The sequence below is a fragment of the Serratia grimesii NBRC 13537 genome, assembly GCF_001590905.1.
Lineage (GTDB): Bacteria > Pseudomonadota > Gammaproteobacteria > Enterobacterales > Enterobacteriaceae > Serratia > Serratia grimesii.
Genome location: NZ_BCTT01000014.1, coordinates 115,343 through 173,013 on the forward strand (window position 1 = coordinate 115,343; position 57,671 = coordinate 173,013).

A 57,671-nucleotide genomic window follows, 5' to 3' on the forward strand; every position below is an offset into this window, starting at 1 on the left:
AGAAGTTTTCCGACTTCGCCCTGCACCCGTTAGTCCTTGAAGCCCTTGAAAAGAAAGGGTTTCAACATTGCACGCCTATCCAGGCGTTAGCATTGCCGCTCACGCTCTCTGGGCGTGACGTTGCAGGTCAGGCGCAAACCGGTACCGGAAAGACGCTGGCATTTTTAGCGTCTACTTTTCACTATTTGCTTTCTCACCCGGCAAAACAGGATCGCCAGACCAATCAGCCGCGCGCCTTGATCATGGCGCCAACGCGTGAGCTGGCGGTTCAGATCCACTCCGACGCAGAAGCCCTGTCCAAATCTACCGGCCTGAAGCTTGGCCTGGCATACGGTGGCGACGGCTACGACAAACAGCTGAAAGTGCTGGAAAGCGGCGTGGATATCCTGGTCGGTACTACCGGTCGTTTAATCGATTATGCCAAACAAAACTATATTGATCTGAGCGCAATCCAGGTCGTAGTCTTGGACGAGGCCGATCGCATGTACGATCTGGGCTTTATCAAAGACATTCGCTGGTTGTTCCGTCGTATGCCTCCGGTCGATCAACGCCTGAACATGCTGTTCTCTGCCACTTTGTCCTATCGCGTTCGCGAACTGGCTTTCGAGCAGATGAACAATGCTGAATATGTTGAAGTGGAACCGGAACAGAAAACCGGCCACCGCATTAAAGAAGAGTTGTTCTACCCGTCCAACGAAGAAAAAATGCGCCTGTTACAGACGCTGATCGAAGAAGAGTGGCCGGACCGCTGCATCATCTTCGCCAACACCAAGCATCGCTGTGAAGACGTTTGGGGCCATCTGGCTGCCGATGGCCACCGCGTAGGCCTGTTGACCGGCGATGTTGCGCAGAAAAAACGCCTGCGTATTCTGGATGACTTTACCAAGGGTAACCTGGATATTCTGGTTGCTACCGACGTCGCCGCACGCGGTCTCCACATCCCATTGGTTACGCACGTATTCAACTACGACTTGCCTGACGACTGCGAAGACTACGTCCACCGTATCGGTCGTACCGGTCGTGCCGGTGAAAGCGGTCATTCCATCAGTCTGGCTTGTGAAGAGTATGCGCTCAACCTGCCGGCGATCGAAACCTATACCGGTCACAGCATTCCAGTGAGCAAGTACAACAGCGATGCGTTAATGAGTGACTTGCCTGCGCCAAAACGCCTGGCTCGCCCACGCGGTGGCAACGGCCCGCGTCGTAACTCCTCACCACGTCGTGGCGGTGCGCCGCGCAACAACCGTAAACGTTCAGGCTGATAGACGATGCTCAGTTCCAGCGCACTTTATGCCGCTATCGACCTTGGTTCCAACAGCTTCCACATGCTGGTGGTGCGCGAGGTAGCCGGTAGTATTCAAACACTGGCGCGCATCAAGCGCAAAGTGCGTCTGGCAGCAGGGCTGGATCAGAACAACCACCTGTCGCATGAAGCCATGCAGCGCGGCTGGCAATGCCTGAAGCTGTTCTCTGAACGCCTGCAGGACATTCCCCGTGAACAGATCCGCGTAGTCGCCACGGCTACGTTGCGTCTGGCGTCCAATGCCGATGAATTCCTACAAACCGCCGAGCAGATCCTTGGTTGTCCGATCCAGGTAATCAGCGGCGAGGAAGAAGCCCGTCTGATCTACCACGGTGTTGCCCATACTACCGGCGGGCCAGACCAACGTTTAGTGGTCGATATCGGCGGCGGCAGTACTGAATTAGTCACAGGTACCGGTGCGCAGGCTGCCCAGTTGTATAGCTTGTCTATGGGCTGTGTCACCTGGCTGGAGCGTTTTTTCAGCGATCGTAACCTGGGGCAGGAGAATTTCGAGCGGGCTGAACAGGCTGCGCGTGAAATGGTGCGCCCTATTGCGCCACACTTGCGTCAACACGGTTGGCAGATCTGCGTCGGCGCTTCCGGCACCGTCCAGGCGCTGCAGGAAATCATGGTTGCGCAGGGTATGGATGAACGCATCACCCTGTCTAAGTTGCGCCAGTTGAAACAACGCGCTATTCAGTGCGGCAAGCTGGAAGAGTTGGAAATTGAAGGGCTGACACTGGAACGCGCACTGGTATTTCCAAGTGGGCTATCCATCCTGCTGGCGATTTTCCAGGAGCTGGGCATTGAGAGCATGATGTTGGCTGGCGGCGCGCTACGCGAAGGGCTGGTTTACGGCATGCTACACCTGCCGGTTGAACAAGATATTCGTAGCCGCACCATTCGCAACCTACAACGACGTTATCTGTTGGATACCGAGCAAGCCGAGCGCGTTAGCCAATTGGCTGCCAACTTCTCACAGCAGGTCAGCAATGAATGGCAACTGGATGCGCGATGTCGCGAGTTATTGCACAGCGCCTGCCTGATCCACGAAATTGGCCTCAGTGTTGATTTCAAGCAAGCGCCGCAACACGCCGCTTATCTGATCCGCCATCTGGATTTACCCGGTTTTACCCCGGCGCAAAAAAAACTGCTCGCCACTCTGCTGCAAAACCAAAGCAACACTATCGATCTACCGCTGCTGAGCCAGCAAAACGCTCTGCCACCACGTATGGCACAACGTTTATGCCGGATTTTGCGCCTGGCTATCATCTTTGCCAGCCGTCGTCGCGATGACACGCTGCCTGCGGTACGTCTGCGTGCCAACAATGATGACGAACTAACGGTGATCCTGCCGCCGGGTTGGCTGGAACAGCACCCATTACGGGCAGAAGCGTTGGATCAGGAAAGCCATTGGCAAAGCTATGTGCACTGGCCGCTGATACTGGAAGAACAACGTTGATATGACAAGGGCGCTAATCGCGCCCTTACTTTTAACCTTCACCTTTAGCCTTGGCCAACTGGGCGCGAATATTCGCCAGATGGCTTTGACCTTTTTGCATCCGCTCTTGTGGACTGATCACCTTACGTTCACTTTCCCACGCCAGGTCATCCTGCGGTAGCTCCAACAAGAAACGGCTTGGCTCTGGCCGCACCAGCTCACCATACTGACGACGCTCACGGCACAGAGTGAAAATCAGCTCCTTTTGAGCTCGCGTTATCCCCACATAGGCCAGGCGACGCTCTTCATCAACGTTATCCTCGTCAATACTGCTCTGGTGTGGCAGTAACCCCTCCTCCATTCCCACGAGGAAGACATAAGGGAACTCCAACCCTTTGGAGGCATGCAGTGTCATCAACTGAACCTGATCCAGCTCCTCATCGCTTTCGCCGCGTTCCATCATGTCCCGCAGAGTAAAGCGCGTCACCACCTGCGTCAGCGTCATGGGTTCATCCAGCTCACTGCCTTCCAGCATTTCCGTCATCCAGCCAAACAACGTATTGACGTTTTTCATGCGCATCTCGGCGGCTTTCGGGCTGGGCGAGGTTTCAAACAGCCAACTTTCGTAGTCTACGCCATGGATCAAATCGCGTACCGCGGCTACCGGTTCGCGATCCGCCAACTGGGCAATACCGTCCAGCCAATGGGTGAAACGCTGCAAAGACTCCAGTCCGCGACCAGTCAGATGCTGACTCAGTCCAAGATCGAAACTGGCGCGGAACAGGCTTTTGTTACGTTGATTAGCCCATTCGCCCAGCTTTTGCAGCGTCGCCGGGCCAATTTCACGTTTCGGCGTATTGACGATCCGCAGGAACGCGCTGTCATCATCCTGGTTAGTCAGGACACGCAGGTAGGCCAACAGATCCTTGATTTCCGGCCGCGAGAAAAACGAGGTCCCCCCGGAAATCTTGTAAGGGATACGGTTTTGCATCAGCATTTTTTCAAACAACCGCGATTGATGGTTGCCGCGATAGAGGATCGCATAATCGCCGTAGTTGGTTTTCTTCACGAAGTGATGGGCAATCAGCTCCCCAACAACGCGCTCGGCCTCATGATCCTCATTATTGGCTGTCACCACCTTCAGCTCTTCACCATAGCCAAGCTCGGAAAATAACCGTTTTTCAAATACGTGCGGGTTATTGGCGATCAGGATATTCGCCGCCTTCAAGATGCGTTCGCTGGAACGGTAATTCTGCTCCAGTTTGATCACCTGCAACGCCGGGAAGTCTTCTTTCAACAGCACCAGGTTTTGCGGACGTGCGCCGCGCCAAGAGTAGATCGACTGATCATCGTCTCCTACCACGGTAAAGCGTGCGCGATTACCCACCAACAGTTTCACTAACTCGTATTGACTGGTGTTGGTATCCTGATATTCATCCACCAACAGGTAACGAATACGATTCTGCCAACGTTCACGGACCTCTTCATTGCGCTGTAACAGCAGCGTCGGTAGCAGGATCAAATCGTCAAAATCCAGCACATTACAGGCACGCATATGTGCGTGATACAGGCCGTAACAATGTGCAAAAAGCTTGTCGCGTTCGGAACGTGCCAGCTCCATGGCCTTTTTGGGATCGACCAGGTCATTCTTCCAGTTGGAGATGGTGGAAATCAGCTGCGCCACCAACGTTTTGTCATTTTCCAGCCATTTCTCGGTCAGCTCTTTCAGCAATGCCAGCTGATCCTGATCGTCGAACAACGAGAAGTTAGACTTCATCTCCAACGCGGCATATTCACGTTTAATGATTTCCAGCCCCAGCGTGTGGAACGTAGAAATCATCAGTCCGCGTGCTTCTTTGCGCCCCATGGTTTGCGCCACACGCTCTTTCATCTCACGCGCAGCCTTATTGGTAAAGGTCACGGCGGCGATGTGCCGCGCCTGATAACCACAGTTATGGATCAGGTGAGCGATTTTGTTGGTGATGACGCGCGTCTTGCCGGAACCGGCACCGGCCAGCACCAGGCAGGGCCCGGTAACGAATTCGACGGCTTGTTGTTGGCTGGGGTTTAATCGCATGGCGCTTTATTGCTCGACTTTTTAACGTGGAAGAGGATTGTAGCAGAAAGCGTCGATGAGATTTAACGGGTATAATCAGCGCAATTTCTGTATCGATAAAGGCAATACCATGGCAAAGACGGCGTGCGCCCTGCACATTCTGGTAGATAATGAAAAACTGGCCGATGAACTGCTGGCCAAGCTTAAACGCGGTGTCAGCTTTGACACGCTGGCGCGCAAATACTCAACGTGCCCGTCAAAACGTAACGGCGGCTCTTTAGGCGAATTCAACAAGGGCACCATGGTGGCGGCCTTCGATAAAGCGGTGTTCAGCATTCCATTGTTGAAGCCCTACGGCCCGGTGAAAACCCAGTTCGGCTACCACATCATCAAAGTGCTGTACCGTAACTAAGGGGGCAAATGCCCCCCCTGTCGTTACTGTGCGCTAGTCTCTGGTGCGGGCGCAGTGTCGGTCGGTTTGACCTCTTCTGACACCACTGCAGGGGCCGGAGACATAATGCCGTTATAGGTTTCCTGTAACTGCTTCATGCTCATCTCTGGCTCGCCCTTCGGCTGCATCAACACCAACGTCGCATCTTGTGAAAGTTGCAGTTTCAGCTCCTGGTTCAGTGCTTCAAGCGTTAACCCGCTCAAGAACTCCTGACGCAGTTTCTGATACTGCTCTGGCGCAATATCTACGACACCACTTTGTTGCGAGCGCAAACGCTGGCTCATCAACACGTCCGTATCGGTGCGGGCATAGGTGGCGAACAACTTGCTCAATTGATCGTTCTTCTGCGCCAGCAGAGCGTTAAACTCCTCCTGCGACAACCCATTGTTACGCACGTTCGCCAGCTCTCTAGCAATAAAGCTCAGGCTGTTATTCAGATTGTTATTCGGCGTGTCGAGATGGATAGCACATTGGGCACGTTGGTATTGCACGCGGCAATCGAAGCCCAAATGCAGGTTTTTCTGGTCGCTCTTTTCCAGCACCTGTTGGAGATGCCAGAACAACGCCTCACGCGCCATATCACCGCGCCAATAGCGGCTCAGGTTTTGCGAATCGCGGATCGGATGCCAGGGTGCATCCCACATAATCGACAACGTATCCTGCTTAACCTGTTCACTGATCAGGCTAACCGGTTGCGGTGGCAACGGCGTCAACGTCGGCATCAGAGCGGGCGTTTCACGTTTGCCTTTCAGCGGCGAGAAAGCTTTGTTGATTTGTTCACCCAGGCTGCGGCTGTCTACCTTACCCACAACGTATAACGTCATCGCGTCCGGGGTGTACCACTGCTGGTAGAATTTCTTCAATTGGTCGACATTCACCGGCCGTTTCGGCGGTTGAGCCGGATCATGCGCCAACAGCGTCGAGCCTTTCAGACGATAGCGCCACCAGGCATCTTTTGGGTTCGGTGGGAAAGTACCAACCGGATCGACGCTAGAGTTCATCACCGCATGCAGCGTATGTTCGTCAATCGCCAGTTTGCCGGTGGTGTCGGAAAGCCACGTCAGTGCCTCTTTCAGCAAATCTGGGCGGTTATTCGGCAAGCTGAGATTATAAATGGTGAAGTCATAAGAGCTGATGGCCGGAGGCAAAGGTCGCTCGCTGTCCACGCTCTGTTGCCACAGTGAACGTAACTGCGGTGGCGTAAAGCTTTCGCTGCGCGCGAGCGACAGGCGCGGCAGCAGATGGGCAAAGCCAATCTGCTGCGAAGACTCGACTAAAGAGCCAGTGTTGACCATCAACCGCAACTCGACGCGATCACTCGGCCGTTGTGGCGTATCTAGTATCTGCCATGAAAACCCGTTGGCCAACGCCCCCTGCTGCCAGGCAGGATCGGGTTGTAGTGCTTCAGCCTGCACGCTGCTGTTGGCTGCAGCCAACAGCAGCCCACCTACTATGAGATGAATTCTGGTGCCCTGCATGTGAACCCCTACTTAATTACTATCCAATTTCTTTATGCAAATGCGGATATTCCATTCACCGGAATATTAGGCTGCGACAAACAGCCTACAAATACGCCCTGAGTTTCACAGTGGGGCGGAAAGCAGAAAGTGTACCATCGAGTTAGACCGCGCGCCTTTGCGGATGTCACTCATTAGTGTGAAAAATAATGGATAACCGATTTTTTAATGCAAGAATTCATTACGCGGGGGGATAAAACGTCACCGGCTGCGGCTGCAACCGGTGATTTGAGGATTAAATCAGGCTGAAGGCAGCGTTTTATCGGCACCTGTTCCTTGCTTGTTGGACAAGGTGTCTTGCAGTTGCTTTTCATCCAACTGTTTACACCATTTAGCCACTACAACCGTTGCTACACCATTACCGACCAGGTTAGTCAGCGCACGGGCTTCAGACATGAAGCGATCAATGCCCAGAATTAACGCCAAACCGGCCAACGGCAAGTGGCCGACAGCAGAAATAGTAGCAGCCAGCACGATAAAGCCACTACCGGTCACTCCTGCAGCCCCTTTAGAGGACAGCAACAGCACCACCAACAGAGTCACCTGATGCACGATGTCCATATGAGTGTTGGTCGCCTGCGCAATAAACACGGCCGCCATAGTCAGGTAGATTGAGGTCCCATCCAGGTTAAATGAGTAGCCGGTCGGAATAACCAAGCCCACCACCGACTTCTTACAGCCCAATTTTTCCATTTTATCGAGCATACGTGGCAGCACCGACTCGGAAGAAGACGTTCCGAGTACGATCAGCAGCTCTTCTTTTATATATCGAACAAATTTGAAAATACTGAAGCCGTTGGCGCGGGCAATGGAGCCCAGAACCACCACCACGAACAGCACGCAGGTAAGATAGAAACAGGCAATCAATTGACCGAGCTGCAACAACGTACCTACGCCGTATTTACCGATAGTAAACGCCATCGCCCCGAAAGCACCCAGTGGTGCCAGACGCATAATCATATTGATAATGCCGAAGATCACGCGAGAGAAACTATCGATAACGTTGAAGATCAGTTGGCCTTTGTCACCCAGGCGATGCAGGGCAAAGCCGAACAGTACGGCAAACAGCAGTACCTGAAGAATGTTGCCACTGGCGAAGGCACCGATAACGCTACCAGGGATGATATCCAGCAAGAATGGAATGATGCCCTGCTGCTGGGCCTGTTCCGCATAAACTGCCACCGCCTTGGCATCCAAAGTACCTGGATCGATGTTCATCCCAGCGCCCGGTTGGACCAGGTTAACAATCAGCAGACCAATAAGCAGTGCAATGGTACTGACGATTTCAAAATAGAGCAGTGCGATCGCACCGGTACGGCCGACGGCCTTCATGCTCTCCATACCCGCGATGCCCGTCACCACAGTACAGAAGATCACCGGCGCGATGATCATTTTAATCAGTTTAACGAATCCATCGCCCAGAGGTTTCATCTGTGCGCCAATGTCAGGATAAAAATGACCAAGCAGGATGCCCAGCGTAATCGCCGTTAACACCTGAAAATAGAGGCTCTTAAAGATAGTGAGTTTCATATGAACATCCTTTGGGGGGGAAGACACGCACCAGGCGGTATTCTAGTTATCTCGCCTGTTCATCGCTTGCGCGGAAAATAACACCCACCTAACAACATGGAAATAATTTGTTGCACCCATAGATACATGTTGATACGAATTTAAGAGCTGAAACGCGCCAGCCCAAATGCAAGGTTGTAAATTACGTAAGCATTTCTTTGCACTAACTCAAAAGCGGTAGTAAAGATCAGCATTGTAGGACGAGATAGCTCTCGGGCGACACCTGCATCGTCCGAGAGATGAGGAAGGGTAAATCAGGCAGGCGGTTGGCAAAACTCGGCTTCAAACTCACTGCGTGGCAGCGGGCGAGCAAACAAGAAGCCTTGTCCACTATGAATACCGTGCCGCAACAACCAATCGCGTTGTTCTGTATTTTCGACGCCTTCAGCCATCACTGGCAGCGCCAACACCTCAGAAATAGAACTGACGATACGCACCATAGCGTCATCGTTCGGTAATCCCTGAATAAAGCTCTTGTCGATTTTAATCAAATCGATCGGCAGGCATTTCAATCGGTTCAGATAATTCAGGCTGGAATATCCCATACCAAAATCATCCAATGCAATGGACAGCCCCAGGTCGTGCAACTCCCGCAACAGCGCCAATGCACGATCGAGATCGTCAATACGTACCGTCTCGGTAATTTCCAGCAGCAACTTGCGCGGATCAATATGGTGTTGCGCGAGCACACTTTTCAGATGCGGGATAAAATCCTCATGCTTCATTTGGATAGGAGACACATTGACCGCCAACGGCATTGTGATACCACGGCTCTGCCAATCAGCCAAGATACGGCATGCTTCCTCCAGCACCCAGTTGCCGAGTGGCACAATCACTCCAAGTTCTTCAGCTAACGGAATCACATCTGCCGGTAGGGTATAGCTGCCGTCATACTGTTGCCAACGCAGCAGCGCTTCAGCGCCTATTACCGCATTGGACTGCATATCTATCTGTGGCTGCAAAAATAGCGTAAATCGACGCTGTTCAATGGCCTGCAGAATTTCGCTTTCCTGTGTCAGTCGCTTTTGGGTACGCTCAGTCAGGCTCGGCTCGAAAAACAGCACCTGATTTTTACCTTCACGGTGTGCTGACATCATTGCCGAAGTAGCGCTACGAAGGAGTTGTTCCGCACTTTCCCCCGAATTGAGGTAATGCGCGATACCGATGCTGGCACTTGGTCGCAACGGCATTTCCTGCAAGCTCAGCGGTGCGTTGATCTGTGCCATGATACGGCGTGCCAATTGCATGGCATGGAATGGGCGCTCAACGCCTTTGGCCAGAATGGCAAACTCGGTGTTGCTCAACTGCGCCAATACGCCGTTTTCATCGATACACTCACGCAACTTCTTCGCCAGCGTCAGTAACAGCGATTCTCGCATCACCGGATTGAGCACGCCCGATGCCTCGTGCAAGGTTTCAATGCCGATAACCAGCAGATTAAAACGCTCGGGCCGCAGACTAGAGGCAATATGCTGCTCCAACAACGCGGTAAACAGCGCTTGGTTCGGCAACTCGGTGACCGGATGGCGAGTGCTCATACGACTCATTTCCGCATAGGCTTTTGCCAGCCGCTGCTGATTGCGGTTGTAGTTACGCACCAACAACCCCAGCTCATCGTCCTGATGCAGCGCTGGCAGCATCAGTTGGTGATACGGCGCTTCTTCCTGCGAAATATTTTCCAGCTCTTTGGCCATTGCCCGCAGCGGGTGCACCATCAGTCGGTTCATACACCAACTAATGGCGACCGACAGGATCAATGCCAACAGTAAGTAGGTCGACAGCATGGTCGACAATATACTGAGAATAAATTGGTACATGCGGAACGAATCGGCCTGCAGCACCAGATAAGCCAACGGCTGTGGGTTGGCTGGCACACGCTCCAGCGAATAGAGCGGAACAGAAATCTGGATCGGTAGCTCAAACAGGCGAGCGATCAGCGTTGGAACTGGCCGTTCCGGCGGGAAATTGGCGTGTAATGCCTGAAATTCGTTCGGCAACACGATATCCGCACGCGTCAGGATCCCCACCGGCAGCAATGTGTTCAGCACACGCTTGGTTTCGGGCACGTCCATGCGCAGAACCGCTTCCGCCAGAGGCTGGCGCACGGAGTGAGCAATATTTTCCAGTTGCTGGGCATAGTCATCCCTGCGCTGCTGCACAAAATGGAATAACTGGATCACGATAAAGATGCAGATCGTCACCAGCGCCACACCGGACACCGTTGCCATCTGTTTAATCGTTAATGAACGCCTGACCCGCAAACCTGCTCTCCGCTAATTCGGGCTGAAATAAAAAAGGGATGAAGAATACCCATCCCTTGGACCGGTCTGAGTATACTCGATTGTTTGCTGTTTTAATCTTGCCATGCCCAGGACAAACCCAAGAAAACCGCGGGTTTCAGTATTTTCCTAATGAAAGACCGCTTACAAAGCCGGTTATTAGTGAGAGCGCGCCTCGGTACATCAGGTCCGGGTATCTCTGGTGGCACATCAAACGAACACAGGGTAGCAAAACTACCCTGTGCCGACACTCTGAATCTGCCTGAAGTGGGTTACTTGAAATCAGCGTACGGTGTCAGTGGTTGAGGCGGTAAATCCAGGTCGCCCTGCCAACCGGCCATCGAATAGCGCAAATAGAGCAATGCATGACTTGGTGTATAGTCTTTCGCCTGCTGAATATCGATCCCGGCTCCCAGTGTCCAGTGTGAACTGAGACGGCGTTCAACAATCGCCCGGAGGGTATAACCGAAGCCGGAAGAAGAACTGCCATCCTCCACGGCAAACTTGTCCGGTAACGAGTCTGGAATTAACCCTTGCAACGGGTAACGCGCTTGGCTGTTGGTTTTCGAATGGGACAAAGACACTGACCCACCCAGTTCCCAGGACCAATTCTCGGTACGCTGGCGATAATTGACCGGCACCGCCAACGACATATATTGCTGTGGACTGTAATAGCCGCCCTGACCGAGAGAGTAACCGCTCAAATCCTTCTGATAATGCCACAGCATGGTGTTCAGCCCGACAGTAACGCGACGGTTATCCTCGTTGATCAATTTGTAGTAATAACCGGCCATAAAGCGTTCGCGCTGGTTATCCTCGACGTTTTTACCGGTCAACTGATGCGCACTGAGGTCGGCCCAAACACCCTGTGCCTCACCGCGATCATAACTGGCGCTCAGACTGACCCCAGTGGCGCGCACTCCGCCCCAGGTCGTGCCGGTATTCGGGTCTTTGGTGCCGCCAAACGCCAGCAGCGAGCTGGATATCGGCCGGCGTGAGGCCGCCAATGTCCAACCTATGTGGTTCCAGTCGTTGCTGTAAGCCAGTCCACCCACCCAGTCGACCACATCAAAGCCCATCGGTGTGGTACCGATATCCCCCGACCAGCGATCGTTCTGCCAACCGACCGCCACACTGGTACCGGTGGCTTTCTGATGTTCGTCACCGCTACAGCCCTGAGTATGACAAGTACCAAAGGTCTCATAATATTTGCCATTGTTGTCGGTGGAGAAACTGCCGGCATCCAACTGAACGGTATCGGACCGGAAAAATGCCCGCCCGTCGTACAACGGCATGTCCACCTGCAACATGGTGTCGTGCGCTTTGTAATCAGAGATACCACCGGTACCGCTGGATCCCCAATAGTCATGATCGAGCGTGACATTAACATCTTGCTGACGGTACAGATCCGCTGCATCTGAACGGATACCGCGTTTTAGCCAGTCGTCACCCGGATTGTTACGCGTCAAATAGGTATAGCTGTCGTTATCTGGCGGTACGTTAGGTGTAATGCCGCTGGCCACCATTGCCTGTTTATAGTCCTGTTGCGCCAATGCCGGCTGCAATTGGTCGCGTTCGAGCCGTGCCGCATCGCGGTAAATCAGCGCTTTTGACTGACTAGGCGGTTCTTGCTGAGCTGCCGTTTTCAGCCGGGTAAAGATATCCGTCGCTTTTTGTGGCTCGCCAACGGCATACCAAGCATTGGCCACCCGTCTTTCGCTGTTGCTGGATGGGTTTGGCGCCGCCGTTTCGGTTTGTAGACGCTGACGCGCTTCGCTCAGTTTACCCTGCGCCACATATGCCTCTATTTCGCCCAGTTGCACATCCGGGTTATTCGGTTCACGCGCCCGTACCCGTTGATAGTCCGCCAAGGCAGCATCATAGTCGCCACGCGCCAGCGCCCAATCGGCCAACTGGAGATCGATACGGGTATCGGTGGGTTGACGGCGCAGATAAGCGACCGCACCCGGCTCGTCACCTGCGGCACGCAGTTGCTCAGCATGATCCAACGTCTCCTGCATTTTCAGTCGCTGTGCCAATTCCCGCATATTGTCGTTCCACTGCGAGGTAGGTAAAGTATTCAACTGCGCCAGCGCCTGCTGATCGCGATCGCTGCCGGAAAGATACAGCGCGTAGGCATACGTCAGTTGCGGGTTACCATGCTGTTTTTGCGCCAATCGGCTGAACAGGGCGTCCGCCTGCCCCGGTTGCCCGGCCTGACGCAAAGTCTGTGCATAATGATACGTCAGCCACACATCGTCAGGATCCATCTGCTGGGCACGGCGATATTTCTCTGCTGCCTGATGCCACTGTTTTTGCTCTGCAAGCTGGTCGGCCTGCTGTTTCAGCATGTCGAGCTGCAAACCGTCCAGCGTGCTACGCAATTTATTTTGCTGACTACGCGGCAGGCTATTGAGATAGGCCAGCGCCTTTTCAGGCGATTGACGCTGGTAGATATTGACCAGGCCGCGTACCGCACTGCCGCTGCCCGGATCCAGCCGAAGTGCCTGCTGATAAAAACGCTCGGCAGCGGCGTCATCTTTACGCGCCACGGCAACGTCACCCAGACCAATCACTGCACTGCTATCACTGTTGTCAATCTGCCGTGCCTGTTGATATTTCTGCTGTGCCAGCGCCAGATTGTCGGCTTTCAACGCCTTGTCACCTTCATCGACCGCCAACCAATAGCTATTGCTCTTGATCAGGCTCTGCCATTTACTGCTGCCGTAACCGCTTTTATCGGCCTGCAATGCCTGACGGAACAAACTTAACGCTTGCGGGCGATTGCCGGCGCGGGAATAGGCCTGCCCCAGAGCCCCGAGCACTTCAGCATCGTTAGGTGAGGCCGCCAACGCTTTTTTCAGTTCAGGAATGGCTGCACGACTGCCCCCCTTCTCCACCTGAGCGAGTCCACGCACTCGTGCCTGATAGGCCGGGTCCGACAGCAGTGCCTGTTGCCTCGCCAGCTCTTGCTGGGCGCTGACAGCCTGATCGCCGGTTTCAAATACCCCGAGGAAACGATTAAGGGCCGCGACACTTTGCGGACTGACCGGCATCGCTTTAACTTTTTCCAACCACAGATCCGCAGCATCACCGCGTCCGATGGGATCGGCAGCCACTTTCTGCAATAAATCATAAGCCTGTGCGTCACGATCCTGACTAAATAACATCCGTGCCAATGACATCCGCAGCGGCACGTTGCCGGAATATTGTTGATCCAACAGCTGTAACTGTTTCAGTGCTGCGGCTTCTTGTCCCGGTAGCCGTGCAACCAGCCGCCAATATTCCACCGCCAGTTCAAGTGTCGGCGGGTCACCGTGGAACAGATCGTCATACTGCGCCTTCGCCTCCGGCAAACGGCCGGCTGTCGCCATTAATCGCGCCTGTTGCAGCTTCTGCCGGGTTTCTGGCTGGGTCAGCAACATATTCATTTCCGCCTGACGGTAAGCGCTTGACTGTGGGGCAATCTTTTTCAGCTTATCTAACTGCTGCTGCGCCAACGCCTGATTACCCTGCCTCAACGCCAAACGCATACGCGCTGAAATAACGTCCGGGTTGTTCGGGTCCATTAACTCGAGCCGATAAAGCGACTGACGAACCAACTCATCCTTATTACTGGCCTCCCCAACCCGTACCTGTTCCAACAACCATTGTTCCGGCGCGACGGTTTCCGCCCCCTGCGCTTGCGGCAGCATCGCCAGACTTAAAGGCACCAGGCCTAGCCAGTTTATTCTGAAGTTACGCATTGGCCGCCCCAGGAGGGTTGAAGTTCACCCTGCCGATTAAAACGATAACGTTGTTGATCCCATCCCTGACCGAACAGCACCAACGAGGCACTGAAATAGGCATTATCACCCGGCGGGTTTTGCTTAATCCGTTGGCGCTGTACCTGCAACGCCTCTGGTTGGTTCACCAGCATCGGCAACATGGAAGCAGAGAAGCCCACCGGACCGTCGCCACTGGTTTTGCCACTGGCTGTATCCGTTTTCTCCGGTGGGACACCCTGTGTCAGGGTAGTTTGTGCCATCGGCTGCAATTGCTTGAGTAATGCTGCCTTATGTTTATCGTCATCTGCCAGCATGCCGGCCCACAGATAAACCCGGATAGCGTCATAACTGCCGATGTTCGGTTTGACGGTATCCGGTTGCCAGCCTTTGCCGACCTGCCACACCACCCAGTCCGGTGAGAAGCCGTGTGGTGCGGTTTCCAGCCACAATCGCAAATTGGTTTGCTCCATTGCCCGCCACGGACCATTTAAGGCAGAAAAACGTGCCAGCAATTGGGGGGGAAGGTAGCTCGGATTGAGTCGCCAACGGTCTTCAGCCACAAACCCCACCTTTCCCGGCAACAGCATCAAACCCAGACCGGGAATATCCGCCACCTCTTCACGGGCAATTCGCTGCAACAACAACGTGCCAAGGGTTTGATAGCGGCGACTGTTCCATAAGCGCCCCGCTTCCAGCAGATTGTAGGCAATCCACAAATCCGCGTCGGATGCAGAATTGCTGTCCAGTACCGTCCACTGTTTTTTATCGTTCTCACCCCACAGCCACGCAGGTAAATGGGCGCTAAGATCGCCCGCAGCCAAATTGTTTTCCGTCCACTCCAGCAGCTGGTCAAACGCTGGTCGATCGTTTGCTACCAGCGCGAAGAACATGCCATAACTCTGCCCTTCCGATGTGGTAATGCGGTTCGGACTGCTCGGATCGATCACGCGTCCCTGTTCGCTGATATAAAATTGTTTGTACTGTTGCCAGGCCGGCCATTCGCAGGCCGCCGCTGCGCTGAAGGCGCACAGCAGCAGCATGCCGAATGTCAGACGTTTCAACGCCACTGGCATGGTAATTAATCCCGGTCTTCAGGCGACAGGCGACGACGGCTGAAGATTCTCAAGCCACGCCACAGCATCAACGCCAGAATGACCACTACCACAACCGCGATCACAGCAAGCCACACCGGATGAGTCGACAAGGCATGCCAGATGCGTTCCCACCACGGCAGATGGCCGACATAATAAACATCGCCCACTCGCAGGCTGTTTACGCCAGATTCACGGATCACCGCCACCGACCCAAACACTGCCGCACGCTTGCCACTGTCCAGCAATGCATTGTTCAGTAGATCGTAGCCACGCGGACTGTCAGCCAGTAACGCGACAATGCTGCGTTGGTCGTTAAACGGTGATTGCACCCCGATAATCGCCGACATTGCACCTTCTGAACTGATGGTGGTTTTGCTGTCCGGCTTAGTGTCCTCCGCCAATACGTCCATCGTCGGTAACGGTAACTGACGTGTCGGCTGCTTCACCCAACTCTGGGTGGCGTCCACGAGCAGGTTGATTTTTTTGTCGTCCCGCAGCTCTGGCGGAATGGTACCGATCATCAGAATATCGGCATCCCGATCTTTCGCCTGGGACCAATCGTCACTCAGCGTCACCGCCAGCGCCGGATAACCGGTCTGGGCACCAATAATACCCAGTGCGTTCAGCAAGGCACTGACCTGTGGCGGCTGTGGCTGTTTGTTCACCAGCACCAGTGTTTGCGACAAATCAGCCAAACGGCTGAAAGGGAAACCGGCGTTCGCGAAGGCACGTAGATCCGGCATCGCCATAAAGTGGCGGTAACCGGAGAAATCAATGGTTGATGCACCGTCGATCACCGCATGGTTAGCGGTAAAGGAGTAAGTTTCACAACGCCCTTCCGCGCCACTGGCCAGCAGCGTAGTGTAGTCAAAGTCGAAACGCAGTTGGTTAGTCGCACCCAGGCGCAGTGCCGGTATATTGACATTCTTGTCCGAGTCGATCAGCCCTTGAGTCAGCGGCAAACGCAGCAACTGGGTACCCTGTTCGTGTTCAGGGACTAATGAATATGCCTGCACAAACTGGTTGTTTAAGCTGACGCTCAGGCGCGAACCGTCCTGAATACGCGGTGCGGTGTAGCGGTACTTCAAATGCATATCAATGCCGGTACTGCGGATCAGGAACAGATCCGGTGGTAAATTCATGGTTAGCGAGATCGGGCCCGGCTCGATGCCACTGGTCTGCAATTGTTCTGCATACTGTTGCAGCTCTGCAAAGGTCATAGGTCGATCGGTACGCACCCAGTTAGGTGCATCGTAAGGCTGACGCGGCGCCAGTTGTTCGACCTTATCGACCGTGACGTTCTGGCCACGGAACAGAATGTTGCCCTGCGCAATACCTTTCACTGCAGTGATCAAATCGTTGTCATCACGCCCCTGCACCAACAACAGTTTGATGTACGGGTTGTCTGGATGGCTGATCATTTCCACCGTAGGCCCATTGACCGGTGGATAGTCGCGCAAGAAATCCGGACGTTGCTTATTGGTGGCGAAGACGATGGCATGCTGTTCTGGCAGCTTGTTATACAGCACCGGGAACGACTGGCCACGCCACTGCGCTTTGCTGCCAAACCACGAGGCCAGAATGCCCGCAGCACGTTGTTGGGCAACATCTGGCTGACCCGCAAACACCACTGGCAACGTCAACGACCGGTTGTCGCGGCTGTCAAAGAAGGGTTCAGGGAAATGCGATAATTCGTTTTTCACCGGCAAGGTCTGATAGCGCAGGTTCAAGGAGCTGGATTTACTGATTTCAAGCCACAGCGTTGTACTAGCCGGGTTTTCACAAATATTCTGATAATGACCGACGAAAACTAACCTTACACGGTTAAAATCGGTGATATAGCGGGGATCAATCGGCATCTGGATGCGATTCGGTTTGCCGAGTTGCTCTTTGGCAATGGTCGTCACGCCCATCAGTTCATCGTTGAGGTACACCTTGACGTGCGACTCCACCGGAATCAACGACGGTGACGGGGTGAACTCCAGATCGAGCATCGCCTGCGACACCACCTCATCGCTGCGCACGCCAAATTCAACCTGACCATCAGGCCGGGTACCACGCAGGGTAAAGGTACCGGGCGGTGGGGCAATATTGGCAAACGGCAATTGTACGTCACGAACCGGCGCATTCGGATCCTGTGGCGCACCCGTTCCCATCGGGGTCGTCACCGACGCGTCGACGGGTACCGTCATCGGCGGTTGTGCAGCCACGGTCGGTGCAGTGGCAGTTTCAGCCTGAGACAAGGTGCTGATGCCTAAGGCCAGGGCGGTAAACCAGGTTATTTTTCTCGTCATCGTATCATCATCAATGTTAGAGCCTGATCACCAGGCAAGTGAACGGGCGGTTTGCCTATACCACTGTCTCTTTTTGGCTGAAGATCGGAGTCCTGCCGACACTGTGCGGGATAAAGGACACTATCCACGCGATCAACGTCGTGAACCCAACCAGCAGGCGGCGCACCATCGGCGGTGCGTAATCCGCCATACGTACGTAACCCCGGAAGCCCAACGCCAGAACGTCTCGCAGGCTTTCGATCGGTTTATCTTCAGGGAACCCGTCCTGCCACAGCGCCCAGGTATCGGCACGGGCAAAGGTACACTGAATAAAATCAATATGTTCGCGGGTGCTGAGGTCAACCATACGGATCCCCACCTTGCTACCAAAGGCACGCGTAACAACACACGGGAAGCTGTATTCTTGCTGGCCACGCTTGAGTAACAGCGACACCTTGTCACCGTCTTTCAGCGCATCCGCGACGCGCATCTCAATCCCTACCCCACCGTCGGAATAATCGCGCAACGTGCAGGGGAATAAATGCCCATCGGCACGCGCGATCGCGGCCGGCATGGCAATCTCCACCCGGTGCGCTTGGCGCACCTGCTTGGCCTCGACAGCCACCGCCACCGCACCACCGAGGATAGTCATGTTGTAAAGTACCCACACCAGGCTGATGATCACCGTCATGACCTCATCCGCTGGGCCATAGCCCAAGCGCCAGACACCAAAAGCCAATCCAGCCAGATTTAATATCACCAGGAACATATAGGGCCGGGTGATCACCCAGTCGACATGCTCTTCCTCCACCAATCCACCTTTCGCTGTAACGTTGAATTTGCCCTTGTGCGGATTGAACAACGCCACCGTGGTCGGTCGGGCGATGTACCAAGCCAGTACCGTTTCGTAGATCTCACTCCAGAAGGAGTGGCGGTATTTCCCCTGAATGCGTGAGTTAGTCAGGCTGGCGTGGATCATATGCGGCAGTACATACAGCGCGATCGCCAGTGCCGGAGCAAAGATGATATAGGCATGCAGTAACAGGAAGGCCAAAGGCGCTGTAAGGAAAATCAGTCGCGGAATACCGGACAAGAAGTGCAGCATGGCGTTGGCATAACACAGGCGCTGAGCCAACTTCAGCCCTTTGCCGAGCAGGGGGTTATCAAGCCGGAAGATTTGCACCATGCCACGTGCCCAGCGAATACGTTGGCCAATGTGTGCCGACAGACTTTCTGTCGCCAACCCGGCCGCCTGCGGAATGCGGATATAGGCCGAAGTGTGCCCGCGGCGATGCAAGCGCAGTGACGTGTGGGCATCTTCAGTAACGGTTTCCACCGCAATACCACCGATTTCATCCAGCGCACTCCGGCGCAGAATCGCACAGGAACCGCAGAAGAAGGTCGCATCCCACATATCGTTACCGTCTTGCACCAAGCCATAGAACAGCGTGCCTTCGTTCGGTGTTTGTCGGAAGCGCCCGAGGTTACGTTCAAACGGGTCTGGCGAGAAGAAGTGATGTGGCGTCTGCAGCATCGCCAGTTTCTTGTCTTTAAAGAACCACCCCATTGTCAATTGCAGGAACGAGCGTGTCGGCACGTGGTCGCAGTCAAAAATCGCCACAAATTCGCCTGTGGCCTGCTTTAACGCGTTATTGATATTACCGGCCTTGGCGTGTTCATGGGTGGGACGGGCGATGTACTTCACGCCTACTTCTTCGGCGAACGCTTTAAACTCTGGCCGGTTGCCGTCATCGAGGATGTAGATGGTGACTTTTTCTTTCGGCCAATCGATGCCCAGCGCAGCATAAATGGTGGGTTTCACCACCCCGAGGTCTTCGTTATAGGTCGGTACCAGCAGATCGATTGTCGGCCAGGTAGAGCTATCCGCGGGCATTGGCACCGGCTGACGATTAAGCGGCCAAACCGTCTGGAAATACCCCAATACCAGTACCACCCAGGCATAGGTTTCTGCCACCAGCAACAGCAAGCCGCAGGTCAGACTGAGTGGATCATCCCAATTCAGCGTGGCGGTATAGCGCCACCATAAATAGCGGCAAGACACAGTCAGCGACAACACAATCAACATCAGTCCCGGCAAGCGCCCAGGCACCCGGCGCACCACCATGGCGATCGCCCACAGCAGCACCACAAACACAAACTGCGCTGGCAGGTCAAACGGCTGCGAAATACACAAAATAGCGAGGAGCGCCGCACATATGCCAACAATGATAAACAGTACACGACGCATGCGCCGGTTCATCCGCCCCAAACGTGCCACCGAGCGTTGTTCCAGCCCAGCGCTTTCTAACCGTTGTGGAATAGTTTTCAACCAATTGGCATAGCGTAGCTGCAAGCGCTGCCAGCTGGCGAAATGGTTGTGTTCTCTCTGCGCACGGTCTGTACGGAATACCAACAACCACAAGCCTTGCACCAGATAACGTAACGCATCTGCCGGTCGTGGGCGGCTAGGAGACAGATGCGGGAACCAATAGGTACGCCCTGCCCGCAAGCGCTGCCAACCGGGGGATTCCAAACGCAGAAAAACCCAGCTCAACGCCACCAATAACGTGGTGAAAAAAGCGGTAAACGCCGATGCCCCATGGCGGCGGTAGGCACGATATCGCGCCTGTACCGCATGGTGGACAGGCGGTACCAGTAGCAGGCTCATCACCCGGCTCATGGCACCCTATCCTTCAGGTTGATCAAGCACCAGTTAGCCAGGGTCAGCACCTCATCGGCAGCCAGGCTTTCCGGCCGATACTCACCCAGCGGCTGCTTCACTGCCAGCGCTTCAGCCATCGCCTCATCGCGGTGGATTACCACCGGCAACAACCCGCCCAGTGTTTGCAGCCACAGTTGGTGCAAATCCTGCTGTAGCAGACTGGCGGCAAAGTAATGATTAATCAGGAAATGGCAACCTTCCGGCAGGGCCTGTTGATGCAGACGAACCTGGCAGTTGGCGTCCGGGGCAATCAACATGAATACACTGTCCGCCACCGTCAATGCCTGTTGAGCCAACACCTCATCATCTGTCGGAAGATCCAACAGGATCCAGTTGTATTGGGCGTTGGCAGTAATCTGCGCCAAATTCTCTTGCCAGCGTTTGGGATGTTGCTGGCAATGCTGTTGCAAATCTAACCGTTCCACCGCCGTTAACCGGCCAAAGGGAAGAAAGTCGAGGTTTTCACAATAGCGCATTGCGCCTTGTTGCCATTGCCCACCGTCCTGCTCAGCCCGGGCCCAGCCACGCGCTAACTCGAACGGTGTATTAAAATGCAGGCGCAGTAAATTATCCGTTGTGAAATCAATGGCCAGCACCGATTCGCCCAGTTGCTGTAATGCCCATGCGAGCGCCGCGGTGACCGACGTCGTCCCCATTCCGCCTCGCAAACCCTGCAGTGCAATCACTGGCATAAACTAGCGGCTCCCCGTTGTTTGCACTAATTCAGCAAGCAAGGGCCAGCGCGTCATCATTTGCGTTAAACGCTCCTGACGCGAAATATCAACATAACTTAATTTTGGTAAAGAAAAGGCATGACTGAGAGCCAGCAAATCATCCTGAGTTTCCGGCGGTGCCACTGCATGAAAGCGCGTTAATTGATTATTCATTCTGCCGCCTTTAAAAAATAGGCTAATGTTAATTAACTATAGCAACGTAAAAAAAAGACATGGCCAATAAGATGATTCCTAACAGATATTATTACACAGTTTGTTAGATTTGTTATTATTGATCCCAATGACACTATGACTGAATAGCGACACTCAGTTAGCCGCGGCGACACTTTCAACGAAAGTAGAAACATATCCTATGGCGCAATCTTTCTCATTAGGTATTCGACAGATTTGGGAAGAACTGTCTGTAATGCAGGCCCCGGGGTTTTATTGGGTAAATGTCGATCGTCAAACCGATGCCAGTTTGCTCTGCCAACAAATCTTAGCTGCCCAGGCTGCAACCAGCCAGGTGGCATTGATTTGCAGCGGAGAAAAACCCGACAGACTGTTGGCTGAGCTCGCCTCCCCCGCCCTGAAAAAAATTCCGCTGTACCAGTTACCGGAAAAAAAAGCCGCGCTGACACATTTCAGTGATGACCTGATGCGCGCCTTAAAACCGCAAAACCGCTTATTAATCCTGTTAGCCCATGCCAGCCTGTGGCAAACCTTCACCAGCGAAGAGTTGCGGAGCTGGACGCGTGCCACGGCCATTTGGCTACGTCAGCAAGGCTGCACGCTGCTGATCCTCAGCCACGGAGGGGGCGTCAATAAGCTCAAAGGGCAGCTCAGCGCACAGCACCGTATTCTCAACGGCCTGTCCAGCCTGCAGTGGCAACAAGATAGTGCACAGTATCTGGTGAATTGGTGGAGTACCGAAAACGGCATCAATGCCAACCAACTACTGACACTCTATGCCGGCGAACACGGCTGGCAGGGGGACGATGACAGCAACAAACCTTCCCCAACCTCTATCCGCAGCGATGAAGGCCGTTATCTTGCTCAACAGAGCATTCTTGAAGGCGCTCCCCCACTGTCCGCCAACTGGCAACTGCTGGAAAGCAATGCATTACTGGCACAACACGGCATGCTGACACTCTCGGCTACACTGATCTTTGCGCTGTACCAGAGTGATGAAATCGATGCGCTCGCGCATCAAATTCACAGCTTGCGCCGTCAACGCGGTAACGGCTTGAAGATCGTGGTACGCGAGATGAGTGCCAGCCTGCGTTACAGCGACGAGCGTCTGCTCTTGGCCTGCGGAGCCAACCTGATTGTGCCGCACGTGGCGCCGCTGTCGCGTTTTTTAACCATGCTTGAGGGTATTCAGGGTCAACGCTTTTCTCGCCATGTCCCAGCAGACATTGATGCTCTGTTAGCCGGGTTACGTCCATTGCAACTGAAAGGCTACATGCGTCCAGATGACTTTAGCCAGGCCGTGGTTTCGCTGATGGGTAACACCTTGCTGCCAGAAGACGGTAAAGGCGTGATGGTTGCACTACGTCCAGCGCCGGGGTTACGCGCCGAACAGGCGATGACCCTCTGTCATCTGCGCCGTTTCGGTGACGTAATGACCGTGGTACAGGGCCGGTTGGTGCTGTTTCTCTCCACCTGTCGGATTAACGATCTGGATACTGCGTTGAAATTTATCTTCCGACTGCCGGTGGACGAGGCGTTCAGTAATCGGGTCGTATGGCATCAGGATGTAGATATTCTTTCAGAAATCAAACGGATGGCGCACAACGCCAATATTCCGTTAGCCACCATGACCGCACCGGCTACGCCGCGCCACGCTGCCGCTGTCGCAGACAGCCCACAGGAGCGTCGACAACCGGTGCCATTCACGCTGGCTAGCGGCATACAGGAGAACAAGCATGCTGAATCTTAACGATATTATGCAGTTGATTATCCTGTGTGCGATCGTTTTTATTCCGTTGGGTTATGCCTTTCACCGGCGTTTCCCTCACTGGCGTCAATACTGGCAAAACCTGTTGTTATCACCGCGTTATTTAAAATCCGTCGGGTTATGGGTACGCGAAGGTTCTTCATCTCAGATTAAGCGTAAGAAACAGCCATGAAGCCAACAAACAACCCGCTATCCGATAACTCCCTGTGGCGCTACTGGCGTGGACTGGGCGGCTGGAACTACTACTTCCTGGCCAAATTTGGCCTGCTGTGGTTCGGTTACCTGAACTTCCACCCGTTACCGAACCTGGTGTTCATGGCATTCCTGCTGATGCCGATACCGGCGCTGCGCCTGCACCGTTGGCGTCATTACGTGGCGATCCCGATAGGCCTCGCGCTGTTCTATCACGATACCTGGCTACCCGGTATCAACAGCATTATGAGTCAAGGTTCGCAGTTGACCGGCTTCAGTGCCCAATATCTGCTGGAACTGACAAACCGCTTTATCAACTGGCAGATGGTCGGCGCCGCCTTTGTGATGCTGATTGCCTATCTGTTCCTGGCCCAATGGGTGCGCGTCACCGTATTCACCGTCGCTGCACTGGTGTGGCTCAACCTGGTTAACATCGCCGGGCCGGCAGTGTCGCTGCTCCCAGCCAGCATCACCGCATCCACCAGCAGCACACCGGCGACGACAGCTCCGGCGGCCGGGGGAAACAGCGCACCAGCAGACAGTGCGCCGCCAACCAGTGCGAATCTGACGGCCTACCTGAATCAGTTTTACGACAAGGAAAAAGCCCGCGCCACCGCTTTCCCAGCGACGCTGCCTGCCGATGCCCAGCCGTTTGACCTGCTGGTCATCAATATCTGTTCGCTGGCCTGGGCCGATATGGATGCGGTGAATCTGCAAAACCATCCGCTGTGGTCGAAGATGGACATCATGTTCGACAACTTCAACTCGGCGACCGCCTACAGCGGCCCGGCCGCGATACGCCTGTTGCGTGCCAGTTGTGGACAGCTTTCGCACCACGACCTGTATCAGCCGGTTAATCAGCAATGCTATCTATTTGATAATCTTGCCAAGCTTGGTTTTAAAGAACAGCTAATGCTGGATCACTCCGGCGTGTTTGGTAACTTCCTGAAAGAACTGCGTGAGCAGGGTGATATGCAGGCGCCACTGATGTCACAGGCCGGTATCAGCAATGAGCTCGCCTCCTTTGACGGCGAACCGATATACAACGATCTGGATTTACTCAACCGCTGGCTGGATCAGCAACAGAAGGCCGGTGATGCCCGCAGTGCCACCTTCTTCAACATCATTCCGTTACATGATGGCAACCGCTTCGTTGGCTCTAACAAGAGTGCAGACTATCAACCTCGAGCGCAAAAGCTGTTTGATCAGTTGAACACCTTCCTTGAACAACTGGAGAAATCCGGTCGCAAAGTGATGGTTGTGATTGTGCCGGAACACGGCGCGGCGCTGGTAGGTGACAAAATGCAGATGTCCGGTTTGCGTGATATACCAAGTCCGAACATTACCCACACGCCTGTAGGTATCAAGCTGGTTGGGATGAAAGCCCCACATCAGGGGAGTCCTCTGCAGATCAAAACCCCAAGCAGCTATCTGGCCCTGTCAGAACTGGTCTCTCGCTTGGTCGATGGCAAAGCATTCACGGCACCGAGTGTGGACTGGCAGGCACTGACGCAGAACTTGCCGCAGACTGCGGTCATTTCGGAAAATGACAACGCTATCGTGATGCAATACCAGGGTAAGCCGTATATACGATTGAACGGCGGCGATTGGGTGCCTTACCCACAGTGACTTAATACAGGACGCACAGGCACGCCTTCGGGCGTGCTTTTTTTTAAGGGTATTAATTCATGAAGAACAATGAGTAGCGCCGCATTAACATCAGGTATTCTCTTTCAGTCTTAACAAAAAAGAAAACACGACACCAAATCAAATCCATTTGTTAATTATGACTCTGCGAAGATTCTGAATATCAGCAATTATTCGTAAGGAAATCGTTAAGGGAAATAAGCGAAATTAATAAAGATAAAATATTCAATCAGAAACCTAATTAATTAAGTGATACATTAAATCAAAAAAATACCGGCATAAATGCCGGTATTTAAATAAATACTCAGTGATAACAGCATTATGCCGCAGGATTTTCATCCTGATCGACCGCAAAGCAAGCCACCATCTGTTCACCGTATTGCTTCAATTGAGGTTGCAGTTGAGTGCATGGCCCGAAAGCACGACGGCACCGGGCGTTGAAAGCGCAACCGGGTGGCGGATTCATCGGGCTAGGGAGCTCACCGGTCAGCTTGATGCGCTCACGGCGCATATCCGGATTCAAACGCGGTGTCGCAGAGAGCAACGCCTGGGTATACGGATGACGCGGGTTGTTGAAAATGGCGTCTTTACTGCCCTTCTCCACGCAACGGCCGAGATACATCACCATCACTTCGTCGGCAATGTGTTCCACCACCGATAAATCATGTGAGATGAACACATAGGACAGCCCAAGTTCCTGTTGCAGGTCCATCATCAGGTTCAGCACCTGCGCACGCACCGACACATCCAGAGCGGAAACAGGCTCATCGGCAATCACTACATCAGGGTTAAGCATCAACCCACGCGCGATCGCAATACGCTGCCGTTGGCCGCCAGAAAACATGTGTGGATAGCGATCGTAATGCTCGGTTTTCAGTCCAACCTTGGCCATCATTTCCAGCGCTTTCTCACGACGCTCCGCACTGCTCAGCCCGGTATTGATCTGCAACGGCTCCTCGAGGATCTGCCCGACTTTTTTACGTGGGTTGAGCGATCCATAAGGATTCTGGAACACAATTTGGATCTTCTGTCGTCGCAGCTTCTCGGCGGTCACATCCGGCTTCAGCAGATCCTGTCCCTGGTAGTACAGCTCGCCACCCGTAGGCACTTCAATCATCGTCAGCAGGCGACCCAGGGTCGATTTACCACATCCGGACTCACCCACCACCGCCAGCGTTTTGCCACGCTCAAGGGTGAAAGAGACGCCATCCAGTGCTTTAACCAGCCGTTCCGGGGCGAATATCCCCTTCTTGACCGGGTAGTGTTTCTTCAGGTCAATCGCCTGTAATAAGGGTTGATTCTGGCTCATACGGTCGGCCTCCCCGCATCATCCAGCGGTGTGTGACATTTAACCTGACGGCCGGGAATAGTGCGTAATTCCGGCTCTTCAACGCGACAACGCTCATTGGCGTACGGGCAACGCGGGTTGAGCAAACAGCCACTTGGGCGGTCATATTTGCCCGGTACCACGCCCGGCAACGAAGCCAGGCGGGCCTTATCGGCGGCGAATTCCGGCAGCGCACGCAGCAGCGCCTGGGTATAAGGGTGGCGCGGCGCACGGAAAATTTCCGATGCTTTCCCGGATTCCACCACCTGTCCGGCATACATCACGATGATGTGGTGTGCGGCTTCTGAGACCAAAGCCAGATCGTGGGTGATCAACAATAACGCCATATTCTCGCGCTGCTGCAGCTCCAGCAACAGTTCGATAATTTGCGCCTGGATGGTCACGTCGAGTGCTGTGGTGGGCTCATCAGCAATCAGCAGCTTCGGCCGACAGGCAATCGCCATGGCGATCATCACACGCTGACTCATGCCACCAGAAAGCTGATGCGGATACACATCCAGCCGCGAGGCTGGGTCGGGAATGCCCACCTGCGTAAGCAGGTCGATAGCCCGTTGACGACGGGTGCGACGATTACCGCCCTGATGCACCTTTAACGCTTCCATAATCTGGAAACCGACGGTGTAACACGGGTTCAGGCTGGTCATCGGATCCTGGAAGATCATCGCCACTTCCGAGCCCACCAGTTGGCGGCGCTCTTTTTCAGAAATTTTGCGTAGATCCTGGCCGTTAAACTCCAGCTTTTCAGCCATCACTTTGCCAGGGAAATCGATCAGGCCCATAATCGCCAGCGAGCTGACGGATTTGCCGGAGCCGGATTCACCGACAATCCCCACCACCTGACCCTGTTCCACGCTGTAACTGATACGGTCTACCGCGCGGAAAGGGGTGCCTTCGTCACCGAAGTGTACCGAAAGCTTGTCTACATTTAATAACGCCATCTCTCTCGTCCTCTTTACTGCTTGAGTTTGGGGTCGAGAGCATCACGCAAGCCGTCCCCCATCAGGTTAAATGCAAGCACCGTCAGCAGAATCGCCACGCCGGGGAAGGTTACAACCCACCAGGCGCTTTGTGCGAACTGCAGGACGTCGGAGAGCATGGTGCCCCACTCCGGCGTCGGCGGTTGTGCACCCATACCCAGGAAGCCGAGAGCGGCCATATCCAGGATAGCGTTCGAGAAACCAAGAGAGGCCTGGACGATCAGCGGTGCCAGGCAGTTTGGCAAAATATTGATAAACATTTGGCGCATCGCACCGGCACCCGCCACGCGTGAAGCGGTGACATAGTCGCGGTTGACTTCCACCAATACCGCCGCGCGGGTCAAACGCACATAGTGCGGCAGTGCAACGAATGTCAGTGCCAGCGAGGCATTGACGATAGACGGCCCGAAGATCGCCACCAGAACCAACGCCAACAACAAGCTTGGAAGGGCCAGCATGATATCAACGATACGCATGATGATCGCATCTACCACGCCACCGAAATAACCCGCCAGCAGGCCCAGCACCACGCCCATGATCAGCGACAGAACCACAACCAAACAGCCGACCAGCAACGACAACCGGGCACCGTACATCAGTCGGGACAACACATCGCGGCCAACGTCATCGGTACCCAGCAGGTATTGCCAGCTACCGCCTTCTTGCCAGACAGGCGGCTTGAGCAATGCGTCGCGGAACTGATCCGCCGGTGCATGCGGCGCCAACACGCCAGCACCGATGGCAATCACGAACATCAAAACGATATACACCAGGCCAACAACGGCCCCTTTATTGCGCTTGAAATAGTGCCAGAACTCCTGGAACGGGCTCATTGGCTTCGGCGCACCTTTAACTACAGACTCAGTGATTTGAGACATCAGAGCGCCCCTTATTTCTTGTGGCGAATACGCGGGTTGACCACGCCGTAGAGCACATCTACCAGCAGGTTAACCAGAATAATCATACAGGCGACCAGCAACACACCGCCCTGAACAACCGGATAATCACGACGTTGCAGCGCGTCCATCAGCCAACGCCCCAGACCTGGCCAGGAGAAGATGGTTTCGGTCAGGATCGCGCCGGCAAGCATGGTACCGACTTGCAGACCGATCACCGTCACGACAGGCAGCAAAGCGTTACGCAACGCATGCACCACAATCACTCGCATACGGCTCACACCTTTGGCACGTGCAGTTCGGATGTAATCTTCACCGAGCACTTCCAGCATTGAGGAGCGCGTCATACGCACGATCACGGCCAGAGGGATGGTACCCAATACGATCGCTGGCAGAATCATGTGCATCACAGCATCAATAAAGTCACCCGGCTGACCCCAGATTAGGGTGTCGATCAGCATGAAGCCGGTTAACGGCAAGGTATCGTCCAGGAACACCGTGTCACTGACCCGTCCCGATACCGGCGTCAGGTTTAGTTGCACCGATACCAGCATGATCAGCATCATGCCCCACCAGAAAATCGGCATCGAATAGCCGGTCAGTGAAATGCCCACTGCGGTATGATCGAATATGGAGCCTCGCCTGACCGCTGCCAGTACCCCCACCGGAATCCCCACCAGCACGGCAAAAATCATTGCGCAGAATCCTAATTCCAGCGTGGCCTTGAAGCGGGGGACGAACTCATCCCATACGGAAATACGGCTTTTGAGGGACGTACCCAAGTCGCCATGCAAGACGTTAGATACGTAAGAGAAATACTGTTGATAGAGCGGTTTATCCAGCCCCATTTCCGCCATCAACTGTGCATGGCGTTCTGCGGAGATCCCGCGTTCCCCGGCCATGATGGTCACCGGGTCACCCGGGATCATATGGACGAATGCAAAAGTCAGCAAAGTTATGCCGATAAACGTTGGGATAACTAACCCCAAACGTCGGAGTATGAACTGCAACATATCCCGAACTCTCTGTATCAATGCCCGGCAGCTCATCGTCCGCCAGGCTTATTAAAGCTCACACACTTTGAAAAACCCTGATGCCATACGTCGGGGACTGGTCAGCAGGAGCGCAATTTGTTGCGCCCCTGCCAAGTCCATTCGTGCGTCGCCGACTGAACGGCCAGAATTAATCTAGAGAGACATTCTCAAAGTGATGCTTACCAAGCGGATCCACGACGTAGCCCTTCACTTCTTTACGTACTGGCTCGTAAACGGTGGAGTGCGCAACAATCAGTGCCGGAGCCTGATCGTGCATCACTACCTGAGCTTGCTTGTAAAGTTCTACACGTTTTTCGTGGTTCGATTCAGCGCGCGCCGGTTGGATCAGATCTTCAAACGGCTTGTAGCACCAGCGAGAATAGTTGGAACCGTCTTTCGCTGCGGCACAGCTAAACAGCGTAGCGAAGAAGTTATCCGGATCCCCATTGTCGCCAGTCCAGCCCATCATCACCGTCTGATGCTCGCCCGCTTTCGCGCGCTTGAGGTATTCACCCCACTCATAGGTCACGATTTTGGCTTTCACGCCGATTTTCGCCCAGTCAGACTGGATCATTTCAGCCATACGACGTGCATTCGGGTTATACGGACGTTGTACCGGCATCGCCCACAGATCGATGGAGAAACCGTCTGCCATGCCCGCTTCTTTCAGCAGCTCTTTGGCCTTGACCGGATCGTAGGTGTAGTCTTTCACCGCATCGTTATAGCCCCACATGGTCGGTGGGATCAGGTTCTTGGCCGCCTGGCCTGCACCTTGGTACACCGCATCGATGATAGCCTGCTTGTTGACCGCCATGGTCAACGCCTGGCGTACCTTCAGGTTATCCAGTGGTTTTTTCTCAACGTTGAACGACAGATAACCGACGTTCAGACCTGGTTGTTCCATCAGGTTGATGGTTTTGTCCTGCTTCATGCGGGCAATGTCAGCCGGGTTCGGGTACGGCATCACCTGGCACTCGTTTTTCTGCAGCTTGGCGTAACGCACTGACGCGTCAGGCGTGATAGAGAATACTAAGCGGTCGATCTTCGGCTTGGTGCCCCAGAAACCGTCGAAGGCCTTGTAAAGGATTTTGGAGTCTTTCTGATATTGCAGCAGTTGGAACGGACCGGTACCGATTGGATTCAGATCGACTTTCTCCGGGGTGCCAGCCTTCATCATCACATCGGCGTATTCGGCAGACAAGATAGAGGCAAAGTCCATGCCCAGGTCAGCCACAAACGGCGCTTCCGGACGGGTCAGCACAAAGCGTACTGTGTAGTCGTCCACTTTTTCGATTTTGGCGATCAGCTTCGGCATGTCCATGCCTTCAAAGTACTCATAGCTACCGCCGGAGACTTTGTGATAGGCATTATTGGCATCTAACTGGCGTTCAAAAGAGAACACCACATCGTCTGCGTTGAAGTCGCGAGTCGGTTTGAAGTCTTTGCTGCTCTGCCACTTCACACCCTTACGCAGGTGGAAAGTGTAGATCTTGCCATCTTCGCTGACATCCCATTTTTCAGCCAGGCCAGGCTGCAGCTCGGTGGTGCCGATTTTGAATTCGACCAGACGGTTGTAAATTGGCACCGAGCTGGCGTCATAGGTCGTACCCGAGGTGAACAACTGCGGGTTGAACCCTTCCGGGGACCCTTCAGAACAGTAAACCAGAGTCTTGGCTTGTACGCTGGCCGCAACGGTCAGCGCAATCAGCCCAATACCGAATTTCAGAATCCCTGTTTTTCCCAAGGAACTTGTCATCGCTAGTGCTCCATTATGTGATGTGATGTGTGTATTACCGCCAGAGCCTGTATTTTTTATTGCGCGGCCTGTGCAGTCAGTGCCCGAAGGCTGGAAGGGATAATTGCTCGAGAGAGCCGGGTGGAACGCATCCCGGTGGGGGCGTCTGAGCGCGTGGGATCCACTCAAACAACTCTCGCTCTTACCCCTGAGGCTACCAAATTGCCAACTGTTTCGAGTGTCGTCAATATAACCAGTGGGGATTTACACAGACTGTGAGAAACAGCAAACAAACATAAAAAAAACCTTTTTTTAACAGTTACAGCATTAAAAATTATGCTATGCGGTTATTTTTAGTTCGATAGGCTGCATGGCTGAAAGTTACTGGTTTTTAACTCCGATAAAAAACTAAAAAAGTTTGTTGCTGAATGATGAATATCTGAACGGTTATTTTTGTGATCGCCGTTAAAGACAGGATGAAATGCTGGTTCCTTACCCGAAAGGGTGAGGCAAACCAGCCCTTTTTAATCGAAGAGGCGTCACAATCTATGCGGCGTGAAAAAACTTTCGTCTGCCAAAAAACCGGGGGCCAAAAGATATCCCCCGGTAACGTGCTACAACTGATGTAATTATTGTGTGCCGGCGCTGTTGCCCAAGCTGGTATTCATGTTGTTCAGAATATCTCCATTGTCGGCATCAATCTCCCAAGAGAACAACCCGCCCAGCTGCTTATCCAACACATACTTGCCTTTTGCCTGCACCGAGCGTGCATCATCGAAGGTGATCAGATCGCCCGTCGAAGGTTTGAACACGTAAGGTGCTTCGGCGGTGGCGTCATAGCTGTACTGCCATTCGCCGCTCATAAATTCATTAGCGATTTGACGGTAATCCACGATGCCATTTTCCCAGGTGCCTTTCACGGGGCCGGTTGCGGTACCAGTAAACGGAATGTTGTTTTGGTAGCTGTTCACACCGGTCCAACCGCGGCCATACATGGCAGTACCCACCACGATCTTGCCCGGCTTAACCCCCTGCGTCAGCAGCGCGTTAACGCCATTCACCGTGGTATACGCCGTATCTGGTTTCCAGGACGGTGCTTTCAGTGCTGTCTGATGGCCCAGGTTTTTCAGATCAAATGCGCCATAGAAGTCGTAACTCATCAGGAAGATGTGATCCATCGAGTTCTGCGCAGTGTTGTAGTCCACCTTGTCGATTTTATCCTTGCCGGCGCTGATCGCTGAGGTCAGTTCATACTTGCGACCGGTTTCTGCCGAAAGCTGGTCCAACATGGCCCGCAGTTCTTTCATCAATTGCACATAGGTCGCCCCATCCTGCGCACTACCCAGTTTCGGGTTAGCGCCCTGCCCGCCCGGGAATTCCCAGTCGATATCCACGCCGTCAAAGAACTTCCAGGTTTGCAGGAACTCTTTCACTGAGCCGACGAAGCGATCGCGCTTCACCTTGTCGCCCATGAAGAAGAATGGGTCGGATAGCGTCCAACCGCCGATCGATGGCAGGATTTTCAGGTCTGGGCGCGCCTGTTTCAGCGCCATCAACTGACCAAAGTTACCTTTGTAGGGGTCATCCCAGGCGGTAACGCCCTTTTGGCCTTTCTGCAACGCGGCAAACGGATCGTGGATTGACACTTTAAAGTCCTCACGGCCCTGGCAGGAACGCTGCAACGCCTGGAAGCTACCTTCGATCTCTTTCAGACTGTCGTTGATGCCATCACCGCCACAGATCGGGATAAACCCGTACAGCAAATGCGTCAGGTTTTGCGCCGGCAGCTTATCGACGGTGAAATTACGGCCGTAGACGCCCCATTCCACAAAATAAGAGCCGACCACTTTGCCGGAATCTTGTTTATAAGGTTTATTCTTTTCCAACAGCGGTTCTTTTAAGGGTGCCAAATGGCTGCCGTCGGTATCAGCCACAACAATTTCAGTCGCATCGCTGGCGGTACAGCCGTCGGCATTACATAACGCCACCTGCATTTGATAGCGGCCACCCTTATTAACTTTAAAGTTTGCCGTGCCGGAAGAACCGGTTGACGCACCGCTCCAAACTTCTTTACCATTTAATAATACTTTTGCTGTGGTACCCGTATCGCCATTCCATAAATTCCATGAAACTGAAACATCGGCAGCATTTTTTACTTTCACCAGATTATTATATGCGGTCGCTGCCTGATCGACCTCGACAATGGCGAACTTGGTATTGCCCCAGGCTAGCGTAGGCTTACCCGGTGCAGCGGCCTGTGCAGCAGAACAGAGCGTGCTACCGATCAACAGCGCCAACAGTGGCTTATTAAATTTGCGCATAACTGATTCCTTTATTCCGAGAGGATAAACGTAAAATATTTAATGACGGCCGCCCATTGTCGGAGCAAAATAATCCCACAATAATCTTGGCCGATTAAAGTGAACAAATAAACACTTATCTTTTCACGCAGCGGGAATTATTACTCTCGCGTTGTGTATTCAGACTATAGATAATACGCCCATTAAAACAAGAGCACTATCGACTGGGTTTTATTAGACAACGGTGAATTTATTTAAACATGAATAAAAGAAGCAGCTAGATATAAGGATCGTGAATTTATTACTGAGAAAGGATAAATATTTCTCACAGTATTGCCGCTAATACAGGTTTCACCGGCGAGTAAGGATGAGTTTGGTAAACTACAGGCGAAAAAAAACCTGCTTTAAAAAGCAGGTTTTCTTGAATGTGGTCGGCGAGAGAGGATTCGAACCTCCGACCCACTGGTCCCAAACCAGTTGCGCTACCAAGCTGCGCTACTCGCCGATGCGGGGCGCATCTTACTGCTGACGATAATACGCGTCAATCACTTTCTTGCCCCGGCCAATCAAGTGGTGATAAAAACGGCATAAAGCGCGCTACAGCAGCCTGCAGCGCGCTTTATCATCATGCCTTCGCCGTTTTCAGCGCCGGTGATTGAGCGCGCAAGAACGGCAACAAGAACAACGCAGACAAGCAGGCAGCGATCGAAATCACCACGAAGAAACCATTCCAGTGCCAGATTTCCATGATGCGGGCAATCGGGTAGCCGGACAGCGCCGCCCCCAGGTAAGCAAACAGGCCGACAAAACCGGTTGCCGCCCCGGCAGCATCCTTGTGCGAACATTCCGCCGCTGCCATGCCGATCAGCATCTGCGGGCCAAAGATGAAGAAGCCGATAGCAAAGAAACAGGCCGCCTGCAGCAGGAAAGTAACACCCGGCATGAGCCACAGCGCCGCAACCGACAGGAAGATCCCGATGGCGAAGATCAGATTCATAGGCCCACGGTTACCACGGAACAGCTTGTCAGAACCCCAACCGGCTACCAGCGAACCAATAAAGCCGCCCACTTCGAACAGAGAAATCGCCGAGTTGGCGGTCATCAGTGAGTAGCCTTTCTCCTGCGTCAGATACAGGTTACCCCAGTCGTTGATTGCGGTACGCACGATGTACACCAGCACATAAGACACGGCCAGCAGCCAGATGTATTTGTTGGTCAAGACGTAGCGCTTGACGATTTCCCGGTTGCTCAGCCCCTGGCCTTCCGATTCTTGCACCAGCTCCATGGCGTCGTTACGCCATTTACCCACACTCGGTAACCCCATGGTGGACGGCTTGTCACGCAACCGCCAACACATCAACAGGCCTAGCACCACACCGATAATGCCCGGAATAATCATGCCGTAGCGCCAACTGAAGTGCAGCGAAATAAAGCCCACCAGCAGTGGAATCAGTGCACCACCAAAGTTATGCGACGTGTTCCAAATCGCCCACCAGCCTCCACGCTCGGAGCGTGAGTACCAACTGGTGAGTATTTTTGAGCATGGCGGCCAGCCCCAACCCTGGAAGAAGGCATTGAGGATCCACAGCGTACCCAGCATCAGCAGAGAAGAACTCAAGCCGAAGAAGATATTGAGTATGCCGGTCATGATCAGACCCAGTCCCATAAAGTAACGTGGGTTAGAGCGATCACTGATCATGCCAGAGATAAACTTCGAACAACCGTAAGTGATGTAAAACAGCGTGCCTAGGATGCCGACATCAGACATCGTCAGGCCAAGATCGCTCAACATGGCCGGCATGATGAAGTTGAAGCTTTTGCGCGTGAAGTAAAACGCAGCATAGCCGATATACATCGTCCACATCAGTTGGATACGCCAGTATTTATAGCTGGCATCGATCTGTTTTTGATCGGTAACCGGCGGCACATCCTGGCGGCTTTTAAGGAAAGACCACATGTGAAACCTCAGAGAATGGGAAAAGTGCCGCTATCATGCTGCGCGCGCGCGTAAATGACTTACGCCGGATTCCCGACGCGACTAAGAGTATTTCTTAGTTTTGCCCTTCTACCGCCGAAACTGTGGGTAAGATCACATTCAAACTGGTGCCATTTTCCGACGTCAGTCGCAGGCTACCACCCAGTGCACTAATGCGTTCCTGCATACCACGCAGGCCATAACCGGGCTCATGGTTAGCCAGATCGATGCCAACACCGTTATCCCGAATAGTCAGCAGAACTTGCGGTGGCTGCCCTTTACGATGGCTAAGACGTGCATCCAGCTCAATTCGGCTGGCGGCGGCGTGGCGGCAAACGTTAGTCACACCCTCCTGACAGACCCGATACAGGGTGATCTTCAGCGTTTCATCCAGCAAGTCGTCCGGTACCTGCCACTGCATCACGCTCACCAGAGACGTATCTTGCGGCAACGACTCACGCAACATCGCCGCTACCGCCGCCGAAAGCGGCAGATTATTCAGCGCGGCGGGCCACAATTGAGTCAGTACATCGTGAACACCGTCATAGACCCGCAGCGCCAGTGTATCTATCGCCTCGGCACAGCCTATTACCTGCGGCTGTGGCGCCAGGCGCTTGATAATACTGGCTTGAGTACGAATGACAGTGATAGTTTGGCCGACTTCGTCGTGTAGCTCGCGTGCAACCTCACGCCGAGTCTGTTCTTCTGCTGTGACCAACGCACGTGCCAGTTGGCGGTTCTCTGCCAATCGCAAACGCAATTGTTGATTGAGCTCTCGCTGGCGCTGAATCCCCGCGCCGAGCAGCAAACCGGTCAGACTCTGGGCCAATAACGACAGCAACAGATCGCGATGCGACTCAGGTTGTGGTGGCTCGTTGGCCACCAGCACCACCCCATTGAGCAACGTCGCCAGCAGCGCTCCTTGCCAGCCATAGCGATAGGACATAAAAACAATCGGGATCGCCAGACAAAACGGTGCGAAGCGGCGCAGCTCAGCGGCATTGACCTGCTGTTGCAACCAGATACTGAGCCCAAACAACAACAAATAGCTGGCCAGATGGCGCAACCGCAAGGTTACCGGTTTATGGATCAGACCCGGTTCAAGAGGCACCCAGATCTGCCGCGCCAGGTAATGCCACAGCAACAGGCAGGTCGGTGCAATAGTGAAACCACCCGCCAACCCAAGCAGCAAGGCACGTGCGCCGTTACCGTTAACCAACTGCCACACCAGCGCCTGTAGCACGGCGGCAACAGCCACCACCGCTCCCTGCATTAACGGCCATTGCCATTCACTGTCACTTTGCTGATGGCGTAACAACCAGGGGGAAGCCAGCAGGCTGAGCAGCACCGTCAACACCAGTACCACGACCGACGCCCACAGCGCCGGGCCGTAACCGAACTGATCTGCCAACAACACCATCAGCAGTAAGTCAGCCAGTAAGATACCCGGCCAGAAACGGTAAGGACTTTGCAGCAGAATGCCCATACGCAGGCCAAACGGGAATAACAACAGTGCCTGCCACGGCGGATCAATCAGCGCGGTACCGATACCCCACAGGCAAAATGCACTGGTGGCATAGATAAAAAACAGCGCCAGCTGGGTGATCAGACGTTGCATCACAGGTTTAGCATCCGCTTCGCCAGTTCAACATTATTGTTAATACCCAACTTGGCGAACAGATTGGCACGATGTACGTGTACCGTTTTCGGTGATAACCCCAACGTCGCAGCAATTTCCCGGACTTCCTGCCCTTGTGCCAGCAACAGCGCGATTTCGCGCTCGCGACGGGTCAGGGGGTCTACCTTGATTCGCGCCAGCTGCTGGGCGATTTCAGGCATCAGGTATACGCCCCCGCTGGCGACGGTGCGAACCGCGGTGATCAGGTCTTCTGGCTTACAGCGTTTGGATAAAAAACCACAGGCGCCACGCTCCAAAGCCATTTCCACCAGAGCTGAATTATCATGCATCGACAGCATTACCACCCGAATACCTGAAGGTATATCCGCCAGCAAATCCAGCCCACTGCCATCCGGCATCGAAATGTCACAAATGCAGATATCCGCCTCTAAACCCGGCAGACCGGCACGCGCCTGGGTCGCACTGCTGAACTCCCCGACCACCTGAATATCCGCCTCCAGCGACAGCAGTTGCACAAAGCCCGATCGCACAATGTCATGATCGTCAATAAACGCCACGCGCAAGGTCATGGAAATCTCCGGTCCGAGAGGGAAAGTGCGCAAGTATACCGCAAGCCTGAGCCGGATTAATTGATGAAGGGAAGGTATTAACGGATTTTACCGGGCGCAACGCGCCCGGTATTGAAGAGGTTACATCTGGGCCGCGGCTGTCTTACTCTGAGGAATATTACACCAGTTGTTTTTTGCTACGATGCCGCCGTTAGGCGAGGTATAGCCAAGACAGCCGAGAATGGTATCGAACAGCTCAACATGGTGATGTATCTTGCCCACACGCTGCTGCGCCTGTAATTGCTCAAACGCACTGCGATGCTGCGGATCTTCCAGGAACTTGTCAGAAGCCCACACCATCATTGGCACGCGGAACTGCTCCGGTGGCGCCATTTCACGTGGTGTACCATGCAGATGTGAGTTCTCGCCAATCGACTCGCCGTGATCGGACGAATAGAACACGATGGCCTTCTTCTCACGCACCTGGTCAATGACATTGGCGATAAAGGAATCGGTATACAGCACCGAGTTATCGAAAGCGTTAATCAACTGATCTTTGGAACAGAAATCGTCAACGCCAATACACTCTGGCTGATAGCGCGCATAACTACGCGGATAACGCTGTGAATAAAGGTAATGCGAGCCTTTGGTATGCAGGATCACCAAGTGCTTCCCTTTCGGGTAACGCGCCAGTGACTCCTTCATTTCGTCCACCAGCAGCATATCGTCAACCGACTTGCCGTCGTTACGTTTCTCGGAGGCGATCATCTCGCGGAATGAATAGTTGTTAACTTCGGTATTGTTGTAGAACCAAACCTCACTCTGCATGGCAAACAACTCAGAGGTAAAGCCCAAGTCCTTCAGTACTGCGAACACATTTTGCTCTTTCAGCGTTCGTTGCGGGTTGTCTGCCGTCCCACCTTCCCGCACAAACATGCAGCGCAGCGAAAGTTTGGTGGCGGTATCACATGATACGCCACGGAATGCCGCCAGATTTTTCTCTTTGGACAACCGTGGCGTGGTGTCACGGTCGTAGCCAAGAATACCCATGTGATCCCAACGCGTGGTTTCGCCAATGATAAACACCACATAGGTGTCATCGATATCGGCGGGCGGCACATAGGTAAAGTTTTTGGCTGGGTCGAACAAGGTGGCCTGATCCTGGCTTTCGTCATAACGCGTATAGGCAAACAACCCCAGCGCCGACAACCAGTTAGACGGTAAATAAGAATGGGCCACTACGCCGCCATAACTTGGCAAATCCACATTGGTGATTTTTTCCTGGGCGCTCTGCTCGTTGTCCAGCATGCGCAGCGGTAACCACACCAGCGCTACCACTGCCACCAGCACCACTAAGGGCTTTACCCGGTGGCCAGGGGTTTTAAGTTGCTCAATCAGCGTATAACGCAGGTTGTTTTTCCAAATGCACAGCAACGGCAATGCACTGAGCACCACCATCCACAACACAAAGTGCAGACCTACCACTTCTTTAGACAGATCGATATCCGTGGTCATCACCGAAACGACAATGCCATAACCAATCACCACGTTGAAAAACGTCATGTAATAGCTGGCAGCAACGGAAATCAGGACCAACAACGAAGCGGTGATACGGTAGAACAGCCGGCCGCCAAGCGACACCAGCCGCATAATGAAGAAGGTGAATAGAACAATGGCGATAACCTCAGTTACCGCGGAAATAACCTTAATCCCCTGAATGCCGTGTGAAAACGAATCAAAGCGACGATAAAAAACGGAAAGGTTTAAAAATATGCCGATATAGATCGCTAACAATAACGATAAATTCTGCTGTGATAGCGATTTAACTTTGTTCATGCAACGCGGTGGCTCCGGGGACTGTAACAGTTCTGAATCAGTCAGACATCCAATGCGGCCTCAGGTTCAGCCGAGCGGCAATAAGCGCTATTTTGAGGGCAATAATCAAGCAAATTCTCAAAGGGTGGGCATTTTTTGCTGCTTTTTGTGAGCAAAATGGAGGTAGGCAAAACGAAAAAAATGGAGAGATAAACCCTCCATTCTTTAATGGTGTTAGCGAGAGCCCTATTTTATGTTCAGCGTGACATCAATATTGCCGCGGGTCGCATTGGAATAAGGACAAACAACATGGGCTTTTTTCACCAGGTCTTCCGCCACACTGCGTTCGATACCCGGCAAAGTGATATCCAGTTGTACTTCAATACCAAAACCATTAGGGATTTCGCCAATGCCGACGGTGCCGTCAATTTTGGCTTCTGCAGGGATCTTCACTTTCTCTTTCGCTGCAACAAACTTCAGTGCACCAAGGAAGCAAGCAGAGTAGCCAGCGGCGAACAGCTGTTCCGGGTTGGTGACGTCGCCGCCCGCGCCGCCCATTTCTTTCGGCACACCCAGTTTAACATCCAACACACCGTCGGATGATGTCGCACGGCCATCACGGCCACCGGTTGCTGTGGCATGAGCACGGTAAACAACTTTTTCAATCGACATAGATCATTCCTTCTTTCTGGTTGGGGACATGACAGCGATGCTTACAGGCAAATGCCATCACATGTATATATTTCACGATTAAATCGCACACTATATATTTAACGCTTACTTTCAGTGTAGCCCACGAACGCCAATCCTGCGTCCGGAGCCAATCGTCAAAGCTGGTAGAGCAACTTACCGCGCAGCTTTTCCAACTGCTGTTTGATATTGACGATTTCATCAAGGCTGCAATCAGTGGCACACATTACAGCTTCCGGTACCGATTGCGCTTTTTCACGCAGTGCACGGCCCGCGTCGGTTAACGCGATAATCACCTGCCGCTCATCCGCAGTCGCACGGTAACGCACCAGTAATCCTGCGGTCTCCAGCCGTTTCAGCAACGGTGTTAGCGTTGCTGAATCGAGAAACAGCCGCTCGCCAATGTCCGTGACTCTGATTTCGTCCCGTTCCCACAGCACCAGCATCACCAGGTATTGTGGATAAGTGAGATCAAGTTGGCTCAGCAACTTGCGATACACCTTGTGCAGTGCCAGGTTCGCAGAGTAAAGGGCAAAACACAGCTGCTGATCGAGCAGCAACAGATTTTTCGCTACCGGTTGTTCGGTGTTTTTCGTTTTCATGAATCAAATATAGATAGTGCACTATGTAATCGCAAGCTATTTTTAGACAATGTGCTACGTTTTTAAAACAGAGGATGTCACAGCGGGGTGCTGTGTGGAGGGAATGGACATGACAAACACATTGGCAGAGCGCGCACGTCGTTACGCTACCAAAGCGCATGCGGCCATTGATCAGCGCCGAAAATATACAGATGACGCTTATATTGTTCACCCTCAGGCGGTGATGGAAATCGTCAGTAGCGTGCCACACAGTGAAGAAATGCTGGCCGCTGCCTGGCTGCACGACACGGTAGAAGATACGCCCACCACTCTCAGTGATATCGAAAGCCATTTTGGGCCGGAAGTCGCCACCCTGGTGGCGATGCTGACCAACGTCAGCAGTACCGCCGACGGTAACCGTTTTGAACGCAAGAATCGCGATCGACGCCACAGCGCCCAAGCTTCACCACAGGCCAAGACCATTAAGCTGTCGGACTTGATCGATAACACCCGTTCACTGCTTGAATACGATAGCCATTTTGCCCGTACCTATCTGATCGAAAAACAGCGGTTACTGGAAGTCCTTACCGAGGGCGATCCAACGCTGTGGCAGCAAGCGCACCATATTGTCGAGCAGGGGCTACAAAAGTTGCAATTACCGCCGCATAACGTCCCGGCGAGCTGGTTCGAACACACGCGCCAGCGCTACCGGGAAAGCGACGCGGCGTAGCCGTCAGAAAGTCACCACCGTTTTGAGCGCCGTCACCCAGGCATCTTGCGTTTCGTTAACGCCCGCCGGATGGTGCCAATATTGCACGCCCGGTTGTAACTGCAACCACGGAGTGACGTTGAAGCGATAATAGAGTTCCGCCGTTACTGAATGCCCCGGTACTGGGTGATAGTTGGGATCGTTATAGTCGGTGGCGTTGTTGATTTGATTAAGGTAGCGCTGGTTATCCCGATAATGGTTGCTCAGCTTGACCATCGATACCCCCAAGCCCAGCCAATCATCTGGGCGAGCGTCAAACAGCCCACGGTAACGGATGCCGGTTGAGGTTGAGTAATGCATATAGTTTGACCGCTGATCTGCCAGCCCCAGACTGTAGAACAGGCTTAGTCCTCGATTAGCGTCATCCTGGTGGCGCGTGACCTGCTGGTTAAAGCCGGTGTACAGGAACCAGGTACGATCATGGCTGCGATAGCCGTTAGGATCGTCCGCCCCCGGGCCACCAGAAACGCCCTCATACAAATCCTGCTGACTAGCATTGGTGAATAACACGCCAATATTGTAGACCCCAGGTAACTGATTGACCGCGTTGGTTTTCAATTCCAGTTCCATTGGCAACAAAACGCCCTTACTGCCCTTGGTCGACCAACTCCAGGCATGACTGCGGCTAGGTGCCTGCGGGTTTTGTTCCATCACACCGGTTTTAAAGGTCAGCCCATCAGTCAGTTTATACTGCAAGGTGGTGCCCCAGTAATGGACGTTCCAGTTATACCAGGTCAATGAGTTGGCAGATTTTCCGCCGCACAAGGTCAGTGTCTGGAAATCGCAGGGAATGATCTGATCGAAATCCTGCACCTTGTTCATCATACCGATACGCCATTGCAGCCGGCGATCGAGAAAACTGCGGCTAAACGTTAACCAGCCCAATCGGGTGATCGACTGGCCGCCATAACTTTCTTGCGACAAATCGGTCGGATTGACGCGAGGATCCTGCAAACGATCGCGTGTCAGGTTGTTATCATGGTTACGGTTAACAATATTGCCTTCAATCGCCGCATCCGGAATCCCCGTTAGCGCCTGAAGATCCTGACTGAAGGTCAGCGAGAACTGATCAATGTATGACACCTGCTTATCGTGGTTATACCCACCACCGGCGTTATAGGAAATCTGGCTAAGGTACCCCAGATTATAGTGAAAACCATGATCTTCCAGGATCGGCCTGATCCCTAACATATCCCCCAACAGCCCTGCCTGTGGCGGTTCAAAGCCAAGTGCGACACCCTGCCATTTGGCGGTGGGTGCCTCCACATCTTTGGCGGTTTGCAACGTTTCGGCCTGTGCGCCAGCGCAGGTCAGCAATAACGCCGCAAGAGTCATAGAGTGAGGTAATGGGCATTTCATTATTATATTTCTCCGCATATCGCGCTGACTGCAAGCAACAGCAATCCCTGGGTAAAAATTCCCCATCATTGGCAGCAGTAAATAAAGGTGATGACCCGGCGGTTGCCACCGGGTTGATTGACAGAACTTAGGCTTTGTCTTTCAGGCTGTTACCGTTGCTTTGGATCACATCACGGTACCAGTAGAAACTCTTTTTGCGGCGGCGTTCCAAGCTGCCCTTGCCGGTATCATCGCGATCGACATAAATAAAGCCGTAGCGCTTGGACATCTCAGCCTTAGAGGCACTGACCAGGTCGATCGGTCCCCAACTGGTGTACCCCATCACTTCAACACCGTCGTCAATCGCTTCAGCGACCTGTACCAGATGATCGTTGAGATAATTGATGCGGTAGTCGTCGTTGATGCTGCCATCAGCTTCAATACGGTCCTTCGCCCCGAGTCCGTTCTCCACGATAAACAACGGCTTTTGGTAGCGGTCGTACAACACATTAAGCAGATAGCGCAGACCAACGGGATCAATCTGCCAACCCCATTCAGAACTGGCCAAGTGCGGGTTCGGTACCATATTGAGAATGTTGGCACGGGCCGTGTTGTTCTGCTGTTCGTCGGTAGTCACACAACCACTCATGTAATAACTGAAAGAGATAAAATCGACTGTCTCGCGCAGCGTCTTTCTGTCCTCGGCGGTGATCTCTACCTGAATATTGTTTTCGCGGAAGAAACGTTGCATATACGCCGGATAGCCGCCGCGTGCCTGCACGTCGCCAAAGAACAACCAGTCACGGTTCTGGCGCTGGGTTTCCAACACATCTTCCGGTTTGCAACTGAGCGGATACAAAATACCGCCCAACAGCATATTGCCAATTTTGCCGCCCGGCACAATGTCATGGCAGGCTTTTACCGCTTTGGCACTGGCCACTAACTGATGGTGAATCGCCTGATAAATCTCGCTCTTGCTACTGTCGTCCTTTAACCCGACACCGGTAAAGGGTGCATGCAACGACATATTGATCTCGTTAAAGGTCAGCCAATGCTTCACCTTGTGCTTATAGCGCTCGAACACCGTGCGTGCGTAGCGCTCGAAAAATTCGATGGTCTTACGGTTACCCCATCCCCCGTAATTCTTCACCAACCCATACGGCATCTCGTAGTGTGACAGGGTGATCAACGGCTGAATGCCGTACTTTGCCATTTCATCGAACAACTGGTCATAGAACGCCAAGCCGGCTTCATTCGGGACATCTTCATCGCCCTGCGGGAAAATGCGCGTCCAGGCAATAGAGGTTCGCAAGCACTTAAAGCCCATTTCAGCAAACAGCGCGATGTCCTGCGGATAACGATGATAAAAGTCGATCGCCACATCCTTAATGCCGCTGTCGCCGTCAACCCGCGGCGTAATGGCGCCGAAGATGCCCTGCGGTTGCAAATCAGAAGTCGACAACCCTTTGCCATCGGTCTGATAAGCCCCTTCCACCTGATTGGCTGCTACCGCACCGCCCCATAGAAAATGGTCTGGAAATTTGCTGCTCATCGCTTTCTCCTCGGTTAACGTAATAAAGTCAGCAGCGGCGCCTGTTCTTGCACCCTGCCCTGGCCGCTGGCCAGCACGTCGACGTAGTCATCGCTGTTGCTGATGATGATCGGTGTGGTGGTATCAAAGCCGGCAGCACGGATTGCCGCCTGGTCAAACTCAATCAACAGATCGCCCGTGCTAACGCGGTCCCCCTCTTGCACATGGGCAATAAAATGCAGTCCGTCGAGCTTGACGGTGTCTATGCCGACATGAATTAAAATCTCAGCACCGTCATCCGACTCAATGCCAATGGCATGTTTAGTGTTAAACAGCGATGCAACACGTCCCGTAGCCGGTGCCACCACTCGACCTTGCTGTGGGGTTATCGCCACTCCCTTGCCCAATAAACCGCTGGCAAAAGTGGCATCATTGACCTGTTCCAACGGCATCACGTCACCGGCAATCGGGCTAACAACGCACTGTTTGCGGTTAAGGGGGGCGGCAGGCGTTAGTTCCTCGATCGTTTCGGTAGGTGCGACACCAAACAGATAGCTGGCCACCGCCGCGAGACAAAACGACAATAAGCTACCGACAATTGCACCCCACACCGTGGCGTCAAAACCACCGGCGGGAATAATCTGCGCAAAGGTGAAGATATTCACCAGGCCAAAGGAGTAAGTGGCAGTATGGAAATAACCGATCACCGCACCACCAAGCGCACCGCCAATGCAGCCGAAGATAAACGGTCGTTTGTTCGGCAGAGTCACACCGTAAACCGCCGGCTCGGTAATACCAAAGATACCGGCGCCAATCGCGGAACCTGCCAACGCCCGTAATTTGGCATCACGGGTACGCAACATCACACCCAGCGTCGCACCGACTTGCCCCATCACTGCCGGCAACAGCAGCGGTACCATGGTGTCGCGGCCAAGCACGCTCAGGTTATTGATCATCAACGGCACCAGCCCCCAATGCAGACCGAAGATCACGCATACCTGCCACATCGCGCCCATAAAAGCGCCCGCAATGATGGGATTAAACGCGTAGATGCTCTGATAACCGTTAGCCAACAAATGGCTAAGCCAGGTGGCTGCTGGGCCAATCAGCAGGAAAGTCAGCGGAACGGTAATCACCAGGCACAACAGCGGCGTAACAAAATTGCGCAACGCACTGTGGATTACCCGGTTAAACAACGGCTCCAATCGGCACGAAACCCAGGCGGCGAAAATAATCGGAATCACCGACGAGCTGTAGTTGATAAATGTCAGCGGGATGCCGAAGAAATATTCACGCGCCGCGTCAGGCTGCTGGGCGGCATCAAATGCCGCCATCATTAGCGGATGGGTCAATGCACCGCCGATTGCCATGGTAATAAATGGATTGCCGCCGAACTTTTTACCGGCGGTATAGCCCAGCATAATCGGCAGGAAATAGAACAGGGCATCACTGGCAGCAAACAACATTTTATAGGTACCGCTGCTCCCCAGCAGCCAACCACAAGCCAGGCTCAACGCCAGAAAACCTTTCAGGATCCCCGAAGCCGCCATCACTCCCAACAGCGGTGTAAAAATACCGGACACCACATCAATGAATCGGCTGAACAGGTTTTCCTTTTTTCCGTCATCATCCGCCGCTACATCATCACCCAAGCTACCGACCTGATTGACCGCGTGATAAACCTCCGCAACGTGGTTACCCACAACCACCTGAAACTGTCCGCCGCTTTCTACCACCATGATCACACCGGGATTTTTTTTCAGTGCCGCAGCATCAGCACGCTGATTATCACGCAGTTTAAAACGCAAGCGGGTGGCACAGTGCACCAAACTTCTCACGTTGTCGCGGCCACCGACGCCGGCCAAAATCTCACGGGCTAATGTTTCATATTTCATAGTATTACCCTTAAAATCTACGTTCTGCTGGCCTCCGTGGCGCGATGGCCAATCGCCGTTACGGAATTCAGCGCAAAAAAAAACCTAAACCTCATGGCTTCTGCATCCACACGGAAACAGAAACACGAGGTTTAGGTTTTGCCTGCCGAAGCAGTGACAACCCTAAATCGGTTGAGCTAAGACGTTAACACTCCATATTTTGCTGGAGCAAGACCCTAAGACGCCAAATTACTGAACTGTGACCCAGCATGCAAAACCACGTCAGTGGGCAAAATAGTGCATACCGCCGTCTACCGGGATAACCGTACCCGTGATATATCGCGCTAGCGGGGAACAAAGAAACGCCGCCAGATAAGCCATATCTTCCGGCTCACCAAAGTAGCCAATCGGGATGTTCTGTTCGATGAACGCCAACCGTGCGGCGTCCGTCGGGTGCAGTTTTTCACGCACCTGCGCGCTATTAATCCGCCCGGGCTGCAGCGTATTGATCGTAATGCCCTGTGCAGCCACATCACCCGCCAACCCTTTGGCCCACAGATGCAGTGCCCCTTTGGCGGCAGTTGCTGCGTTCAGGCTACGCGGCTCCATAGAACCGCTGATGTTGATAATGCGTCCCCATCCCTGCGCCTGCATACCGGGCAGTAATGCGTGCGTCACCCGACGCGCCGGCGTAAAGTTTAGGCCAAACGCCTCATCCCAAACGCCGTCGGCTTCATTCAACGCCATCGGGCGAGCGCCACCAACGGCATTAATCACAATATCGATCGTTCCAAACCGCGCTATAGCTTGTGCAAGCATGCTGTTGAGCGCTTCCGTGTCTGTGATATCCGCGGCAATGGTATAGGGCCTTATGCCACCTGCTTGCTCTATCTCATCCGCCAGTGTCAGCAAGCGATCTTCACGGCGGGCCGTCGCTACCACGGAGACCCCTTCAGCCGCCAATACCCGAACCATTCCCGCCCCAATACCGTCACTCGCACCGGTAACCAGCGCGACACGGCCCTCCAAATGCAAATACATAAGATTACCTAATTAAATAGTTCAATCTGGTTACAGTAATGACACTATTGAATCACGTCTCACTCTGTGTGAATATTCCTTAAATTTGCAGGTATACTGTGCAGGAATTCACTGATGTTCGATTGGCAGGATTTAAAACACTTCGTGGTGCTGGCACGTACCGGCTCATTGTCGGCAGCGGCACGGGAGCTGGGTTGCGATCACGCCACTGTAGGTCGACGAGTGGCCGCACTGGAGAAGGCTCTCGGCGTGCCGCTGATCCTTCGTCTGCCGCGCAGCACACCGCTGACGCAGGACGGAAAAGTGATTGCCGGCCTGGCGACCGACATCGAAAACCAAAGCCACGCCATTGTGCGTCATGCACGTAGCGCCGGAGAAACGCCACAAACCCAGGTGCGCATTAGCGCCCCGCCGTCGGTTGCCGCTCGGATTATTGCACCGCAAATTGCGGAATTTCATCAATCATTTCCGCATATTACGTTGATTCTCTCCGGTGAGTCGGCAATAGCCGAACTGGATCGCGGTGATGCCGAAGTGGCAGTTCGCATGGTACGGCCACAACAGCCAGATCTGTTGATAAAGCGCATCGGCATAATGCGCTACGCCCTGTACGCCACAAGGCAGCACGCCGCGCTACCAGAGGCCGCCCGGGCCTTTATCGCCTATGACCATCACTACCAACACCAACCCCACCAGCAATGGCTGCAACAGCTGTTACAAGGCCGTCCTGTGGTGTTCCAGGCCAGCGATCTGTTCTCTTTGCAAGAAGCTGCGAGATCGGGACTCGGAGCCGTAGTATTACCGACATTTGTCGCCGATAGCGACCCAGAACTGGTGACGCTGCCCACATCAATCGCCGCGCCGATACGTGATCTCTGGCTGGTCACTTACCCCGATCTGGCACGCTCGACTGCCGTACGCGCAGTGATGACATTTCTGACCGACATCATCGAAAAAAAATGTCCGACAACGCCATAAAGCATCAGCATTGCTAATTGAATGCTGGACAAAACTCACGCAGGGGATTATTACTGATCACGGCATAATGGACTTTAGGACTGGCTGAGATCATGACTTTACGTACTGAGTTTGGACGAATTCTGATTACCGGTGCAGGTGGCCGGGTCGCGACGGCATTCCGTCAATCTGTGGGAAATCGCTATCAGCTGCGGCTGGCGGAAAAAGATCTCGGTCTGCTGACCGACCTGCAACCAGGCGATGAGGTGATCAGTTTCGACATTGCCGATATCGCAGCCTGCCGTGAGGCTTGCGCCAATATCGATACGGTGTTGCACCTGGCGGCCGATCCCTCACCCGATGCGGACTTCTGCCACTCGCTGATGGATAATAATATCCTCGGCACCTTCAATATTTTCCGGGCAGCGAAAGACGCAGGCTGCAAACGCGTGGTCTTCGCCAGTAGCGCACAAGCGGTGGAAGGCTATGCACTGGATTACCAAATTCGGCCGCAAGATGCCCCCAAACCGAAAAACCTCTACGGGGTTAGCAAGGCATTTGGCGAAGGTATCGCCGCCTACTTTGCACATCAGGAAGGGCTTTCTGCCTTGTCGGTACGTATCGCCAATTTCACAACGCTAGAACACGGCGAACAGCTCAGCGCCCGCGATATGAGCGCTTTCCTGAGCCACCGCGACGCGGCCGATCTACTGGAACGTTGCCTGCGCATCGAAGGCGTACACCATGCCGTGGTGCACGGCGTTTCCAACAACCGCTATAAGCGACTGTCGCTAGAAGAAACCAGCCGCTTGCTCGGCTACTACCCGCAAGATGATGCGTTCAGCATTCTCGGTTTTGCCTAAAGCTTGTTATCAATACGCTGGAGCAAGTAAGGGAAAAATGGGTTGGAGGCAATGCGCATCAGCGAGTCGAGATCGACAACCAGCACGGAACGCTCGCCCCGTGCAGCAAGGGTGCCAAGGCTAATGCCGAACTCATCGCGCTGCTCGGGGAACCGGCCATACAGCGAATCATTCACCGGGAAGGGTAACGCCACGTGCGACAGCGAATAAATATCCGTTGGGTAGGTCATACCTAGCGGCTGTTCGCTTTCGGTGGTTTCTCCAGCTGGCGTAACGCGGGCGATCGCCTCACTGCTTTCTGGTGAGGCATTAGCGATCACCGTGGTCTGATAACGACGCGGCGTTGGTGGCAGCAGTTGACTGACCGCCGCCGCCGCATTTGGCCGCAGTAGTGGCCCAAAGTTTACCGTACGATTAACATCAAATAGCACCAGTTCGCTGCCGTTAGTCGGTAGTTCGTTATATAACGCACGAATCACCGCCCGGGTGCTAACAGTCGAATCCATAACAGACTGGAAGGTCAGTACAGGGGCTAATCTAGCCAGCTTTCCGTCACGTGCCGCCAAGGCAATTTGCTGTTGCAGCCCATTACTGAGCAGATAAGACTGGCGTGCGCCATTTACTGGAAATGAATTGTATTTAAAAGGATTAAACTCCGGTAGCACACCGAGCCACGCCGCTTTGGCAAAGGCTGGGAACACAGCAGGCCAGCCGGCAATACCAGCGAAACGAGCAAAACTGGTGACGCCAATCATCGGTGAAATCAACACCAACCGCTGCGGTGCCGCCAACTGCGGATCATCCAGTGCATCCAACGCATACTTCATCGCCAGCGCACCGCCGTTGGAGAAGCCCACAATATGCAAGGGCTTATCGCCCCCGGCCTTACTTCGCGCCTCACGCACGGCCAGCCGCGTCGCTGCCAACCAGTCGCGCCAGTCAATATTGGTCAACGCACCCGGCACCGTGCCGTGTGCCGGCAGGCGAATACCGACCGCCACATAACCGTGTTGCCGGTAGTTCTCAGCAATGTGCCGCAGGCTGTAAGGGGAGTCGGTTAAACCGTGCAACAACACCACTGCGCCACGTGGCTCGCCTTGCGGCATCAGTTCGTAAGAGCGATTCCAGTCTCGGACAAAGTGCTCTGGGTACACCGGGCTGCCGTCAAAATAGCGGTTGAGGGGAATACGTTCGCTGGCAGAGAGTTTATCCGTGACGTTAGCCTTCACGTCATCAAACACCCGGCTTTCGGCGGCAAGATAACCCTGCCAATTGGTCTTATCCATCTCGGCGGCCGACAGTTCATGCGGTACAAAAGTATGCCACGGCTCCAACGCCGGACCACTTTGGGTATCGTAAATGCGTACCGCAAACAGTGTGAGTAACACGGTGGCAACTACGATTGTCAGCCGCTTAGTCCATTTAATTATCGCCCTGGAAGGCATACCCACTCCTGAATTCACGGTTATCCTGCTGCGATTATAGAAGCTAAATGCCATCAGCGGCAGCCCGGCGATCACCGAACTCTGCACACCGATTATTAGAGCCTGCTCACAGAACCCACATTTCCAAACCGTTTTAACGGATAAAAATTGATCTGCCGACGGAATGTTTGTAGGTTTTCTGTAACGATACACTAAAACGTTACAGTTAAATGTTAGAAACAAAGTATCGTCCCTGTTCCCCCTGTCCCTACAGCATTACCCAGCAGGGGAAATCATCTTCACCACCAGCATCGCAGTCTGTCTGCGATCGGGAGCCAGGCCGATGAAATCACTCACAAATCGCTTAACTCTGCGCCTGTTTGTCACGCTGTTATTGATACTTTTTACCTTGCCGCTACGGGCCAATGCCGCCGACGTTAACCTGCGCGTGTACTCATCACTGCCCGATGATGAATATTCCTCGCACGCCATTTGGTTCAATCGTTTTAAGCAGAACCTGGAGGAGCGCCTGCCGGGCAAAATCGCCCTCAACTATTTCCCTAACGGCATGCTCGGCAAAGAGGCTGATGCCGTCCAACAGGTACGTATTGGCGCGATCGACATGATGATCTCCGGCACCTCGATCTGGGCCACATTGGTACCGGAAATTGGCGTGCTGGATCTGGGCTATCTGTTTAACGATAACCAGCAACTGGGTCAGGCGTTGGACGGTCAGGCAGGCCAGCTACTTAGCGCCATGCTGGCCAAGCAAAGCAACATCAAGGTGTTGGGCTACGGTTTCAGCCTGGGTCCACGCAACATTTACAGTAAGAAACCACTGCAATCACCGCACGATCTCAACCGGATGAAAATACGTGTGCTGCCGGCACCCAACTTTATCGCCACGTTGAAAAGTATGGGGGCCACCGCGATCCCGATGCCCGGCGGTGAAGTTTACTCCGCATTGCAGATGGGGGTGATCGACGGTGTGGAACACGACGCCGCCACGGTCTACACCAGCAAGTATTACGAGATCGCCAAATACGCCACACTGACTCGCCACATCTACAACCCGATTGTCGCTACCATCAGCCAAAACGCTTTCCAACGCATCCCGCAATCGCTGCAAGCCGACGTGTCGGCTGCCGCCAGCGAAGCAACGGTTTATGAACGCAAAATCGCAGCGGAAAAAGAACGCCAGGCAATGGACAAATTGAAAGCTGCCGGCGTGATTTTCACCGAAACCGATCGCGACTATTTCCGCCAGCAAACCCTGCCGCTACAGGCGACATTCATCGGCAAATATCCGCAAGCCAAAGCCGTGTTGGATGCCATTCATGTCGCATCACAACCGTAACGCCCCCAAGGCGGAGGATTTGTTATGACCCTTCCTGTCACTCTTGAAATAAGCGTAAAAAAAGTGGCCATCCTGACACAGTTAAGCCGTGGCCTGACCCGTTTGACCGCTTGGGGCGGCGCATTGGCGCTGCTGGTAAACGTCGTGGTGGTATTCGCCTCGGTAATTTGGCGCTACGCGCTGCACAGCCCCATCGAATGGGCGGAGGAAGTGGCGCGAGCCCTGATGGTGACGCTGGTGTTTTTCGGCGTCGCCACCTCCACCGGGCGTGGGCGGCATATTGGCGTCGATCTGTTCTTACGTTGGCTACCAGCGGCAATCCAGCCATACGTGGTGCATGCCAGCCGTTGGGTACTGGTGTTGGTGGCGCTCGGGTTGACGGTATCCAGCTTCAGTTTGGTCGGTATTTCGCTGCCACAAACCACTGAGCACGGCTTGCCGCAGGCGATTTTTGTGGTGCCGGTGTTTATCGGCGCAGCGGTGATGTTGGTCAGTGCGCTCGATCACGCCTGCCAGGCACCATTGAAAGTGGTATTGCTCAGCGTGGTTGCCGTCGCCTTGTTGGGTGGTACTGCCTACCTCAGCTTGCATAGCGCATTGGGGTTCAGTTCGCTGCCTGCCGTACTCATGCTGGCCTGTTTTATTCTGGGGATCATCTCCGGCGTGCCGATCGCTTTTACGCTCGGCATGTCGGCAATGGTGTTCTTCCTTAGCGATCCCTCGCTGCCATTCGTGTTCTTTGCTCAGCAGGTAACCGCTGGCGTCGACCATTTCGTCCTGCTGGCCATTCCCTTCTTTTTACTGGCTGGCGCAGTGATGGAAGTGAACGGCATGTCGTCACGGCTGGTTGAGCTGATCGTCCGGGGCATGGGCCGTTATCGCGGTGGACTGAACATGACCACGATTGTGTCGATGGCATTCTTCTCCGGTATTTCCGGCTCCAAGTTGGCGGACGTTGCCACGGTAGGCGGCGTGCTGATGCCTGCGGTGCGACGGGCGCGCCAACCTGCCGCAGAGTCTGCCGGAGTGTTCGCTGCTTCGGCCATTATGGCGGAGACGATTCCCCCTTGCGTCAACCTGATCGTGATGGGCTTTATCGCCAACATTTCTATTGGCGCGCTATTTATCGCCGGACTGATTCCAGCGTTGTGCCTGCTGGTGATGTTGCTGATTGCCGCCGTGATCTTCGGCAAGCGCATCAACGTGGATGATGCCTACCCGGTGCGGATGCCAACGCGCCAACTGCTGATCGGCGCCGCCGTCGGGTTAGTGATGATTTTGATGATCGGCAAGGGTGTAGTGGCCGGTATCGCGACATCTACCGAGATTTCCGCTTTCGCCGTGGTCTACGCCATCATCGTGGGTCGGCTGGCATTTGGGGAACTCACACTGAAAGCCACCCTGACACTGTTTGTCGACACCGCAGCCCTGTCCGGCATGCTGCTGTTTATCGTCGCCTGTGCCACCAGTTTGTCTTTCGCCCTGACCATCGAGATGATCCCGCAGCAATGTGCACAGCTGTTGGTTGCCATCGGTGCGAACTACGGTCCATGGCTGTTTCTGCTGCTGTCGATCGTCATTCTGATTATCTTCGGCGCAGTGCTGGAAGGTGCTCCGGCACTGATTATCTTCGCACCAATTCTGGTGCCCATTGCCACTCAGCTCGGCTTCAATGCCCTGCATTACGCCATTGTGATGATTCTGGCGATGGGCTTTGGCCTGTTTTCCCCGCCGATCGGCCTCGGCCTGTATACCACTTGCGCCATCTGTGGCGTCCCCATGCAGGACGTGATCAAGCCCATGGCCAAATACCTGCTGATCGTACTGCTCGGCATTATCGTTATCGCGCTGTTCCCGGCGCTCACCACCTGGCTGCCGACGCGGCTGGGCTACTGATTGACTCAAAAGGAGCCATACCATGTTCTCTGATTTAACCAACAAACGCGTGTTGATCACCGGTTCCACCGCCGGTATCGGGCTGGCAACCGCAGCGCTGTTCGCCCAACACGGTGCCAAAGTGGGGATTAACGGGATGCGCAGTGAGGCGCCGGCAGAAGTCGCCGCCTTCCCTGGCGAGTGTGCGTTTTTCTCCGCCGACTTATCCCGCTCCGCTGGCTGTGAAGCTCTGGTGGAAGCCTTTGTCGCTCGTTTCGGCGGCATCGATATTCTGATCAACAACGCCGGTGGGCTGGGTGGGCGCAATGGACTGGAAGCTATCGACGACGAGTTCTTTGACCGGGTGATGGACCTTAACTGCCGCTCCGCGCTGATGGTCACCAAATTCGCTATCCCTTACCTGCGCGCTTCAGCACGTGAAAGCGGCGCTACTACCAGTGTGATCAGCACCGGCTCCATCGCAGCACGTGAAGGCGGCGGTATCGGTGCTGGCCTGTATGCCAGCGCCAAAGCCTGGTTACATAACATTCACCGCAACTGGGTGAAGGAGTTCACCAAGGACAACATCCGTTTCAATATCGTGTCGCCAGGCAGTATCGACACGGCCTTCCACCACGGCAAAAGCGAAGAAGTGCTGAGCAAGATGTGCGCTTCCATCCCAATGGGCCGCTTTGGCCGCAGCGAAGAAGTGGCGCCAACTTATCTGTTCCTGGCGTCACATAATTGCAGCGGCTACATCACCGGGCAGATTATCGACGTTAACGGCGGGCAGATCGCGCCCTAAGGGCCTGTGACTCACTTTCAGCCGCGTGATAAAGTCGGGGTAATGGGTTAATGCAAAACGGGAATGTGATGGCGAATATACGTGATGTGGCACGTCATGCCGGGGTGTCGGTCAGTACGGTTTCCAACGTGCTGAACGGCCGGGTAGATCAGATGCGCAAGGATACGCTAGCCCGTATTGAACAGGCGATGGCGGCGTTGCAGTACCAACCGAACCGCGCAGCGCAACAGCTCAAAACCGGGCAGGTAAAAATGCTCGGCCTGCTGGTGCCGTCGATCGTGAACCCTAGCTTCGCCGCACTGGTGCGTGAGATTGAACTGGCGGCCAAGCAAAATTACGGCTATCAGGTGCTGCTGGGAGATACGCATCGGCAAGAGGAAGAGGAGATCCGTTTTCTCGACGATTTGCTGGCATTAGGCATCCGCGGTGTGGTGGTGGCCTCCACGTTTTACGATCGCCCCCATTTCCGTGATGCACTGAAACGTGGCCTGGTGATGATCAACTACGATGAACGCACGCTGACTGCCCCCGGTGAGACAGTACTGCCGATCGACAGCGTGTCGATGGACAATTGCGCCGCTGGCAACATGGCCGCCCAACATCTGCTCGCCCAAGGTTGCCGCCGTATTGCTTTCGCCACCGCCTCTGGCATGACCAGCAGCCGTGCCAACAAGATTGCCGGTTATCGGCAGGCGTTGGAGGATGCCGGGCTGCCAGCCACGGTGATCGAAGGTAAGGCGCAATTTGCCTTTGGCGATGCCGAAATGGCCGAATTGGGGAAAACACTCGCCGAACAGATTTGCCAAAGTGAGCCACGACCCGATGGCGTTGTCGCACTCAATGACATGCTGGCCATCGGCATGATCTCCGCCTTCCAACGGCTGGGCGTGCAAGTACCGCAAGATATTTCGGTTGTCGGCATCGATAACATGTTTCTGTCCGAGCTGTTTAACCCAGCGCTCAGTTCTGTGGCACCGCCGCTGCGCGAGATGGCAGTGAAAATTGTCGATAGGCTTATCGGCCGACTGGAAAATCCTGAGCTGCCGGTTGAGGAGTTTTTATTTGCCCCCAGCTTGGTACGCCGCCAGTCAGTTATTAACACGTAGCCCCCGGCGGGGTCTCTGCCCTGCTCACTTTCACACTGAATTCTGGTTGCGCTGATGCGCGGCAGGGCTTCGCTGCGTCCAAAATTGCAGTAGGAGAAAAAAATGAATGATGAATCTTGTGTTTACTGCCACCCGACCGATGAGATCGTGCTGTGGCAAAACGCACTGTGTCGGGCAATTTTTATCGCTAACAGTCCCTTCCCAGGTTGGTGTCGGGTGGTGTGGCATGAACACATCGCCGAATTGAGCGATCTGCGTGACGACCAGCGCAACAGCATCATGGCGGTGGTGGCACAGGTTGAAGCGCAGCTACGTCAGTTGCTAACGCCAGCGAAGATAAACATCGCCAGTCTGGGTACCGCGTTGCCACATTTGCATTGGCATATCGTCCCGCGTTACCTCGACGATTCGCACTTCCCGGAGCCGGTCTGGAGCAAAGCGCTACGGGCCCCCACAACGAAAACGCTGCCGGATAATTTTATTGAGTTGATGAAGGAGCGGCTGGCGATCACTTTGGGGGAATAACAGGATGCCGGGCACAGCCCGGCATTTTAAAACATTATGGCTTTTCAGCAATTTTGCGCAGATATTCGTTATTTTTAAACGCAATTATGATCATTTCAAAGCAAACGCGAGTGAACACGCCACCGATGATGATCGCGAACAGACCACGGAAGAACTCACCGTAGAACATCGCCCCAATCCCGCCAACAATAATGCTCAGCAGGCAAAGCCAGTAGACACCGGTGATGATTTTCGGAGTCAGCATCGCATCAAAAAAGAAAATGTTTTTCATTGTAAATCCTTCCTTAGGCCAGTATTTAATTATCCCAGAGGCGCCACATCGGTGCGGCATGCCCTTTTTGTCACACCGGTAATGATAGCGAGTAACGCGACCAAAAGCGCATAGAAATCAGCAAGCCATTACATAAGGGTTGAGGATGTTTAACAAAGTAGCTCGAAATTTACTCGGTGGTTTGGCGGCGGTGCTGTTGTTCAGCCAAAGCGCACTGGCACAGGAAACGCTGATCTTCGTGCGGCACGGGGAGAAACCCGCTAACAGCAGCGGGCAGCTAACCTGTAAAGGCCTGAACCGCGCATTGGCACTGCCGGATGTGCTGCTGAACCGCTATGGCAAGCCAGACTTTATCTTTGCTGCCGGACCGAAAGAGAACAAGACCGGCAGTTCTCTGCGAGCGCTGTCGACCATCATGCCTACCGCCGTGCGCGTAGGGCTCCCAATCGGCATCCAGTTTCACGCCGATGACATCGCCGGGCTGCAACAGGAACTGCTCAGCGACAAATACCAAAACTCACGTATTTTCATCGCCTGGGAACATAAGAATCTCGATAAGGCGGTGAAGAACATCGTCGCGGCACGCGGTGGCGACGCCAATATGGTGCCCAAATGGCCAGGTAGCGACTTCGACAGCATTTTCGTGATCACACTGGATCAGGACAAGGTTTCATTCAAGCAGGAAAGCGAGGGGTTGACTGCATTGGCGGAGACCTGCCCTTCGGGGGGATAATTTCAAACTGCCCCAGGCTGGTTCTGACAAGACGATAATCAGCAGCCCCGTGGATTTGATATCGGGGCTTAATCAATATAACAACCCTCCACTTTAGAATAAAAAACAACTTAAATCATTTCAAAAAACATATTAAAATCAAATGTTATCACTCTAAAAACTTACATTTATTATATATTGAAACAACCTAGGGTGAAGAGCAGTTAAAATTAAATAACCAACACCTAAATTTACTAATAAAAAACTAATACTTTGTATTTGGCTTGCGGGATTGAATATATACGTGAACATGTAAATATCTTTCTTAGCGGGTCTAAGGGTAGCGCCGCATTGATTAAGGAGAGATCATCACGGCTAAACCCCCTATCGGCATCACAGCCTCTACCGGGCACAAATGCCCTGAAAGCGGCGTCTGGACGACACCATCAACCACCGCTCCCATTGCCAAAGGTAATACCATGCCACTCTATAATAACCAGGCTGTCACCTGGCGATTAACGCAATATGCCTAAGTCGTAAGTTACTAAGCCGCCCCCTCAGAAAGCGGCTTTATCATAGATAACTAATGGTCAAGATAGAGATAATGCATCCAACTGGTCATGCGTAACAGTACTTTGCGCATCACCGCAACATGGGTAAAGTGGTCGGAGTAAACTGCCACCTGCGAAAAAATTCCGTCC

The 57,671-nt window shown here is 53.7% G+C and carries 44 protein-coding genes and 1 tRNA gene (2 of these 45 running past the window's edge); 15 read left to right on the forward strand and 30 right to left on the reverse strand.

Annotated elements, in window-relative coordinates; translation table 11 throughout:
• A protein-coding gene (gene rhlB, locus SGR01S_RS17915; RefSeq protein WP_037422816.1) for an ATP-dependent RNA helicase RhlB crosses the window boundary here: on the forward strand, positions 1-1,262 show its 3' portion. The gene continues 25 nt to the left of window position 1, outside the view; only the last 1,262 of its 1,287 coding nucleotides appear in the window; its start codon lies off the left edge, out of view; its stop codon occupies positions 1,260-1,262.
• Between the two features lie 6 nt (positions 1,263-1,268).
• Positions 1,269-2,765, forward strand: coding sequence for an exopolyphosphatase (gene ppx, locus SGR01S_RS17920; protein WP_037422819.1), 1,497 nt, complete (start codon positions 1,269-1,271; stop codon positions 2,763-2,765).
• Between the two features lie 31 nt (positions 2,766-2,796).
• Here ppx and rep read toward each other — a convergent pair whose 3' ends face one another.
• Entirely contained in the window at positions 2,797-4,821 is a 2,025-nt protein-coding gene (gene rep / locus SGR01S_RS17925; RefSeq protein ID WP_061808169.1) for a DNA helicase Rep, read from the reverse strand.
• A gap of 109 nt (positions 4,822-4,930) precedes the next feature.
• Here rep and ppiC point away from each other — a divergent pair, with 109 nt between their 5' ends.
• Positions 4,931-5,212, forward strand: coding sequence for a peptidylprolyl isomerase PpiC (gene ppiC, locus SGR01S_RS17930; RefSeq protein WP_037422904.1), 282 nt, complete (start codon positions 4,931-4,933; stop codon positions 5,210-5,212).
• Between the two features lie 23 nt (positions 5,213-5,235).
• Here ppiC and SGR01S_RS17935 read toward each other — a convergent pair whose 3' ends face one another.
• The 9 genes from SGR01S_RS17935 to bcsR all read right to left on the reverse strand — a co-directional run bounded on the left by SGR01S_RS17935 (position 5,236) and on the right by bcsR (position 21,359).
• Complete coding sequence (locus tag SGR01S_RS17935; RefSeq protein ID WP_037422822.1) at positions 5,236-6,729, reverse strand: M16 family metallopeptidase; 1,494 nt, start codon at positions 6,727-6,729, stop codon at positions 5,236-5,238.
• 279 nt (positions 6,730-7,008) lie between these two features.
• Positions 7,009-8,298 (reverse strand): dicarboxylate/amino acid:cation symporter, encoded by a 1,290-nt coding sequence (locus SGR01S_RS17940; RefSeq protein WP_061808170.1) that lies wholly within the window; start codon positions 8,296-8,298, stop codon positions 7,009-7,011.
• A gap of 293 nt (positions 8,299-8,591) precedes the next feature.
• Positions 8,592-10,598, reverse strand: coding sequence for a biofilm formation regulator HmsP (hmsP, locus tag SGR01S_RS17945; RefSeq protein ID WP_061808171.1), 2,007 nt, complete (start codon positions 10,596-10,598; stop codon positions 8,592-8,594).
• Between the two features lie 290 nt (positions 10,599-10,888).
• Complete coding sequence (gene bcsC / locus SGR01S_RS17950) at positions 10,889-14,362, reverse strand: cellulose synthase complex outer membrane protein BcsC (RefSeq protein WP_037422831.1); 3,474 nt, start codon at positions 14,360-14,362, stop codon at positions 10,889-10,891.
• A complete protein-coding gene (bcsZ, locus tag SGR01S_RS17955) occupies positions 14,344-15,456 on the reverse strand; it encodes a cellulose synthase complex periplasmic endoglucanase BcsZ (RefSeq protein ID WP_061808172.1) in 1,113 nt (370 codons plus the stop codon). The genes bcsC and bcsZ overlap by 19 nt, the downstream gene beginning before the upstream one ends.
• 5 nt (positions 15,457-15,461) lie before the next feature.
• Positions 15,462-17,771 carry a cellulose biosynthesis cyclic di-GMP-binding regulatory protein BcsB gene (gene bcsB / locus SGR01S_RS17960; RefSeq protein ID WP_061808173.1) on the reverse strand — a complete coding sequence of 770 codons (2,310 nt, stop codon included), beginning with the start codon at positions 17,769-17,771 and terminating at the stop codon, positions 15,462-15,464.
• A 55-nt stretch (positions 17,772-17,826) separates the two neighbouring features.
• Positions 17,827-20,430, reverse strand: coding sequence for a UDP-forming cellulose synthase catalytic subunit (gene bcsA / locus SGR01S_RS17965; protein ID WP_061808174.1), 2,604 nt, complete (start codon positions 20,428-20,430; stop codon positions 17,827-17,829).
• A complete protein-coding gene (gene bcsQ / locus SGR01S_RS17970) occupies positions 20,427-21,164 on the reverse strand; it encodes a cellulose biosynthesis protein BcsQ (RefSeq protein WP_061808175.1) in 738 nt (245 codons plus the stop codon). The genes bcsA and bcsQ overlap by 4 nt, the downstream gene beginning before the upstream one ends.
• Positions 21,165-21,167: 3 nt before the next feature.
• Positions 21,168-21,359 (reverse strand): cellulose biosynthesis protein BcsR, encoded by a 192-nt coding sequence (gene bcsR / locus SGR01S_RS17975; RefSeq protein ID WP_037422848.1) that lies wholly within the window; start codon positions 21,357-21,359, stop codon positions 21,168-21,170.
• A gap of 199 nt (positions 21,360-21,558) precedes the next feature.
• On the opposite strand from bcsR, the gene bcsE reads away from it, so the two are divergent.
• From bcsE to bcsG, 3 genes are read left to right on the forward strand one after another with little or no spacing between them, the layout of a single operon-like run.
• On the forward strand, positions 21,559-23,127 hold the full coding sequence (bcsE, locus tag SGR01S_RS17980; RefSeq protein ID WP_061808176.1) for a cellulose biosynthesis protein BcsE: 1,569 nt from the start codon (positions 21,559-21,561) through the stop codon (positions 23,125-23,127).
• The gene (gene bcsF / locus SGR01S_RS17985; protein WP_037422854.1) at positions 23,114-23,317 is read left to right on the forward strand and encodes a cellulose biosynthesis protein BcsF; all 204 of its coding nucleotides are present in this window, start codon (positions 23,114-23,116) and stop codon (positions 23,315-23,317) included. Before bcsE ends, bcsF begins: the two co-directional genes overlap by 14 nt.
• The gene (gene bcsG, locus SGR01S_RS17990; RefSeq protein WP_061808177.1) at positions 23,314-24,966 is read left to right on the forward strand and encodes a cellulose biosynthesis protein BcsG; all 1,653 of its coding nucleotides are present in this window, start codon (positions 23,314-23,316) and stop codon (positions 24,964-24,966) included. The genes bcsF and bcsG overlap by 4 nt, the downstream gene beginning before the upstream one ends.
• A gap of 337 nt (positions 24,967-25,303) precedes the next feature.
• On the opposite strand, the gene dppF is transcribed toward bcsG, so the two are convergent.
• The 13 genes from dppF to SGR01S_RS18055 all read right to left on the reverse strand — a co-directional run bounded on the left by dppF (position 25,304) and on the right by SGR01S_RS18055 (position 40,543).
• Positions 25,304-26,293, reverse strand: a complete 990-nt coding sequence (gene dppF, locus SGR01S_RS17995; RefSeq protein WP_037422857.1) for a dipeptide ABC transporter ATP-binding subunit DppF — start codon at positions 26,291-26,293, stop codon at positions 25,304-25,306.
• Positions 26,290-27,270 carry a dipeptide ABC transporter ATP-binding protein gene (gene dppD, locus SGR01S_RS18000; RefSeq protein WP_037422859.1) on the reverse strand — a complete coding sequence of 327 codons (981 nt, stop codon included), beginning with the start codon at positions 27,268-27,270 and terminating at the stop codon, positions 26,290-26,292. Before dppD ends, dppF begins: the two co-directional genes overlap by 4 nt.
• Positions 27,271-27,284: 14 nt before the next feature.
• On the reverse strand, positions 27,285-28,187 hold the full coding sequence (gene dppC / locus SGR01S_RS18005) for a dipeptide ABC transporter permease DppC (RefSeq protein WP_037422861.1): 903 nt from the start codon (positions 28,185-28,187) through the stop codon (positions 27,285-27,287).
• Between the two features lie 11 nt (positions 28,188-28,198).
• Positions 28,199-29,218 (reverse strand): dipeptide ABC transporter permease DppB, encoded by a 1,020-nt coding sequence (gene dppB, locus SGR01S_RS18010; RefSeq protein ID WP_037422863.1) that lies wholly within the window; start codon positions 29,216-29,218, stop codon positions 28,199-28,201.
• A gap of 169 nt (positions 29,219-29,387) precedes the next feature.
• Positions 29,388-30,995 (reverse strand): dipeptide ABC transporter periplasmic-binding protein DppA, encoded by a 1,608-nt coding sequence (gene dppA, locus SGR01S_RS18015; RefSeq protein WP_037422866.1) that lies wholly within the window; start codon positions 30,993-30,995, stop codon positions 29,388-29,390.
• Between the two features lie 608 nt (positions 30,996-31,603).
• Positions 31,604-33,295, reverse strand: coding sequence for a chitinase ChiA (chiA, locus tag SGR01S_RS18020; protein ID WP_061808178.1), 1,692 nt, complete (start codon positions 33,293-33,295; stop codon positions 31,604-31,606).
• A 407-nt stretch (positions 33,296-33,702) separates the two neighbouring features.
• Positions 33,703-33,779, reverse strand: a tRNA-Pro gene (locus SGR01S_RS18025).
• A 120-nt stretch (positions 33,780-33,899) separates the two neighbouring features.
• On the reverse strand, positions 33,900-35,231 hold the full coding sequence (locus SGR01S_RS18030) for an MFS transporter (RefSeq protein WP_037422872.1): 1,332 nt from the start codon (positions 35,229-35,231) through the stop codon (positions 33,900-33,902).
• A gap of 94 nt (positions 35,232-35,325) precedes the next feature.
• On the reverse strand, positions 35,326-36,867 hold the full coding sequence (uhpB, locus tag SGR01S_RS18035) for a signal transduction histidine-protein kinase/phosphatase UhpB (RefSeq protein ID WP_061808179.1): 1,542 nt from the start codon (positions 36,865-36,867) through the stop codon (positions 35,326-35,328).
• Positions 36,867-37,457 carry a response regulator transcription factor UhpA gene (uhpA, locus tag SGR01S_RS18040; RefSeq protein WP_061808180.1) on the reverse strand — a complete coding sequence of 197 codons (591 nt, stop codon included), beginning with the start codon at positions 37,455-37,457 and terminating at the stop codon, positions 36,867-36,869. The genes uhpB and uhpA overlap by 1 nt, the downstream gene beginning before the upstream one ends.
• Positions 37,458-37,577: 120 nt before the next feature.
• The gene (gene eptB / locus SGR01S_RS18045) at positions 37,578-39,272 is read right to left on the reverse strand and encodes a kdo(2)-lipid A phosphoethanolamine 7''-transferase (protein ID WP_061808181.1); all 1,695 of its coding nucleotides are present in this window, start codon (positions 39,270-39,272) and stop codon (positions 37,578-37,580) included.
• A 225-nt stretch (positions 39,273-39,497) separates the two neighbouring features.
• A complete protein-coding gene (locus SGR01S_RS18050) occupies positions 39,498-39,923 on the reverse strand; it encodes an organic hydroperoxide resistance protein (RefSeq protein WP_037422882.1) in 426 nt (141 codons plus the stop codon).
• A gap of 155 nt (positions 39,924-40,078) precedes the next feature.
• Positions 40,079-40,543: a MarR family winged helix-turn-helix transcriptional regulator gene (locus tag SGR01S_RS18055; protein ID WP_061808182.1), complete on the reverse strand. Its 465-nt coding sequence runs from the start codon at positions 40,541-40,543 to the stop codon at positions 40,079-40,081.
• A gap of 109 nt (positions 40,544-40,652) precedes the next feature.
• Between SGR01S_RS18055 and SGR01S_RS18060 the strand changes: the two genes are divergently transcribed.
• Positions 40,653-41,252, forward strand: coding sequence for an HD domain-containing protein (locus tag SGR01S_RS18060; protein WP_061808183.1), 600 nt, complete (start codon positions 40,653-40,655; stop codon positions 41,250-41,252).
• Positions 41,253-41,255: 3 nt separating this feature from the next.
• On the opposite strand, the gene SGR01S_RS18065 is transcribed toward SGR01S_RS18060, so the two are convergent.
• From SGR01S_RS18065 to SGR01S_RS18080, 4 genes are all read right to left on the reverse strand, one after another.
• The gene (locus SGR01S_RS18065; RefSeq protein WP_061808184.1) at positions 41,256-42,650 is read right to left on the reverse strand and encodes a carbohydrate porin; all 1,395 of its coding nucleotides are present in this window, start codon (positions 42,648-42,650) and stop codon (positions 41,256-41,258) included.
• Between the two features lie 127 nt (positions 42,651-42,777).
• A complete protein-coding gene (locus SGR01S_RS18070) occupies positions 42,778-44,181 on the reverse strand; it encodes a glycoside hydrolase family 1 protein (RefSeq protein WP_061808185.1) in 1,404 nt (467 codons plus the stop codon).
• A 14-nt stretch (positions 44,182-44,195) separates the two neighbouring features.
• A complete protein-coding gene (gene bglF / locus SGR01S_RS18075; RefSeq protein ID WP_061808186.1) occupies positions 44,196-46,055 on the reverse strand; it encodes a PTS beta-glucoside transporter subunit IIABC in 1,860 nt (619 codons plus the stop codon).
• A 261-nt stretch (positions 46,056-46,316) separates the two neighbouring features.
• Positions 46,317-47,075 (reverse strand): SDR family NAD(P)-dependent oxidoreductase, encoded by a 759-nt coding sequence (locus tag SGR01S_RS18080; RefSeq protein ID WP_061808187.1) that lies wholly within the window; start codon positions 47,073-47,075, stop codon positions 46,317-46,319.
• Between the two features lie 114 nt (positions 47,076-47,189).
• Between SGR01S_RS18080 and SGR01S_RS18085 the strand changes: the two genes are divergently transcribed.
• Positions 47,190-48,053 carry a LysR family transcriptional regulator gene (locus SGR01S_RS18085; RefSeq protein ID WP_061808188.1) on the forward strand — a complete coding sequence of 288 codons (864 nt, stop codon included), beginning with the start codon at positions 47,190-47,192 and terminating at the stop codon, positions 48,051-48,053.
• A 92-nt stretch (positions 48,054-48,145) separates the two neighbouring features.
• On the forward strand, positions 48,146-48,895 hold the full coding sequence (locus SGR01S_RS18090; protein ID WP_061808189.1) for an NAD-dependent epimerase/dehydratase family protein: 750 nt from the start codon (positions 48,146-48,148) through the stop codon (positions 48,893-48,895).
• Here SGR01S_RS18090 and SGR01S_RS18095 read toward each other — a convergent pair.
• The gene (locus SGR01S_RS18095; protein WP_061808190.1) at positions 48,892-50,340 is read right to left on the reverse strand and encodes an alpha/beta hydrolase; all 1,449 of its coding nucleotides are present in this window, start codon (positions 50,338-50,340) and stop codon (positions 48,892-48,894) included. The genes SGR01S_RS18090 and SGR01S_RS18095 overlap by 4 nt on opposite strands.
• 322 nt (positions 50,341-50,662) lie before the next feature.
• On the opposite strand from SGR01S_RS18095, the gene SGR01S_RS18100 reads away from it, so the two are divergent.
• The 5 genes from SGR01S_RS18100 (at position 50,663) to SGR01S_RS18120 (ending at position 55,987) form a co-directional block, all read left to right on the forward strand.
• Positions 50,663-51,676 (forward strand): TRAP transporter substrate-binding protein, encoded by a 1,014-nt coding sequence (locus SGR01S_RS18100; RefSeq protein ID WP_061808191.1) that lies wholly within the window; start codon positions 50,663-50,665, stop codon positions 51,674-51,676.
• Between the two features lie 24 nt (positions 51,677-51,700).
• Entirely contained in the window at positions 51,701-53,572 is a 1,872-nt protein-coding gene (locus SGR01S_RS18105; protein WP_061808192.1) for a TRAP transporter large permease, read from the forward strand.
• A 22-nt stretch (positions 53,573-53,594) separates the two neighbouring features.
• The gene (locus tag SGR01S_RS18110) at positions 53,595-54,356 is read left to right on the forward strand and encodes an SDR family NAD(P)-dependent oxidoreductase (protein WP_037426132.1); all 762 of its coding nucleotides are present in this window, start codon (positions 53,595-53,597) and stop codon (positions 54,354-54,356) included.
• Positions 54,357-54,424: 68 nt separating this feature from the next.
• Positions 54,425-55,462 carry a LacI family DNA-binding transcriptional regulator gene (locus tag SGR01S_RS18115; protein ID WP_037426129.1) on the forward strand — a complete coding sequence of 346 codons (1,038 nt, stop codon included), beginning with the start codon at positions 54,425-54,427 and terminating at the stop codon, positions 55,460-55,462.
• Positions 55,463-55,564: 102 nt separating this feature from the next.
• On the forward strand, positions 55,565-55,987 hold the full coding sequence (locus tag SGR01S_RS18120) for an HIT family protein (RefSeq protein ID WP_061808193.1): 423 nt from the start codon (positions 55,565-55,567) through the stop codon (positions 55,985-55,987).
• Positions 55,988-56,021: 34 nt separating this feature from the next.
• Here the strand turns inward: SGR01S_RS18120 and SGR01S_RS18125 are convergent, their stop codons facing one another.
• Complete coding sequence (locus SGR01S_RS18125) at positions 56,022-56,258, reverse strand: DUF4282 domain-containing protein (protein WP_037426124.1); 237 nt, start codon at positions 56,256-56,258, stop codon at positions 56,022-56,024.
• A 145-nt stretch (positions 56,259-56,403) separates the two neighbouring features.
• On the opposite strand from SGR01S_RS18125, the gene SGR01S_RS18130 reads away from it, so the two are divergent.
• Positions 56,404-56,991 carry a histidine phosphatase family protein gene (locus SGR01S_RS18130; protein WP_061808194.1) on the forward strand — a complete coding sequence of 196 codons (588 nt, stop codon included), beginning with the start codon at positions 56,404-56,406 and terminating at the stop codon, positions 56,989-56,991.
• A 562-nt stretch (positions 56,992-57,553) separates the two neighbouring features.
• Here SGR01S_RS18130 and SGR01S_RS18135 read toward each other — a convergent pair.
• On the reverse strand, positions 57,554-57,671 hold the 3' end of the coding sequence (locus SGR01S_RS18135; RefSeq protein WP_061808195.1) for an HlyD family secretion protein. The gene runs 1,019 nt beyond the window's last position; 118 of the gene's 1,137 nt are visible here — the last part of the coding sequence; the start codon falls outside the window, past its right edge; the stop codon is at positions 57,554-57,556.

What these genes read in the sequence shown, in the direction of transcription:
- SGR01S_RS17935 (WP_037422822.1), bottom strand. Translation starts at nt 6,729, where the DNA reads ATGCAGGGCACCAGAATTCATCTCATAGTAGGTGGGCTGCTGTTGGCT.
- SGR01S_RS18050 (WP_037422882.1), bottom strand. Translation starts at nt 39,923, where the DNA reads ATGTCGATTGAAAAAGTTGTTTACCGTGCTCATGCCACAGCAACCGGT.
- dppA (WP_037422866.1), bottom strand. Translation starts at nt 30,995, where the DNA reads ATGACAAGTTCCTTGGGAAAAACAGGGATTCTGAAATTCGGTATTGGG.
- SGR01S_RS18100 (WP_061808191.1), top strand. Translation starts at nt 50,663, where the DNA reads ATGAAATCACTCACAAATCGCTTAACTCTGCGCCTGTTTGTCACGCTG.
- SGR01S_RS18055 (WP_061808182.1), bottom strand. Translation starts at nt 40,543, where the DNA reads ATGAAAACGAAAAACACCGAACAACCGGTAGCGAAAAATCTGTTGCTG.
- SGR01S_RS18095 (WP_061808190.1), bottom strand. Translation starts at nt 50,340, where the DNA reads ATGCCTTCCAGGGCGATAATTAAATGGACTAAGCGGCTGACAATCGTA.
- SGR01S_RS18120 (WP_061808193.1), top strand. Translation starts at nt 55,565, where the DNA reads ATGAATGATGAATCTTGTGTTTACTGCCACCCGACCGATGAGATCGTG.
- rep (WP_061808169.1), bottom strand. Translation starts at nt 4,821, where the DNA reads ATGCGATTAAACCCCAGCCAACAACAAGCCGTCGAATTCGTTACCGGG.
- SGR01S_RS18115 (WP_037426129.1), top strand. Translation starts at nt 54,425, where the DNA reads ATGGCGAATATACGTGATGTGGCACGTCATGCCGGGGTGTCGGTCAGT.
- bcsF (WP_037422854.1), top strand. Translation starts at nt 23,114, where the DNA reads ATGCTGAATCTTAACGATATTATGCAGTTGATTATCCTGTGTGCGATC.
- dppF (WP_037422857.1), bottom strand. Translation starts at nt 26,293, where the DNA reads ATGAGCCAGAATCAACCCTTATTACAGGCGATTGACCTGAAGAAACAC.
- bcsA (WP_061808174.1), bottom strand. Translation starts at nt 20,430, where the DNA reads ATGAGCCGGGTGATGAGCCTGCTACTGGTACCGCCTGTCCACCATGCG.
- SGR01S_RS18070 (WP_061808185.1), bottom strand. Translation starts at nt 44,181, where the DNA reads ATGAGCAGCAAATTTCCAGACCATTTTCTATGGGGCGGTGCGGTAGCA.
- eptB (WP_061808181.1), bottom strand. Translation starts at nt 39,272, where the DNA reads ATGAACAAAGTTAAATCGCTATCACAGCAGAATTTATCGTTATTGTTA.
- SGR01S_RS18030 (WP_037422872.1), bottom strand. Translation starts at nt 35,231, where the DNA reads ATGTGGTCTTTCCTTAAAAGCCGCCAGGATGTGCCGCCGGTTACCGAT.
- bcsB (WP_061808173.1), bottom strand. Translation starts at nt 17,771, where the DNA reads ATGACGAGAAAAATAACCTGGTTTACCGCCCTGGCCTTAGGCATCAGC.
- SGR01S_RS18060 (WP_061808183.1), top strand. Translation starts at nt 40,653, where the DNA reads ATGACAAACACATTGGCAGAGCGCGCACGTCGTTACGCTACCAAAGCG.
- bglF (WP_061808186.1), bottom strand. Translation starts at nt 46,055, where the DNA reads ATGAAATATGAAACATTAGCCCGTGAGATTTTGGCCGGCGTCGGTGGC.
- SGR01S_RS17940 (WP_061808170.1), bottom strand. Translation starts at nt 8,298, where the DNA reads ATGAAACTCACTATCTTTAAGAGCCTCTATTTTCAGGTGTTAACGGCG.
- ppiC (WP_037422904.1), top strand. Translation starts at nt 4,931, where the DNA reads ATGGCAAAGACGGCGTGCGCCCTGCACATTCTGGTAGATAATGAAAAA.
- dppC (WP_037422861.1), bottom strand. Translation starts at nt 28,187, where the DNA reads ATGTCTCAAATCACTGAGTCTGTAGTTAAAGGTGCGCCGAAGCCAATG.
- SGR01S_RS18065 (WP_061808184.1), bottom strand. Translation starts at nt 42,650, where the DNA reads ATGAAATGCCCATTACCTCACTCTATGACTCTTGCGGCGTTATTGCTG.
- dppB (WP_037422863.1), bottom strand. Translation starts at nt 29,218, where the DNA reads ATGTTGCAGTTCATACTCCGACGTTTGGGGTTAGTTATCCCAACGTTT.
- SGR01S_RS18125 (WP_037426124.1), bottom strand. Translation starts at nt 56,258, where the DNA reads ATGAAAAACATTTTCTTTTTTGATGCGATGCTGACTCCGAAAATCATC.
- bcsC (WP_037422831.1), bottom strand. Translation starts at nt 14,362, where the DNA reads ATGCGTAACTTCAGAATAAACTGGCTAGGCCTGGTGCCTTTAAGTCTG.
- SGR01S_RS18130 (WP_061808194.1), top strand. Translation starts at nt 56,404, where the DNA reads ATGTTTAACAAAGTAGCTCGAAATTTACTCGGTGGTTTGGCGGCGGTG.
- bcsG (WP_061808177.1), top strand. Translation starts at nt 23,314, where the DNA reads ATGAAGCCAACAAACAACCCGCTATCCGATAACTCCCTGTGGCGCTAC.
- bcsR (WP_037422848.1), bottom strand. Translation starts at nt 21,359, where the DNA reads ATGAATAATCAATTAACGCGCTTTCATGCAGTGGCACCGCCGGAAACT.
- SGR01S_RS18110 (WP_037426132.1), top strand. Translation starts at nt 53,595, where the DNA reads ATGTTCTCTGATTTAACCAACAAACGCGTGTTGATCACCGGTTCCACC.
- dppD (WP_037422859.1), bottom strand. Translation starts at nt 27,270, where the DNA reads ATGGCGTTATTAAATGTAGACAAGCTTTCGGTACACTTCGGTGACGAA.
- uhpA (WP_061808180.1), bottom strand. Translation starts at nt 37,457, where the DNA reads ATGACCTTGCGCGTGGCGTTTATTGACGATCATGACATTGTGCGATCG.
- uhpB (WP_061808179.1), bottom strand. Translation starts at nt 36,867, where the DNA reads ATGCAACGTCTGATCACCCAGCTGGCGCTGTTTTTTATCTATGCCACC.
- SGR01S_RS18085 (WP_061808188.1), top strand. Translation starts at nt 47,190, where the DNA reads ATGTTCGATTGGCAGGATTTAAAACACTTCGTGGTGCTGGCACGTACC.
- ppx (WP_037422819.1), top strand. Translation starts at nt 1,269, where the DNA reads ATGCTCAGTTCCAGCGCACTTTATGCCGCTATCGACCTTGGTTCCAAC.
- SGR01S_RS18080 (WP_061808187.1), bottom strand. Translation starts at nt 47,075, where the DNA reads ATGTATTTGCATTTGGAGGGCCGTGTCGCGCTGGTTACCGGTGCGAGT.
- SGR01S_RS18105 (WP_061808192.1), top strand. Translation starts at nt 51,701, where the DNA reads ATGACCCTTCCTGTCACTCTTGAAATAAGCGTAAAAAAAGTGGCCATC.
- bcsQ (WP_061808175.1), bottom strand. Translation starts at nt 21,164, where the DNA reads ATGCCAGTGATTGCACTGCAGGGTTTGCGAGGCGGAATGGGGACGACG.
- SGR01S_RS18090 (WP_061808189.1), top strand. Translation starts at nt 48,146, where the DNA reads ATGACTTTACGTACTGAGTTTGGACGAATTCTGATTACCGGTGCAGGT.
- bcsE (WP_061808176.1), top strand. Translation starts at nt 21,559, where the DNA reads ATGGCGCAATCTTTCTCATTAGGTATTCGACAGATTTGGGAAGAACTG.
- bcsZ (WP_061808172.1), bottom strand. Translation starts at nt 15,456, where the DNA reads ATGCCAGTGGCGTTGAAACGTCTGACATTCGGCATGCTGCTGCTGTGC.
- chiA (WP_061808178.1), bottom strand. Translation starts at nt 33,295, where the DNA reads ATGCGCAAATTTAATAAGCCACTGTTGGCGCTGTTGATCGGTAGCACG.